Annotated in this window: 45 protein-coding genes and 7 tRNA genes (1 of these 52 cut by a window edge); 24 read left to right on the top strand and 28 right to left on the bottom strand. The window is 72.5% G+C overall.

Features of this window, described 5'->3' with window-relative positions; genetic code table 11:
• The 4 genes from ACFVQ3_RS14230 to ACFVQ3_RS14215 form a co-directional block, all read left to right on the top strand.
• Positions 1–838, top strand: the 3' portion of a protein-coding gene (locus ACFVQ3_RS14230) for a magnesium and cobalt transport protein CorA (RefSeq protein ID WP_387640166.1). It extends 179 nt beyond the left edge of the window; 838 of the gene's 1,017 nt are visible here — the last part of the coding sequence; its start codon lies off the left edge, out of view; its stop codon occupies positions 836–838.
• Between the two features lie 88 nt (positions 839–926).
• Complete coding sequence (locus tag ACFVQ3_RS14225) at positions 927–3,419, top strand: HAD-IC family P-type ATPase (protein WP_387640163.1); 2,493 nt, start codon at positions 927–929, stop codon at positions 3,417–3,419.
• Positions 3,420–3,622: 203 nt separating this feature from the next.
• Positions 3,623–6,391, top strand: a complete 2,769-nt coding sequence (acnA, locus tag ACFVQ3_RS14220) for an aconitate hydratase AcnA (RefSeq protein ID WP_387640161.1) — start codon at positions 3,623–3,625, stop codon at positions 6,389–6,391.
• Positions 6,392–6,611: 220 nt separating this feature from the next.
• Positions 6,612–7,049 carry a hypothetical protein gene (locus ACFVQ3_RS14215; RefSeq protein WP_387640158.1) on the top strand — a complete coding sequence of 146 codons (438 nt, stop codon included), beginning with the start codon at positions 6,612–6,614 and terminating at the stop codon, positions 7,047–7,049.
• Here the strand turns inward: ACFVQ3_RS14215 and ACFVQ3_RS14210 are convergent.
• Genes ACFVQ3_RS14210 through ACFVQ3_RS14195 form a run of 4 tightly spaced genes read right to left on the bottom strand, consistent with a single transcriptional unit; the run spans position 7,046 to position 10,613 of the window.
• Entirely contained in the window at positions 7,046–7,486 is a 441-nt protein-coding gene (locus ACFVQ3_RS14210) for a DUF1801 domain-containing protein (RefSeq protein WP_387640155.1), read from the bottom strand. The genes ACFVQ3_RS14215 and ACFVQ3_RS14210 overlap by 4 nt on opposite strands.
• A 48-nt stretch (positions 7,487–7,534) precedes the next feature.
• Complete coding sequence (locus tag ACFVQ3_RS14205) at positions 7,535–8,443, bottom strand: aminoglycoside phosphotransferase family protein (protein WP_387640152.1); 909 nt, start codon at positions 8,441–8,443, stop codon at positions 7,535–7,537.
• Entirely contained in the window at positions 8,443–9,168 is a 726-nt protein-coding gene (locus tag ACFVQ3_RS14200; protein ID WP_387640149.1) for an NUDIX hydrolase, read from the bottom strand. Before ACFVQ3_RS14200 ends, ACFVQ3_RS14205 begins: the two co-directional genes overlap by 1 nt.
• A complete protein-coding gene (locus tag ACFVQ3_RS14195) occupies positions 9,165–10,613 on the bottom strand; it encodes a GuaB1 family IMP dehydrogenase-related protein (protein ID WP_387640146.1) in 1,449 nt (482 codons plus the stop codon). The genes ACFVQ3_RS14200 and ACFVQ3_RS14195 overlap by 4 nt, the downstream gene beginning before the upstream one ends.
• A 152-nt stretch (positions 10,614–10,765) precedes the next feature.
• Here ACFVQ3_RS14195 and dxs point away from each other — a divergent pair, with 152 nt between their 5' ends.
• Positions 10,766–12,673, top strand: coding sequence for a 1-deoxy-D-xylulose-5-phosphate synthase (dxs, locus tag ACFVQ3_RS14190; protein WP_387640143.1), 1,908 nt, complete (start codon positions 10,766–10,768; stop codon positions 12,671–12,673).
• Between the two features lie 73 nt (positions 12,674–12,746).
• On the opposite strand, the gene ACFVQ3_RS14185 is transcribed toward dxs, so the two are convergent.
• A complete protein-coding gene (locus ACFVQ3_RS14185; RefSeq protein WP_387640141.1) occupies positions 12,747–13,889 on the bottom strand; it encodes a glutamate--cysteine ligase in 1,143 nt (380 codons plus the stop codon).
• A 675-nt stretch (positions 13,890–14,564) separates the two neighbouring features.
• Here ACFVQ3_RS14185 and pflB point away from each other — a divergent pair.
• Positions 14,565–16,847, top strand: coding sequence for a formate C-acetyltransferase (gene pflB, locus ACFVQ3_RS14180; RefSeq protein WP_387640138.1), 2,283 nt, complete (start codon positions 14,565–14,567; stop codon positions 16,845–16,847).
• A gap of 21 nt (positions 16,848–16,868) precedes the next feature.
• A complete protein-coding gene (gene pflA / locus ACFVQ3_RS14175; RefSeq protein WP_387640135.1) occupies positions 16,869–17,879 on the top strand; it encodes a pyruvate formate-lyase-activating protein in 1,011 nt (336 codons plus the stop codon).
• Between the two features lie 63 nt (positions 17,880–17,942).
• On the opposite strand, the gene ACFVQ3_RS14170 is transcribed toward pflA, so the two are convergent.
• The gene (locus ACFVQ3_RS14170; RefSeq protein ID WP_387640133.1) at positions 17,943–18,923 is read right to left on the bottom strand and encodes an alpha/beta hydrolase; all 981 of its coding nucleotides are present in this window, start codon (positions 18,921–18,923) and stop codon (positions 17,943–17,945) included.
• A gap of 112 nt (positions 18,924–19,035) precedes the next feature.
• Between ACFVQ3_RS14170 and ACFVQ3_RS14165 the strand changes: the two genes are divergently transcribed.
• From ACFVQ3_RS14165 to ACFVQ3_RS14140, 6 genes are all read left to right on the top strand, one after another.
• Complete coding sequence (locus tag ACFVQ3_RS14165; protein ID WP_387640130.1) at positions 19,036–19,479, top strand: RidA family protein; 444 nt, start codon at positions 19,036–19,038, stop codon at positions 19,477–19,479.
• A 51-nt stretch (positions 19,480–19,530) separates the two neighbouring features.
• Positions 19,531–20,280: a PIG-L deacetylase family protein gene (locus ACFVQ3_RS14160; protein ID WP_387640128.1), complete on the top strand. Its 750-nt coding sequence runs from the start codon at positions 19,531–19,533 to the stop codon at positions 20,278–20,280.
• Between the two features lie 126 nt (positions 20,281–20,406).
• Positions 20,407–21,924: an MFS transporter gene (locus tag ACFVQ3_RS14155; RefSeq protein ID WP_387640125.1), complete on the top strand. Its 1,518-nt coding sequence runs from the start codon at positions 20,407–20,409 to the stop codon at positions 21,922–21,924.
• Between the two features lie 153 nt (positions 21,925–22,077).
• Positions 22,078–23,550, top strand: a complete 1,473-nt coding sequence (locus ACFVQ3_RS14150; protein WP_387640123.1) for an APC family permease — start codon at positions 22,078–22,080, stop codon at positions 23,548–23,550.
• A complete protein-coding gene (locus tag ACFVQ3_RS14145; RefSeq protein WP_387640121.1) occupies positions 23,547–23,990 on the top strand; it encodes a hypothetical protein in 444 nt (147 codons plus the stop codon). The genes ACFVQ3_RS14150 and ACFVQ3_RS14145 overlap by 4 nt, the downstream gene beginning before the upstream one ends.
• Positions 23,991–24,038: 48 nt before the next feature.
• Positions 24,039–24,428: a nuclear transport factor 2 family protein gene (locus ACFVQ3_RS14140; RefSeq protein WP_387640118.1), complete on the top strand. Its 390-nt coding sequence runs from the start codon at positions 24,039–24,041 to the stop codon at positions 24,426–24,428.
• Here the strand turns inward: ACFVQ3_RS14140 and ACFVQ3_RS14135 are convergent.
• The 6 genes from ACFVQ3_RS14135 to ACFVQ3_RS14110 form a co-directional block, all read right to left on the bottom strand.
• Positions 24,425–26,686 carry an SNF2-related protein gene (locus ACFVQ3_RS14135; protein ID WP_387640116.1) on the bottom strand — a complete coding sequence of 754 codons (2,262 nt, stop codon included), beginning with the start codon at positions 26,684–26,686 and terminating at the stop codon, positions 24,425–24,427. The genes ACFVQ3_RS14140 and ACFVQ3_RS14135 overlap by 4 nt on opposite strands.
• Before the next feature lie 223 nt (positions 26,687–26,909).
• On the bottom strand, positions 26,910–29,036 hold the full coding sequence (locus tag ACFVQ3_RS14130; protein WP_387640114.1) for a 3-hydroxyacyl-CoA dehydrogenase NAD-binding domain-containing protein: 2,127 nt from the start codon (positions 29,034–29,036) through the stop codon (positions 26,910–26,912).
• Between the two features lie 3 nt (positions 29,037–29,039).
• Positions 29,040–30,296, bottom strand: a complete 1,257-nt coding sequence (locus ACFVQ3_RS14125; RefSeq protein ID WP_387640112.1) for a thiolase family protein — start codon at positions 30,294–30,296, stop codon at positions 29,040–29,042.
• A 233-nt stretch (positions 30,297–30,529) separates the two neighbouring features.
• Complete coding sequence (locus tag ACFVQ3_RS14120; protein ID WP_387640109.1) at positions 30,530–31,576, bottom strand: lipid II:glycine glycyltransferase FemX; 1,047 nt, start codon at positions 31,574–31,576, stop codon at positions 30,530–30,532.
• 76 nt (positions 31,577–31,652) lie between these two features.
• Complete coding sequence (locus ACFVQ3_RS14115; RefSeq protein ID WP_387640107.1) at positions 31,653–33,086, bottom strand: HRDC domain-containing protein; 1,434 nt, start codon at positions 33,084–33,086, stop codon at positions 31,653–31,655.
• Positions 33,083–33,676 (bottom strand): DUF3000 domain-containing protein, encoded by a 594-nt coding sequence (locus ACFVQ3_RS14110; protein ID WP_387640104.1) that lies wholly within the window; start codon positions 33,674–33,676, stop codon positions 33,083–33,085. The genes ACFVQ3_RS14115 and ACFVQ3_RS14110 overlap by 4 nt, the downstream gene beginning before the upstream one ends.
• A 178-nt stretch (positions 33,677–33,854) precedes the next feature.
• On the opposite strand from ACFVQ3_RS14110, the gene gndA reads away from it, so the two are divergent.
• The 3 genes from gndA to ACFVQ3_RS14095 are packed head-to-tail and all read left to right on the top strand — an operon-like array spanning position 33,855 to position 37,341.
• On the top strand, positions 33,855–35,300 hold the full coding sequence (gene gndA, locus ACFVQ3_RS14105; RefSeq protein WP_387640102.1) for an NADP-dependent phosphogluconate dehydrogenase: 1,446 nt from the start codon (positions 33,855–33,857) through the stop codon (positions 35,298–35,300).
• Positions 35,297–36,553, top strand: a complete 1,257-nt coding sequence (locus ACFVQ3_RS14100) for a carboxylate--amine ligase (protein ID WP_387640099.1) — start codon at positions 35,297–35,299, stop codon at positions 36,551–36,553. The genes gndA and ACFVQ3_RS14100 overlap by 4 nt, the downstream gene beginning before the upstream one ends.
• Positions 36,550–37,341, top strand: coding sequence for an aspartate/glutamate racemase family protein (locus tag ACFVQ3_RS14095; RefSeq protein WP_387640096.1), 792 nt, complete (start codon positions 36,550–36,552; stop codon positions 37,339–37,341). Before ACFVQ3_RS14100 ends, ACFVQ3_RS14095 begins: the two co-directional genes overlap by 4 nt.
• Before the next feature lie 148 nt (positions 37,342–37,489).
• Here the strand turns inward: ACFVQ3_RS14095 and ACFVQ3_RS14090 are convergent, their stop codons facing one another.
• Both ACFVQ3_RS14090 and ACFVQ3_RS14085 read right to left on the bottom strand, forming a co-directional pair.
• On the bottom strand, positions 37,490–37,975 hold the full coding sequence (locus ACFVQ3_RS14090; RefSeq protein ID WP_030153462.1) for a hypothetical protein: 486 nt from the start codon (positions 37,973–37,975) through the stop codon (positions 37,490–37,492).
• A gap of 22 nt (positions 37,976–37,997) precedes the next feature.
• Positions 37,998–38,936: a dihydrofolate reductase family protein gene (locus ACFVQ3_RS14085; protein ID WP_387640092.1), complete on the bottom strand. Its 939-nt coding sequence runs from the start codon at positions 38,934–38,936 to the stop codon at positions 37,998–38,000.
• A 33-nt stretch (positions 38,937–38,969) separates the two neighbouring features.
• Between ACFVQ3_RS14085 and zapE the strand changes: the two genes are divergently transcribed.
• Positions 38,970–40,097: a cell division protein ZapE gene (gene zapE, locus ACFVQ3_RS14080; protein ID WP_387640089.1), complete on the top strand. Its 1,128-nt coding sequence runs from the start codon at positions 38,970–38,972 to the stop codon at positions 40,095–40,097.
• On the opposite strand, the gene ACFVQ3_RS14075 is transcribed toward zapE, so the two are convergent.
• Genes ACFVQ3_RS14075 through glgX form a run of 3 tightly spaced genes read right to left on the bottom strand, consistent with a single transcriptional unit; the run spans position 40,075 to position 45,006 of the window.
• Positions 40,075–41,025 carry a polyphosphate kinase 2 family protein gene (locus tag ACFVQ3_RS14075; RefSeq protein ID WP_387640086.1) on the bottom strand — a complete coding sequence of 317 codons (951 nt, stop codon included), beginning with the start codon at positions 41,023–41,025 and terminating at the stop codon, positions 40,075–40,077. The genes zapE and ACFVQ3_RS14075 overlap by 23 nt on opposite strands.
• Before the next feature lie 13 nt (positions 41,026–41,038).
• Entirely contained in the window at positions 41,039–42,745 is a 1,707-nt protein-coding gene (locus ACFVQ3_RS14070) for a hypothetical protein (protein WP_387640083.1), read from the bottom strand.
• Positions 42,742–45,006 (bottom strand): glycogen debranching protein GlgX, encoded by a 2,265-nt coding sequence (gene glgX / locus ACFVQ3_RS14065; protein WP_387640080.1) that lies wholly within the window; start codon positions 45,004–45,006, stop codon positions 42,742–42,744. The genes ACFVQ3_RS14070 and glgX overlap by 4 nt, the downstream gene beginning before the upstream one ends.
• A gap of 303 nt (positions 45,007–45,309) precedes the next feature.
• Between glgX and ACFVQ3_RS14060 the strand changes: the two genes are divergently transcribed.
• Positions 45,310–45,543, top strand: a complete 234-nt coding sequence (locus tag ACFVQ3_RS14060) for a hypothetical protein (RefSeq protein WP_030153475.1) — start codon at positions 45,310–45,312, stop codon at positions 45,541–45,543.
• 72 nt (positions 45,544–45,615) lie between these two features.
• Here the strand turns inward: ACFVQ3_RS14060 and ACFVQ3_RS14055 are convergent, their stop codons facing one another.
• The 9 genes from ACFVQ3_RS14055 to ACFVQ3_RS14015 all read right to left on the bottom strand — a co-directional run bounded on the left by ACFVQ3_RS14055 (position 45,616) and on the right by ACFVQ3_RS14015 (position 48,881).
• Entirely contained in the window at positions 45,616–45,918 is a 303-nt protein-coding gene (locus tag ACFVQ3_RS14055; RefSeq protein WP_387640077.1) for a hypothetical protein, read from the bottom strand.
• A 37-nt stretch (positions 45,919–45,955) separates the two neighbouring features.
• The gene (locus ACFVQ3_RS14050) at positions 45,956–46,279 is read right to left on the bottom strand and encodes a DUF2277 domain-containing protein (protein WP_030153480.1); all 324 of its coding nucleotides are present in this window, start codon (positions 46,277–46,279) and stop codon (positions 45,956–45,958) included.
• 121 nt (positions 46,280–46,400) lie between these two features.
• Positions 46,401–47,381 (bottom strand): hypothetical protein, encoded by a 981-nt coding sequence (locus ACFVQ3_RS14045; protein WP_387640075.1) that lies wholly within the window; start codon positions 47,379–47,381, stop codon positions 46,401–46,403.
• A 383-nt stretch (positions 47,382–47,764) separates the two neighbouring features.
• Positions 47,765–47,839, bottom strand: a tRNA-Val gene (locus ACFVQ3_RS14040).
• A 47-nt stretch (positions 47,840–47,886) separates the two neighbouring features.
• Positions 47,887–47,957: transfer RNA gene (locus ACFVQ3_RS14035), tRNA-Cys, on the bottom strand.
• A gap of 33 nt (positions 47,958–47,990) precedes the next feature.
• Positions 47,991–48,062, bottom strand: a tRNA-Gly gene (locus tag ACFVQ3_RS14030).
• A gap of 521 nt (positions 48,063–48,583) precedes the next feature.
• A tRNA-Val gene (locus ACFVQ3_RS14025) sits at positions 48,584–48,658 on the bottom strand.
• 47 nt (positions 48,659–48,705) lie between these two features.
• Positions 48,706–48,776, bottom strand: a tRNA-Cys gene (locus tag ACFVQ3_RS14020).
• A 33-nt stretch (positions 48,777–48,809) separates the two neighbouring features.
• Positions 48,810–48,881, bottom strand: a tRNA-Gly gene (locus ACFVQ3_RS14015).
• A 294-nt stretch (positions 48,882–49,175) separates the two neighbouring features.
• Here ACFVQ3_RS14015 and ACFVQ3_RS14010 point away from each other — a divergent pair.
• The 3 genes from ACFVQ3_RS14010 (at position 49,176) to ACFVQ3_RS14000 (ending at position 51,516) form a co-directional block, all read left to right on the top strand.
• Positions 49,176–50,327, top strand: coding sequence for a chorismate-binding protein (locus ACFVQ3_RS14010; RefSeq protein ID WP_387640072.1), 1,152 nt, complete (start codon positions 49,176–49,178; stop codon positions 50,325–50,327).
• Between the two features lie 4 nt (positions 50,328–50,331).
• Positions 50,332–51,201, top strand: a complete 870-nt coding sequence (locus tag ACFVQ3_RS14005) for an aminotransferase class IV (protein ID WP_387640070.1) — start codon at positions 50,332–50,334, stop codon at positions 51,199–51,201.
• A gap of 243 nt (positions 51,202–51,444) precedes the next feature.
• Positions 51,445–51,516, top strand: a tRNA-Val gene (locus ACFVQ3_RS14000).
• Between the two features lie 160 nt (positions 51,517–51,676).
• On the opposite strand, the gene ACFVQ3_RS13995 is transcribed toward ACFVQ3_RS14000, so the two are convergent.
• The gene (locus tag ACFVQ3_RS13995; protein ID WP_387640068.1) at positions 51,677–53,122 is read right to left on the bottom strand and encodes an MATE family efflux transporter; all 1,446 of its coding nucleotides are present in this window, start codon (positions 53,120–53,122) and stop codon (positions 51,677–51,679) included.
• 89 nt (positions 53,123–53,211) lie between these two features.
• Positions 53,212–53,658, bottom strand: a complete 447-nt coding sequence (locus ACFVQ3_RS13990) for a MarR family winged helix-turn-helix transcriptional regulator (RefSeq protein ID WP_387640066.1) — start codon at positions 53,656–53,658, stop codon at positions 53,212–53,214.
• Positions 53,659–53,902: 244 nt separating this feature from the next.
• Between ACFVQ3_RS13990 and ACFVQ3_RS13985 the strand changes: the two genes are divergently transcribed.
• Genes ACFVQ3_RS13985 through ACFVQ3_RS13975 form a run of 3 tightly spaced genes read left to right on the top strand, consistent with a single transcriptional unit; the run spans position 53,903 to position 56,151 of the window.
• The gene (locus ACFVQ3_RS13985; RefSeq protein ID WP_387640064.1) at positions 53,903–55,093 is read left to right on the top strand and encodes a serine hydrolase domain-containing protein; all 1,191 of its coding nucleotides are present in this window, start codon (positions 53,903–53,905) and stop codon (positions 55,091–55,093) included.
• Positions 55,094–55,148: 55 nt separating this feature from the next.
• Positions 55,149–55,661: a LytTR family DNA-binding domain-containing protein gene (locus ACFVQ3_RS13980; protein ID WP_387640062.1), complete on the top strand. Its 513-nt coding sequence runs from the start codon at positions 55,149–55,151 to the stop codon at positions 55,659–55,661.
• Positions 55,662–55,671: 10 nt separating this feature from the next.
• Entirely contained in the window at positions 55,672–56,151 is a 480-nt protein-coding gene (locus ACFVQ3_RS13975) for a hypothetical protein (protein WP_387640059.1), read from the top strand.
• Positions 56,152–56,278 lie beyond the last annotated feature (127 nt).

The raw sequence follows: 56,278 nt of genomic DNA, 5'->3' as shown, positions 1-56,278 counted from the left end.
GGTCGACGACGCGATCGCGGCCCACCAGCGGCCCAAGCTCGAGCGCTACGACGACAACCTCTTCGTGGTCCTGCGACCGGCCCGCTACCTGGACGCCGAGGAGCGCGTCGAGTTCGGTGAGCTGCACGTCTTCGTCGGGCCCGACTACGTCGTGACGGTCCGCCACGCCGAGTCCCCGGACGTGGGGGCGGTCCGCCGTCGCCTGGAGGCGACGCCCGCGCTCCTGCGTCTCGGGCCGGAAGCGATCCTCTACGCCGTGCTCGACCAGGTCGTCGACGAGTACGCCCCGGTGGTCGCCGGTCTGCAGAACGACATCGACGAGATCGAGGACCAGCTGTTCAGCGGCGACCCTGCCGTCTCCCGACGGATCTACGAGCTCTCGCGCGAGGTCATCGCCTTCCAGCGGGCCACGCACCCGGTCGTCGGCATCCTCCAGGCGCTCGAGCGCGGCTCCGAGAAGTACGGCGTCGACATCGAGCTCCAGCGCAACCTGCGCGACGTGCTCGACCACTCGCTGCGCCTCGCGGAGCAGGCCGACTCGTTCCGGGTGCTCCTGCAGAACGCGCTCATGGTCCAGGCCACGCTCGTCGCGCAGCACCAGAACGAGGAGATGCGCAGGCTCTCCGAGACGAGCCTCGCGCAGGGCGAGGAGGTCAAGAAGATCTCGTCCTGGGCGGCGATCCTGTTCGCGCCCACGCTCGTGGGCACGATCTACGGCATGAACTTCGCGCGGATGCCCGAGCTGGACTGGGTCTACGGGTACCCGCTCGCGATCCTCGCGATGGTCGCCATGGGGTTCACGCTGTACGCGATCTTCAAGCGGCACCGGTGGTTGTGACGTCCGCGCGCGATCGGACAGCCGGCCCCGGCACCCGGTCGGCCGGCCTCGACAGGGCAGTGCGCCCACCGGCGGGCACAATCGAGGGGTGAGCAGCCTCGCCGACGACGACACGTCCGCGACCGGGCCCGTGGGCCCGGCGGACGCTCCGCCGTCGGGCCCAGGGACGCTCCCCGGCGACGTGAGCGCCCCGCACGACGGGGGACCCGGGCTGAGCGCGCACGAGGTCGAGGCGCGCGTGGCCGCCGGGCAGACCAACCGGACGACCCGCTCGACGTCGCGCTCGCTGGCCGCGATCCTGCGGTCCAACGTCTTCACGCTCTTCAACCTGATCCTCGCGGTCGCCGTGACGCTCGTGCTCCTCACGGGCCGGTGGCCCGACGCGGTCTTCGGGTTCGTGGTCGTGGTCAACGCGGGGATCGGGATCGTGACCGAGTACCGCGCCAAGCGCACGCTCGACCGGCTCTCGATCCTCACCGCGCCCTTCGCCCGGGTCGTGCGGGACGGGGGCGAGGAGCAGGTCGCGCTCGACGACGTGGTCCTGGACGACGTGCTGCTCGTCGGCACGGGGGACCAGGTCCCGGCCGACGCGGTGGTGCTCGACGTCACGGGCCTCGAGGTCGACGAGTCCATGCTGACGGGGGAGTCGCGCCCCGTGCACAAGGCCGTGGGCGACGAGGTGCTGTCCGGGTCGGCGGTCGTCGCGGGGGCCGCGGTGTGCCGTGTCGTGCGCGTGGGCGAGGAGGGGTACGCGCAGCGCATCACGTCCGAGGCCAAGAAGTTCTCGGTCGTGCGCTCGGAGCTGCGCGAGGGCGTCGACAAGATCCTCAAGGTCGTCTCGTTCGGGATCGTGCCGATCTCGTTGCTGCTGTTCTGGAGCCAGCTCAACTACACGGGCGGCGTGCGCGAGTCGATCGCGGACGGGACGTGGCGTGACGGCGTCGTCGCTGCGGTCGCGGGCGTCGTCGGGATGATCCCCGAGGGGCTCGTCCTGCTCACCTCGCTCAACTTCGCGATCGCGGCGACGCTCCTCGCTCGCCAGAAGGTCCTCGTGCAGGAGCTGCCCGCGGTAGAGATCCTCGCGCGCGTCGACGTCCTGTGCCTCGACAAGACCGGGACCCTGACGGACGGGCACGTCGCCCTGACCGCGTTGCACCCCCTCGCTGCCGTCGAGGGCGCGCGCGAGGCGCTCGCCGCGCTCGCGGCCGACCCGGACGGCAACGCCACGTCCAAGGCGCTCGCCGACGGGCTGTCCGGCACCCTGCCCGCAGAGGTGGAGGACTCCGTCCCGTTCTCCTCGGCGCGCAAGTGGAGCGCCGTGCTGACCGGTGCGGGGGCCTTCGTGCTGGGCGCTCCCGAGATCCTGCTCGCCGGGCGCTCGGACGGGGCGGCGACGACCGCGCTCGCCGAGGTCCGCGAGGCCGCGGGCACGGGGGCGCGCGTGGTCCTGCTCGCCCGCGCCCCGACCGGGCTCCCGACGGCCGAGGCGCCGCTCCCGCCCGACCTCGCCCCCGCGCTGCTCGCCGTCCTGGGGGAGCGCATCCGTCCCGACGCCGCGCAGACGCTCGAGTACTTCCGGCGCCAGGGGACACGGGCCAAGGTCATCTCGGGCGACAACCCCGACACCGTCGCGGCGATCGCGACCTCGGTCGGCCTGCACGGCGAGGGGGTCCCGGTCGAGGGACTCGACGCGCGCGAGCTCCCGACCGACCCCGACGAGCTCGCCGAGGTCGTCGGGGTGCACGACGTGTACGGGCGCGTGACGCCCGAGCAGAAGCGCGCGATCGTGCACGCGCTTCAGTCGCGCGGCCACGTGGTCGGCATGACGGGGGACGGCGTCAACGACGCCCTGGCGCTCAAGGACGCGGACCTCGGGATCGCGATGGGCAACGGCGCGCCCGCGACCAAGGCCGTGGCGCGCGTCGTGCTGGTCGACGGGCGGTTCGCGACGCTTCCCGGGGTCCTGGGGCAGGGGCGCCGGGTCATGGCGAACATGGAGCGGGTCGCGAGCCTGTTCCTCGCCAAGACGACGTACGCGGCGATCCTGGCGGTGGCGGTCGTGCTGCTCGTGTGGCCCTACCCGTTCCTGCCCCGGCACATGACGCTCGCGGGCACGCTCACGATCGGCGTCCCCGCGTTCTTCCTCGCGCTGCCGCCCAACGACCGGCGCTACCTCGCAGGTTTCCTGCGGCGCGTGCTGAGCTTCGCGATCCCGGCGGGCGTGGTGATCGGGGCCGTGATCCTGACCGTGCACGGGTACCTGCGGCCGCTCGTGGGCACGGACGACGCGCGCTCGGCCGCGACGCTCGTGCTCGTCGGGGTGTCGTTGTGGATCGTGGGCATCCAGGCCCGCCCGCTCAACGGGTGGAAGGTCGCGCTGATCGCGGCGCTCGCGGCCTGCGCGGTGCTCGCGGTCGCGGTCCCGTGGGTGCGGGACTTCTTCGCGCTCCAGGTCCCGACGGCGCAGGAGGCGGTGGTCGTCGCGGTCGCCGTGGTCGTGGGCTGGGTCGCGATCGAGGCCGTGTACCGGGTGCTCACGCCACGGCTCGCGGGAGCGTCCACGCGCCGGTCGATATCTTGACGTCAAGATAAATGCGGTATGCTGTGTGTCGGCGACATTTCGGTGCGTCGCCCGGCCCGGCGTACGCTGGGCAAAGCCCCCAGAACCATCTTGATCGTCATCCGACGACCTGCCGTGCCGGGCGCACGGCGCGGGCCGCAGAGCCCGCGCGGTGCCCCGGCCGCGGCGGTCGTCATCACCCTCGCCAGGTAGAAGGAGCAACCGTGAGCAGCGTCGACACGTTCGGGTCGAAGGGAACACTGGAGGTCGGTGAGAACTCGTACGAGATCTTCCGTCTCTCTGCGGTAGAAGGCGCCGAGCGCCTCCCGTACAGCTTGAAGATCCTCGCGGAGAACCTCCTGCGCACCGAGGACGGCGCCAACATCACGGCGGACCACGTACGTGCCATCGCCGCCTGGGACCCCGATGCGCAGCCCGACACCGAGATCCAGTTCACGCCGGGTCGCGTCATCATGCAGGACTTCACGGGCGTCCCCTGCGTCGTGGACCTCGCGACCATGCGTGAGGCCGTCGCGGACCTCGGCGGCGACCCGTCGCGCATCAACCCGCTCGCGCCCGCCGAGATGGTCATCGACCACTCGGTGCAGATCGACGTCGCGGGTCGCCGCGACGCGTTCGAGCGCAACGTCGAGTTCGAGTACCAGCGCAACCACGAGCGCTACCAGTTCCTGCGCTGGGGCCAGACGGCGTTCGACGACTTCAAGGTCGTCCCCCCGGGCACCGGCATCGTCCACCAGGTCAACATCGAGTACCTGGCCCGCACGGTCATGACGCGCACCGTGAGCACTGCCGGCGGCGACGTCTTGAGGGCCTACCCCGACACCTGCGTCGGCACCGACTCGCACACGACCATGGTCAACGGCCTGGGCGTGCTCGGCTGGGGCGTGGGCGGCATCGAGGCCGAGGCCGCGATGCTCGGCCAGCCCGTCTCGATGCTCATCCCGCGCGTCGTCGGCTTCAAGCTGAGCGGCCAGATCCCCTCGGGCGTCACCGCGACCGACGTCGTCCTCACGATCACGCAGATGCTGCGCCAGCACGGCGTCGTCGGCAAGTTCGTCGAGTTCTATGGCGCCGGTGTCGCGGCCGTGCCGCTGGCCAACCGCGCCACGATCGGCAACATGAGCCCCGAGTTCGGCTCGACCGCCGCGATCTTCCCGATCGACTCGGTCACGGTCGACTACCTGCGCCTGACGGGCCGCTCCGAGGAGCAGCTCGCGCTCGTCGAGGCCTACGCCAAGGAGCAGGGCCTCTGGCTCGACCCGACCGACCCGAGCTACGTCGAGCCGGTCTTCTCCGAGTACCTCGAGCTCGACCTCTCGACGGTCGTCCCCTCGATCGCCGGCCCCAAGCGCCCGCAGGACCGCATCGAGCTGTCGAACGCCAAGTCGGCGTTCGCGCGCGACCTGCCGACCTACGCCCCCGAGGTCATCGACGTGGTCGACGAGGCCGAGAAGGAGTCCTTCCCGGCCTCCGACTCGCCCGCGGTCCACGCCAACGGCCGCCGCACCGTGCCTGTCACGGACACCAACGGCAAGCAGTTCGACCTGTTCCACGGCGCGGTCGCGATCGCCTCGATCACGTCGTGCACCAACACGTCGAACCCGTCCGTGATGCTCGCCGCGGCGCTGCTCGCGAAGAAGGCCGTCGAGAAGGGCCTGGAGGCCAAGCCGTGGGTCAAGACCTCCATGGCACCGGGCTCGCAGGTCGTCACGAACTACTACGAGAAGGCGGGCCTGTGGCCCTACCTCGAGAAGCTCGGCTTCCACCTCGTGGGCTACGGCTGCGCGACCTGCATCGGTAACTCGGGCCCGCTCGACGAGAAGGTCTCCGAGGCCGTCAACGAGCACGACCTGTCGGTCGTCTCGGTGCTCTCGGGCAACCGCAACTTCGAGGGGCGCATCAACCCCGACGTGAAGATGAACTACCTGGCCTCCCCGCCGCTGGTCATCGCGTACGCCCTCGCAGGCACCATGGAGTTCGACTTCGAGCACGACCCGCTGGGTCGCAACGAGGACGGCTCGCCGATCTTCCTGCGCGACATCTGGCCCACGCCGGAAGAGGTCCAGGCGACGATCGACTCCTCGATCGACCGCGCGATGTTCACCAAGGACTACGCGGACGTCTTCACGGGTGACGAGCGCTGGCGCGCCCTGTCGACCCCCGAGGGCAACACGTTCGAGTGGGACCAGCAGTCCACCTACGTGCGCAAGCCCCCGTACTTCGAGGGCATGTCGGCGCAGCCGTCGCCGGTCACCGACATCTCGGGCGCCCGCGTGCTGGCGAAGCTGGGCGACTCGGTCACGACCGACCACATCAGCCCTGCCGGGTCCATCAAGGCGGACTCGCCGGCCGGCGTGTACCTGGCCGAGCATGGCGTCGAGCGTCGCGACTTCAACTCCTACGGCTCGCGCCGCGGGAACCACGAGGTCATGATCCGTGGCACGTTCGCGAACATCCGTCTGCGCAACCAGCTCCTCGACAACGTCGAGGGCGGCTTCACGTTCAACTTCGTGAAGAACGCTCAGGACACGATCTACGACGCCGCACAGGACTACGCCGCGGCCGGCACGCCGCTCGTCATCCTGGGTGGCAAGGAGTACGGCTCCGGGTCGTCGCGCGACTGGGCCGCGAAGGGCACCGCGCTCCTGGGCGTCAAGGCCGTCATCACCGAGAGCTTCGAGCGCATCCACCGCTCGAACCTGATCGGCATGGGCGTCCTGCCCCTGCAGTTCCCGGCCGGGGAGTCCGCGGGCTCGCTGGGACTGGACGGGACCGAGACGTTCGACATCTCGGGCGTCACGGTCCTCAACGAGGGCGCCACGCCGTCCACGGTCAAGGTCACCGCGACCAAGGCCGACGGCACGTCGGTCGAGTTCCACGCCGTGGTGCGCATCGACACCCCCGGAGAGGCCGACTACTACCGCAACGGCGGCATCCTGCAGTACGTGCTGCGCTCGCTCGTCAACGACTGACGAGGCTCCGTCGCGGGGGCGGCGTCGCCGGGCCCGGGATTCTTCCCGGCTGCCCGACGGCGCCGCGCACCCCGCGCAGGACGCATGACGACGGGGCGTCCCACCTTCCGAGGTGGGGCGCCCCGTCGTCGTGCATCACGCGTGCGTGCTCGGCCCTCGTGAGAGGAGGGCGACGCCGTCGAGAGCTCCTGCCGAGGGCCGGTGTCGCGAGGAGGTCGAGATGGTGGGAAGGATCGTCGTCGCCGTCGTCCTGGTCACGGTCGTGACGGCGGGGCTCGCCCGCGTCGGGATGAGGCTCGTGGCGCAGGCGGCCGACCAGGACGTGCACCTGGGACTGACGGGCACCGCGGGCATCGCGTTCCTGTTCCTGCTGGCTGCGGTCGGCGGGGCCGTCTCCGGTGCGGTGCGCTGGTCCCAGCCGTGGCGGACGCTGCCCGCAGCGGTCGGGTCGGCGCTCCTGCTGGTGGCGGCTGCGTCGATCGGGGCGAGCGAGGTGTCGTCGGCGCTGTCTGCTCCTGGCGGGTCGACGCTCCCGGTGCTCGCGGCGACGGCAGCGATCCTCGTGGCGGCGCTGGCCTGCCCCGTGGCCGCGTGGAGGCTCGGGGCCCGCGCGCGGCGCCGTGGCGACGTGCCCGGTGCCTCGGGGCCGACCGGCTAGGACTCGCGTGCCCGCTGCGTGAACGTTCCTGCGGTCACGGCCGCGTACGAGCGGCGCACGATCTCCTCCAGGACGTCGAGGTCGTTCGTCGACAGGTCCTTGAGGTACACGCACACGAGGCTCGAGGTGTGCGGGCCGAGGCGATCCAGCAGCTCCTGGTGCGCGGCCGTGCCGTCGGGCAGGTACACCGTGGACGCGGCCTTGCGCGGTGAGAACCCGGCCGCCCCCGCGTCGCCCTGGCGTCCGCTCGCGTACTCGTAGTGGTACTGGCCGAACCCGATGATCGACGGCCCCCACATCACGGGCGGCTCTCCCGTGACGCGCTGCATGAGCGCGACGAGCGTGTCCGCGTCGCGGCGGCGGACCCTGTGGGTCACGGTCGCGAGGAACGCGTCCACGTCGCCGTCGTGCGGGCGGGTCTTGTTGTCCGTGGCCATGCGAGCCAGTATCTCGCGGCAGGGCGCCGAGCGCCCGGGCCGGCCTCCTCAGCCGTCGCCGAGCACCTGCGCGAGGGTGTGCGCGCCGAGGTCCGCGAACGCCGGGTCGTCGTCGGAGTGCGCTGCGAACGCCGTGCCCAGGACCAGGGCCCAGGCGCGGGCCCGCTCCCACGTCGCGTGGTCGGTGCCGCAGCGGGCCGTCACGGCCTCGCGGAACGTGCGACGACCCGCGGCGTCGAACGTGATCCAGGCGGTCGCGAGGTCGGTGGCGGGGTCACCGCTCGTCATGTCCCCGAAGTCGACCACCGCGCCGAGCCGGTGGCCGCCGGGCGCGAGCACCAGGTTCGCCGGGTGCAGGTCGCCGTGCAGCCACAGCGCCGGACCGTCCCAGGCGGGGACCTCGACGAGTCGGCTCCACAGCGCGAGGAGAGCGCCGTCGTCGGGCACCTGGCCCGACGTGAGGCGCTCGCGGACCGACTCGTCACGCGCGGCCAGGGGGACGCCGCGGAACGGGTTGACGGGCGCCTCGGGCGGGGCGGGGACGTGCAGGGCCGCGAGGAAGGCGGCGAGGTCGCGCGCGAGCGTGCGGCGCAGCGCGCGGTCGACCGCGAGGGCGCTCAACCCGTCGAACCACGGGACGACGCTCCACGACCAGGGGAAGGCCGGACCCGCGGAACCGTCGGAGGGGAGCCCGACGCGGACCGGGGTCGGCACCGGGACGGGAAGGTGCGCCGCGAGGCCCGGCAGCCACTCCTGCTCGTGGCGCACGAGCTCCGCGGCGGCCTCGCGGCGCGGGACCCGCACGGCCAGGTCCTCGCCCAGGCGCAGCACGACGTTGTCCCAGCCGTTCGCGACGACCTCCAGGGGCAGGTCGGCCAGGTCGGGGTGCTGCGCGGCGAGCAGGGACCGCACGAGGTCGGTCGTGACGTCGACCTCGGCAGGGGGCCGGAGCGCCACTAGAGCGGCACCTCGACGGTGCGGCCCCGGTCCCACGGCTCGGCCCAGCCCAGCCGGTCCAGGAGCGCGTCCAGGATCGCGCCCGTGAAGCCCCACACGAGGTGCTCGCGCCCGTCCGCGGACACCAGGAAGGCCGGGCTCCTGTGCGTGTCCCGCCCCCGGCGCACGACGGCGGTGCGCCGGTTCGCGGGATCCGTCAGGTCGGCCACGGGGACCCGGAAGACGTGCGCCGACTCGGCCGAGTCGACCACCGCGACGGGTGTGGGCCGCGCCCACCATCCCAGGACAGGTGTCACGAGATGGTTGCTCACGGGCAGGGGGAGCGGGGACAAGGTCCCCAGGACCTCGACCCCGTCCCGGTCGAGCCCGGTCTCCTCGACGGCCTCGCGCAGGGCGGCGTCGACCAGGTCCGCGTCCGTGTCGTCGAGCCGCCCCCCGGGGAACGAGACCTGCCCCGGGTGGTGGCTCAGCGTCGAGGCCCGGGCGAGCAGCAGCACGTCGAGGTCCGCCGCGACCGGGAGCGGCGCCGCGCCCGGTCCGGGCGTGTCACGAGCCGCCGCGACGTCGTCGAGCACCCCGAACAGGACCAGGACCGCGGCCGCCCGCACGCGCGACTCGTCGAGCGTGCCGATCGCGTAGCGCCACGGGCGCGGCCACGGTGCGCCGTCCCGGGCGAGGGCCGCGAGGTCGGCGCGGGCCGACCTCGCGGACGGGGGCACCGTCACCAGCCCGCGGGCAGCGGGCGCCCCTCCTCGTACCCGGCAGCCGACTGGATGCCGACCACGGCGCGCTCGGCGAACGACGTGAGCGAGTCCGCCCCCGCGTACGTGCACGAGCTCCGCAGCCCCGAGGTGATCTCGTCGATCAGGTCCTCGACGCCCGGGCGGGCCGGGTCGAGGTACATGCGCGAGGACGAGATGCCCTCCTCGTACAGCCCCTTGCGGGCCTGCTGGAACGGCGAGCCGCCCGCGGTGCGCGCTGCGACGGCCCGAGCCGAGGCCATGCCGAAGGACTCCTTGTAGAGGCGGCCCGTGCCGTCGTCGTGCAGGTCGCCCGGGGACTCGTGCGTCCCCGCGAACCAGGACCCGATCATGACCTGGGACGCGCCCGCCGCGAGGGCCAGGGCGACGTCGCGCGGGTGGCGCACCCCGCCGTCGGCCCACACGTGCTTGCCCAGCTCGCGCGCGGCCTCGGCGCACTCGAGGACCGCGGAGAACTGCGGGCGGCCAACGGCCGTCATCATGCGGGTCGTGCACATTGCGCCCGGGCCGACCCCGACCTTGACGATGTCCGCACCCGCGGCCACGAGGTCGCGCACGCCCTCGGCCGTCACGACGTTGCCCGCCACGATCGGGACCTGCGGGTCGAGCGAGCGCACGGCCTCGAGGGCCTGGAGCATCTTGACCTGGTGGCCGTGGGCCGTGTCGACCACGAGGACGTCGGCGCCTGCGGCGAGGAGCTCGGCGGCCTTGGCCTTGACGTCGCCGTTGATGCCGACGGCCGCGGCGATCCGCAGCCGGCCCGCGTCGTCCAGGGCGGGGGAGTAGACGCTCGACCGCAGCGCGCCGCGACGCGTCAGGACGCCCACGAGCCGCCCGTCGCGCACGACCGGTGCGACCTTGCGGCGCGAGCGGTGGAGCTCGTCGAACGCGGCCTCGAGGCCGCCGGCGCCCGTGACCACGGACGCCTCGACGACCTGCGGCTGGGCGGACATGACCTGGCGGACCTGCGTGAAGCGGTCCACGCCGAGGCAGTCGGCCTCGGTGACGACGCCGACGGGGCGGTCGCCCTCGAGGACCACCGCCGCACCGTGCGACCGCTTGCCGATGAGCGTCAGGGCGGTGTGCACCGTGTCCGTGGGGGAGACCACGACCGGGGTCTCGATGACCGGGTCCTTGCTCTTGACGTCGGCGATCACGTCCGCGACCACGTCGGTCGGCACGTCCTGCGGGATCACGACGATCCCGCCGCGCCGCGCGACCGTCTCGGCCATGCGCCGACCCGCGACCGCCGTCATGTTCGCCACGACGAGCGGGATCGTGGTGCCCGTGCCGTCGTCGGACGACAGGTCGACGTCGAAGCGCGACGTGATCTCGGAGCGGGACGGGACGAGGAACACGTCGCCGTAGGTCAGGTCGGTGGTGGGCCGCTGGCCCGGCAGGAAGCGCACCACAGCAGTCTACGGAGGGATTCGCGAGGGGGCGGGCGGATCGGGTGCCCAGCACGTGCAGAGGTCGTGACCAGCCCTTTCCGGGCGCGAGCACCCCGCCTGACGGCCTAGAGTTGTCGGGCTAGTCGAATGGCAGGCGGAACGGAGCGGTTATGACCCTGTTGAGCAGCATCACGTCCCCGGAGGACCTTCGGCGACTGACCCCCCAGCAGGTGGAGACCCTCGCCGCGGAGATCCGCGAGTTCCTCGTGTCCGCCGTCTCCCGCACGGGCGGGCACCTCGGGCCGAACCTCGGCGTCGTCGAGCTGACGCTCGCGATGCACCGGGTCTTCGACTCGCCCAAGGACTCGTTCGTGTTCGACACGGGCCACCAGTCGTACGTGCACAAGCTGCTCACGGGCCGCCAGGACTTCTCCGCGCTGCGCAAGCGCGACGGCATGTCGGGGTACCCGAGCCGCGCCGAGTCTCCTCACGACATCGTCGAGAACTCGCACGCGTCGACCGCGCTGAGCTGGGGCGACGGGATCGCCAAGGCCAACGTGGTCCGCGGCCTGCGCGACCGGCACGTCGTCTCGGTCATCGGCGACGGCGCGCTCACGGGCGGCATGGCCTGGGAGGCGCTCAACAACATCGCCGAGAGCCAGGACCGCCGCCTGGTCATCGTCGTCAACGACAACGGCCGCTCCTACTCGCCGACCATCGGCGGCATGGCGCACCACCTGTCGACCCTGCGCACCACGCGCGGGTACGAGAACTTCCTCGACTGGGGCAAGCGCACGCTCTCGCGCTCGGGAGCGCCCGGTCGCTTCGCGTACGAGTGGCTCCACGGGCTCAAGAAGGGCCTCAAGGACGTCGTCGCACCCCAGGGCATGTTCGAGGACCTGGGCATCAAGTACATCGGCCCGGTCGACGGCCACGACATCGAGGCGCTCGAGCACGCGTTCGTCCGGGCCCGCTCGTACGGCGCGCCCGTGATCGTGCACGTCATCACCGAGAAGGGCCGCGGGTACACCCCGGCCGAGCAGGACGTCGCCGACCGCTTCCACGCGGTGGGCCAGATCCACCCCGAGACCGGGCTGCCCGTCGCGCCCTCGCGCTTCGGGTGGACCTCGGTCTTCGCCGACGAGATCGTCAGGATCGGGCGCCGCCGCCCCGACGTCGTCGCGATCACCGCGGCCATGTTGCACCCCGTGGGCCTCGCGCCGTTCGCCGAGGCGTTCCCCGAGCGCACGTTCGACGTCGGCATCGCCGAGCAGCACGCCGCGACCTCGGCCGCGGGCATGGCCTTCGCGGGACTGCACCCGGTCGTCGCGGTCTACGCGACCTTCCTCAACCGTGCGTTCGACCAGGTCCTCATGGACGTGGCGCTGCACAAGGCGGGCGTCACGTTCGTCCTGGACCGTGCCGGCATCACGGGCGAGGACGGCGCGAGCCACAACGGCATGTGGGACATGGCCATGCTGCGCATCGTGCCGGGCCTGCACCTGGCCGCGCCGCGCGACGAGCCGACGCTGCGCGACGCCCTGCGCCACGCGGTCGACATCGACGACGCGCCGTCGGTCGTGCGCTACCCCAAGGGGGCGGTCGTCGAGCCGATCCCCGCGATCGAGACCCTCGACGGCGTCGACGTCGTCGCGCGCCACGACGCCGTGCCGGCCAAGAAGTCCGCCGGGTCGGGCGCCACGACCCGGAAGGTGCTCCTCGTGGGTGTCGGGTCCATGACCGGCACCGCGATGGCGGCCGGTGAGGCGCTCGCGGCGCACGGGGTCGACGTCACGGTCGTGTCGCCCACCTGGGTCCTGCCCATGCCCTCGGCGCTCGTGAAGCTCACGGGCGAGCACGATCTGGTGGTCACGATCGAGGACGGCCTGGCCGACGGCGGCGTGGGCTCGCTCCTGGGGCAGCGTGCGGTCGAGGCCGGGGTCACGGTGCCGGTCGTCCCCCTGGGGCTGCCGACGGTCTTCCTCGACCACATGTCGATCGACCAGGTCAAGGCCACGCACCGCCTCACGGCGCAGGACGTCACGCGCGACGCGCTCACGGCGCTCGCGCTGCTCTGACCCCCGCGAGGTCGGGGGAGGCACGAGGGGCGCGGACCGCACGGTCCGCGCCCCTCGTGCGTGGGCAGGGGCCTCAGGCCAGCGTCGCCTGCGCGGCGCGCTCGACCACGGCGCGCAGGTCGCCCGAGCCCGCGTACCACGTCCGCTGACGTCCGGCGCCGCCGCCGGTCGACCACAGCCTCCCGAGCAGGTCGGTCACGGCGTCGAGGTCGCCCGCGTCGACGAGCGCCTCGCGCACGTGCGTCACGAGCTGGCCCACGACGTCGTGCGCGGTCGCGGGCCTCCAGGTGAGCGGTGAGACGAGGTCGCCCGAGATCCCGGATCGACCGGCCCGCCAGGAGGCGGTGCGCAGGAGCTCGGGGTGGAGCATGGGCGCGGAGGTGCCGGCGTCGGCCTCGCGCGCCGCGGTCTCGACGAGCCCGCGGGCCAGGGCCGCGAGGAGGGTCGCGGTGTCGGCGTCGAGGCACACGTCCGCGACGCGGATCTCGACGGTCGGGTAGGACGCGGACAGCCGGGCGTCGAAGTAGATCATCGCGGTGTCCAGGATCGTGCCCGTGGCGACCAGGGCGTCGACCGTGGCGCGGTACGCCTCGGGCGTGCCGAACGACGGGGCGGGACCCGCCGTCGGCCACCGCGACCACACCTGGGACCGGAAGCTCGCGTACCCGCTGTCCTCGCCCTGCCAGTACGGCGAGTTGGCGCTCAGTGCGAGGAGCGGGGCGAGCCAGGGGCCGATGCGGTCGAGGACCGCGACGCCCTCGGTGTCCGAGGAGACCGAGACGTGCACGTGGCAGCCGCCCGTGAGCTGCTCACGCGCCGTGAGGCCGAACGCGGCGCGCGCCTCGAGGTAGCGCAGCTTCCCCACGGTCGTGGGGGAGACGGGCACGGGCGACGTGCCGAGCGCCACGATGCGCGCGTCGCGCTGCTCGGCGGCCTTGTTGGCCCGGATGCGCCCGTCGCGGATCTCCTGGGCGAGGTCGGACAGGTCCGCGCAGGGGTGCGTGCCGGTCTCGAGCTGCTCCTCCATGAGCTCGAGCTCGAGGTCGCCGCCGGGCGCGTCGTCGGGCCGGTCCGGGCGTGAGCCGCCCGACGCACCGAGCCCTCCCTCGGTGACCTCGGTGGTGCCGGACGACTCGATGACCTCGGTCGCGACGGCGGTGGGGATGCCGTCGGGACCGACGAGGAGGAACTCCTCCTCGACTCCCATGGTTCGCATCGAGGCAGTCTCACACGCCTGGTGCGCGCTTCGCACGCAGGGAGCGCGTCGGGCGGCCGCCGCACCCCGTTCTCGTGGCGCCCGACGGCGGAGCGCGGCGTTGGGCGCTCGGGGCGAGCGGTGAGGTGGTCGCCCCGTGCATAGAGGGGTCGAGGCGTGTCGGACAGCTCGCCTGGAGATGCCGCTCGTCGCGGCCCCGGACCCGGTCCCGGGCCGTGACGGGCGGCATCTGGCGTGCCCGGCGGGCTCGCCACCGCGCGGACCGCGCCGTAGGTGCACGGGTGCGCCGTCGCCCGTAGGGTGAGGCTTTTCGGTGGAACGGGGAGAGATGCGGATCGCCGGTCGTCCCGCAAGGGACCTTGGTCCCGAAGAAGGGGTCTAAAGACTCCCACGAAAAGGTCATGTGAAGACCGTCACAAGGTGGAATGAAGTCGCTTAGATGCATGTTGAAAGTCGTAGAAGGGTTGGAATTCCGCCATTCTCGAGACGTCGGACCGTGTTTCGGTACCGCGGCCTGTGAGCCAGGTGACAGCGTCTTTGCCACGCCGACACCCTCTGCGGGTCGTAGCCTGAAAGGGCGAAGGAGAACGGCAGGACGGCACGGATTTCCCGCGTCGACCAAGGTCTTTACCCCCGCCGCGCAGGCAGCGCGGCGTGGACGTCGAGGAGAGTGATATGACCAGCATTTCCGAGGCTCGCAGCACCACTGGCGGCCAGGACGACGCGACCGTCCCCGCATGGGCCGGCTTCACCGCAGGTCCCTGGCAGGACACGGTCGACGTGCGCGACTTCATCCAGCGCAACTACACCCCGTACGAGGGTGACGACTCCTTCCTCGCCGGACCCACGGAGCGCACGACCGGCATCTGGGCCAAGCTCTCCGAGATGTTCCCCGCCGAGCGCGAGAAGGGCATCTACGACGTCGACCCGCACACGCCCGCCGGCATCACGGCGCACGCGCCCGGTTACATCGACAAGGACTCCGAGGTCATCGTCGGCCTCCAGACCGACGCCCCGCTCAAGCGTGCGATCATGCCCAACGGCGGATGGCGCATGGTCGAGGGCGCGCTCGAGACCTACGGCTACCCGGTCGACCAGGAGCTCAAGAAGGTCTTCAGCGAGTACCGCAAGACCCACAACCAGGGCGTCTTCGACATCTACCCGCCCAACGTCCGCGCAGCACGCAGCTCGCACATCATCACGGGCCTGCCCGACGCCTACGGCCGCGGCCGCATCATCGGTGACTACCGTCGCGTCGCGCTCTACGGCGTCGACCAGCTCGTCGCCGCCAAGAAGCTCGACAAGCTGGACCTCGACACCCAGCCGTTCAGCGAGAAGATCGTGCGCGAGCGCGAGGAGCACGCGGAGCAGATCCGTGCGCTGGGCGAGCTCAAGCAGATGGCCGCCTCCTACGGCTACGACATCTCCGGCCCGGCCACCAACGCCCGCGAGGCCGTCCAGTGGCTCTACTTCGGCTATCTCGCCGCGGTCAAGGAGCAGAACGGCGCCGCGATGTCGCTGGGCCGCACCTCGACCTTCCTCGACGTGTACCTCGAGCGCGACCTCGCCGCCGGTGTCATCACCGAGGAGCAGGCTCAGGAGATCATCGACGACTTCGTGATCAAGCTGCGGATCGTGCGCTTCCTGCGCACCCCGGAGTACGACTCCCTGTTCTCGGGCGACCCGACGTGGGTCACCGAGACCATCGGCGGCATGGGCGACGACGGTCGTCCGCTCGTCACGAAGAACTCGTTCCGCTTCCTGCAGACGCTGTACAACCTGGGCCCGGCCCCCGAGCCCAACATGACGGTCTTCTGGAGCCCGCGCCTGCCGCAGGGGTTCAAGGACTTCTGCGCCAAGGTCTCGATCGACACCTCGGCCGTCCAGTACGAGTCGGACGAGCAGATCCGTCCGGCCTGGGGTGACGACGCCGCGATCGCGTGCTGCGTCTCGCCCATGGCGGTCGGCAAGCAGATGCAGTTCTTCGGTGCCCGCGTGAACCTCGCCAAGACCCTCCTGTACGCCATCAACGGCGGCAAGGACGAGGTCACGGGCAAGCAGGTCTCCCCGGTCGTCGCCCCCGTGCCCCAGGGCCAGCCCCTCGACTACGACGACGTCCGCGCCCGCTTCGACAAGACCATGGACTGGCTCGCCGAGACCTACGTCGAGGCGCTCAACTGCATCCACTGGTCGCACGACAAGTACGCCTACGAGCGTCTCGAGATGGCCCTCCACGACAAGGAGGTCCTGCGGACCATGGCCTGCGGCATCGCGGGTCTCGCGGTCGCCGCCGACTCCCTGTCGGCCATCAAGTACGCGACGGTCACGCCCGTGTTCGACGAGCGCGGCATCGTGGTCGACTACGTGACCGAGGGCGACTACCCGGCCTACGGCAACGACGACGACCGCGTCGACGCGATCGCGGTCGAGCTCGTCGAGTCGTTCATGACGAAGATCCGTTCGCACAAGATGTACCGCGACGCCCTGCCGACGCAGTCCGTCCTGACCATCACGTCGAACGTCGTCTACGGCAAGGCCACGGGCAACACGCCCGACGGTCGCCGCGCGGGCGAGCCCTTCTCGCCGGGTGCCAACCCGATGAACGGGCGCGACACGCACGGCATGCTCGCCTCGGCCCTGTCGGTCGCGAAGCTGCCGTACAACGAGGCGCAGGACGGCATCTCGCTGACCAACACGGTCGTCCCGAGCGGCCTGGGTCGCACGCGGGACGAGCAGGTCGCGAACCTCGCGGGTCTGCTCGACGCGTCGGTCGGTGGCGACGGCTACCACATGAACGTCAACGTGCTGGTGAAGGAGACTCTCGAGGACGCCATGGAGCACCCCGAGAACTACCCTCAGCTCACGATCCGTGTCTCCGGGTACGCCGTGAACTTCGTGCGGCTCACCCGCGAGCAGCAGCTCGACGTCCTCTCGCGGACCTTCCACGGCGCTCTCTGAGCGCAGAACGGCGGAACCATCATGACGACTCTCTCGACGCCCGCAGCAGGCCAGGTGCCCGCGCGTGCCGCCGCCCGCTACGGGGTCGACGGGGTCGCCTCGGCTCCGCTGCCGTGGCGGACCTCCGGTGACGGCCTGGGTCACGACAGCGACCTGGACGCACCGGAGGCCCCCCGCCGCCGGACGGGGGCCGGGGTCTCCGGCCTCTCGACGGCCGAGGACCTCGACAGGCACGACAAGCTCGCGATGATGCGCTCGGGCGAGCTCGGCTCCGTGCACTCCTGGGAGCTCGTGACCGCGGTGGACGGGCCGGGCACGCGCCTGACCGTCTTCCTCAACGGGTGCCCGCTGCGGTGCCTGTACTGCCACAACCCCGACACCCTGCAGATGAAGGACGGGGAGCCGGTCACGGCCGACGAGCTCCTGGCCCGCATCAAGCGGTACCTGCCGGTCTTCCGCGCCACCAAGGGCGGTCTGACCCTCTCGGGCGGTGAGGTGCTCATGCAGCCCGCGTTCGCCGCGCGCATCCTGCGGGGCGCCAAGGAGATGGGCGTGCACACCACGCTCGACACCTCGGGCTTCCTCGGGGCGAACCTGAGCGACGAGATGCTCGCGGACACCGACCTGGTGCTCCTCGACGTCAAGTCCGGCGACGCCGCGACGTACGAGAAGGTCACGGGCCGTGCCCTGGACCCGACCCTGAAGTTCGGTCGGCGCCTGGCCGAGTCGGGCCTGCCCGGCGGCGTCACGGCCGAGCGTCCCGTCGAGGTCTGGATCCGGTACGTGCTGGTCCCGGGCCTGACCGACCAGGCCGAGCACGTCGACGTCGTCGCGGACTACGCGGCCTCGCTCAACGAGATCCGGCCCGGCACGGTCACCCGGGTCGAGGTCCTGCCCTTCCACCAGATGGGCCGGGACAAGTGGGAGACGCTCGGGCGCGAGTACGAGCTCAACGACACCCCGGCGCCCGACGTCGAGCTGGTCGAGCGCGTGCGCGACCAGTTCCGGGCGAAGGGCCTCACGGTCTACTGACCTGCGGACCGGCTCCGAGCAGCGAGGTGCGGCCCCTGGATCCTGTGATCCGGGGGCCGCTCCTCATTCCCCGGTGAGCACGGAGGCCAGCCAGGGGCCCAGCACGGGCAGCACGGCGCCCGGCTGCATGGCCCGGGTGTGGTCGAGCCCGTCGAGCAGGCGCACGTCCCAGCCCACGGCGCGCAGCCCGTCGGCGTGCGCGGCGAGCGCGCCCCCGATGCTCACGTGCACCCCGCCCCACCTCTCCCCGTAGTCGATCTCGTCGGCCGACCCGGCGAACGCGAGGCGCGGGCAGGTCACCCCGGCCGACGCCGCTCGGTCGTCGAACCCCTCGAGCGCCTCGTACAGCGTCACGAACTGGCGCGTCTGGTCCTCGCCGAGCGTCATGTCGAACGCTTCCCAGTCGAAGTCCTCGGGGCCCGTCGCCGCGTCGCCCCCTGCACCGGGTGCGACGTCCGTCTCCCGCGCACGCTCCTCCTGCCCGACGGCGTCGCTCGCCTCGCGCTGCGCCGTCGGGCTGGCCGCGGGCGCGGTAGTCGCCGCGGGAGAGGCGGTCGTCAGGGCGTGCGTCGCGCGCGTGACCGCGAGCATGCCCGCGTACGGGCCGTCGAGGGGCGGGAAGCCGCCCATGGCCAAGGCCGTCAGACGGTCCGTGCGCAGCGCGAGCTGGAGGCCGCTCAGTGCGAGCCACGAGTACCCGTAGTACGCGAAGGTCGCTGCGCCCGTGGCGTCGGCGATCGCGAGCAGGTCTGCCGCGACGTTCTCCGGGGTCAACGAGCCCGGCGCCGGGTGAGCCATGCGGTGACCCTCGTAGTCGGCCGCGACCACGCGGAACGTGGGGGAGAGGGCGTCGACGAGGGTCCGGCCGAGCGCAGGATCGACCCCCCACGTCCGGAGCTCGTCGGCCTGCGCGCCCGTTGCCGGGACCGGGTCGACCGGGAGCAGGACGGCAGGCCCCGTCCCCGTGACCTCGACGGGGATCGTGCTCCCGTCATGAAGGAGTGCGGTGGTGCGGTGCGAGACCGGGGAGCCGTCCGACGTCATGAGAGCCACGCTATCGCGCACCCCCGCCCTCGGCGCGAGCCCGAAATGCCTGGATCCCTGCGCCCGGATGGCGGAGGATCGAAGGACACCCCATCGACCCCGAGGAGAACCCGTGCCTTCTTCCCCCGCCGCACCGTCGACCACCGAGCCGTCGTTCCCCGTCGCCCGGCTCGTGCGCAGCCCCCGCCTGTCCGACGTCGCCGAGTACGCCTACGCGACCGTCGTACCGTCCGGCGCCCGTCTCGTCTACGCCGCGGGCGCGTGCCCGCTCGACGCCGACGGTGCGACCGTGGGCGTCGGGGACGTGCGGGCCCAGGCCGTGCAGACCATGGAGAACCTGCGGGTCTCGCTCGAGGACGCGGACGCTACCTTCGCGGACCTCGTCAAGACGACCGTGTACGTCACCTCGACGTCCCAGGACGACCTCGTGGCCGCGTGGGAGGTCGTGCGCGACGCGCTCGCCCCGCACGACCCGCCGAGCACGCTGCTCGGCGTCGCCGCGCTCGGCTACGACGACCAGCTCGTCGAGGTCGAGGCGGTCGCGGCCATCCGCTGACCCCTTCATCCACCCCTCCACGCCAGAGCGCCCGGGGATACCGTGGAAGGCATGGACCTCCCACCTCAGGAACCCCTGACCCCGTTGACCGAGGACTGGACCCGGGCGCTCGCGGTCGTGGCCCACCCGGACGACATGGAGTTCGGCGCGGCCGCCGCCGTCGCGCGCTGGACCGGGCAGGGCAAGACCGTGGTCTACGCCATGGTCACGAGCGGCGAGGCCGGGATCGACGGCCTCGCGCCCGACGAGGCGCGCGGCGTGCGCGAGGCAGAACAGGTCGCGTCGGCCGCGATCGTGGGCGTGGACGAGGTCGAGTTCCTCGGCCTGCCCGACGGCGTGCTCGAGTACGGGCTGCCTCTGCGGTCTGCCATCGCGGCGGCGATCCGGCGTCACCGCCCCGAGGTCGTCATCACGGGCAACTACCGCGAGACCTTCCCGGGCGGGATGCTCAACCAGGCCGACCACATCGCCACGGGCCGGGCCGTCGTCGACGCCGTGCGCGACGCGGGCAACCGCTGGGTCTTCCACGACCAGGTCGAGGCGGGCCTGGAGCCGTGGGGCGGTGTGCGGCAGGTCTGGGTCGCTGGTTCCCCCGACGCGGCCCACGGCGTCGACGTGACCGGGACGTTCGACGCGGGAGTGGCCTCGCTGCGCGCCCACGCCGCCTACATCGCCGGCCTCGGGTGGGAGCACTTCGACCCTGCCGAGTTCCTCGCGACCATGAGCCGGGCGGGTGGGGCCCGCATGGGCGTCGAGCACGCCACGGCGTTCGAGGTGCTGAGGATGGGCTGGGAGGACTAGCGCCGCGAGGTGCCCCTGGACCGCCCCGGCAGGCCGCGTGCGGTTTCGACAGGAGCGCAGCGATCATCTGCCCTACCGTGTGTCAGGGGTACCCGCCCCGAGCCCGTCACGGGAAAGGGCAGTGCGATGAGCGACGCTGCGCAGGTCGATGGACAGGTCGGAGCCAAGGCGGGCGGGGTGCTCGCCGCCACGTGCATCTCCACGTTGGTGGTGAACGCGAACACCTCGGCGGTCAGCATCCTGCTCCCGGCGATCTCCGAGGACACCGGGACGTCGGTGACCACGCTGCAGTGGGCCGTGACGGGCTACTCGCTCGTCGGGGCGGCGGTCATCGTCACCTCGGGCTCGTTGGGGGACGTCTTCGGGCGCCGGCGGGTCTTCCAGCTCGGCCTGCTGCTGTTCGTCGTGTCCTGCGTGCTGATCGCGCTCGCCGGTTCCGGGGGGATGGTGATCGCCGGTCGCGTGATCCAGGGGGCGGCGGGGGCGACCATCCTCGCGTGCGGGCTGAGCCTCCTGTCGGTCGCGAACTCGGGCGACGCCCAGCTCCGGGCCGTCTCCCTGTGGGGCGCTGCGGCTGCCGTGGGGGCCGCGGCCGGTCCGCTGGTCGGCGGCGTGCTCGTCGACGTCACGGGGTGGCAGGGGCTCTTCTGGATCGACGCGGGGATCGCGGTCCTGTGCATGGTCCTGACGGCGATGACGGTCGCCGAGTCGAGGGACCCGGACCGACCGAGGACGATCGACTACGCGGGCACCGTGCTCATCGCGCTGACGCTGACGCCGCTCATCCTGGGCGTGACCAAGAGCGGCGACTGGGGCTGGTTCTCGGTGGCGACGCTGGGGTGCTTCGCGCTCTCCGTCGGGGCGGCCGTCGCGTTCGTCGTCGTCGAAGGGCGGGTCGCCGTCCCGCTCGTGGACCTCGCCCTGCTGCGCAACCGGGTCCTCGTCGGCTCGACCGTCGCGATCCTCATCGGGGCGGGCACGATCAACGGTCTGATGTACCTCCTGAGCCTGTACTTCCAGGACCCCGCCACGCTGGGCTTCAGCCCGCTCCAGGCGGGGCTCGCGACGCTCCCCGCGACCGTGGGGCTCGTGGTGATCGCCCCGCTCGTGCCGCGGCTCGCGGCGAAGGTCGGCGGTCGGCAGACGATCGGGCTCGGGTTCGCCCTGACCACGGTCGGCTTCGTGGTCGTGGGCCTCGTGAACGAGTCCTGGGTGTACACCGCGTTCCTGCTGCCGCTCGTCGCGATCGCGGTCGGCATGGGACTGTCCAACGGCCCCGCGTCGGCTGCGGCGACGGCCGCGGTACCCGAGAACCAGGTAGGCGGCGCCTCGGGGGTCTCCAACATGGCCCGGTACGTCGGCGCGGCGGTCGCGACGGCGCTGGCCGCGACCGTCTACGGCAACGTGATCGCCAACCGGACCGCCGCAGGCGCCGCGCAGAGCGAGGCACTGGCGGGGGGACTGGCGGCCGCCGCGTGGATGATGGCGGTCTTCAGCTTCCTCGGCGTGCTCATGGCCTTCGTGATCGGCCGCCACCGCGCGACCAAGGGCACGCTCGACGACGCCGCCGCGGCGGCCGCGGCCGTGTCGTTCACGCTGCCGACCTCGGCGACGGCGGGACAAGCGGGCTCCGACCGGGGCTGAGCGTTCCCGCTCCGGTCGACCTCCGGGCGACGCGATTCACTCGATCTGGATGACGTGCGCCCGGTTCCCCGGGCGGCACACTCGAACCAAGGCCTGACCGACGACGTCGACGGAGGCAGTGATGACCACGCAAGCACCCTCGCTGGACGCACGATGAGCGCCGCGGACGTCCCCGCCGACCTTCCCGTCGACGGCGCCGCAGCGGTCCCGGCCACCCGCACCCGCGCGACGAACACCCAGTGGATCTCCTGGGTGGCCCTCGCGATGATGACGACCAGCTCGGTCGCGAGCCTGCGCGCGGCGCCCACGATGGCCGTCTACGGCCTGGCCTGCGTGTTCCTCTACCTGCTGCCCGCGGTCGTCTTCCTGCTGCCGACCTCGCTGGTGTCCGCGGAGCTCGCCTCGGGGTGGACCGGCGGCATCTACAAGTGGGTCTCCGAGGGCATCTCGAAGCCGATGGGCTTCCTCGCGGTGTGGTGCCAGTTCGCCATGACGATCTTCTACTACCCGAGCCTGCTCGGGTTCGTCGCGAGCACGCTCGCCTACGTCATCAATCCCGCGCTCGCCAGCAGCGGCGTGTGGACGGCGGCCGTGATCATCGTCGTCTACTGGTCCGGCGTCTGGGTCTCCTCGCGCGGCACCAAGGGGGTCGCCGGCCTGGCGAGCGGCGGGCTCATCATCGGGACCCTGATCCCCGGTGTCGTCCTCGTGACGCTCGGCGTCGTCTTCCTCGGTCAGGGGAACGAGTCCGCGGCGCCCATGACGGCTGACAACCTGCTGCCGGCGTGGGCCGGGCTCTCGAGCCTCGTCCTCATCGTCAACAACTTCCTCTCCTACTCCGGGATGGAGATGAACGCGGTCCACGTGTCGTCGCTGAAGAACCCCGGGAAGCAGTTCCCGAAGTCGATGTTCCTCGCGATGGGCATGGTGCTGGCGATCTTCATCCTGCCCGCGCTGGCGATCAGCTGGATCGTGCCCGCCGAGGAGCTCTCGCTCACGGCCGGCGTGATGCAGGCCTTCGACGCGGTGTTCGCGAACTTCGGGTGGCAGTGGCTGACACCCATCGTGGGGATCATGCTCGTCACGGCCTCGCTCGGTGGCATGCTCACCTGGCTCGCCGGCCCGTCGAAGGGCCTGCTGCTCATCTCCCGTCAGGAGGGGTACCTCCCGCCGTTCCTGCAGCGGCTCAACAAGAACGGTGTCCAGCAGAACATCCTGGTCGTCCAGGGCATCGTGACGACGGTCATCGGTCTCGCGTACGCGCTGATCCCCGACGTCTCGAGCGCCTACTGGATCTTCTCGGTCATCACGACGCAGGTGTACCTGATCATGTACCTGCTGATGTTCGTGGCCGCGATCAACCTGCGCCGCCGCCAGCCCGACCACCCGCGCGGCTTCCGGGCCCCGATGCTCGTGAGCATGTGCGGGGTGGGCTTCGCGGCCTCGCTGGCGGCTCTGCTGGTCGGGTTCATCCCGCCGTCGCAGTTCGCGTCGGGCAGCCCGCTGGTCTACTTCCTCGTCGTCGGCGGCGGGGCCCTCGGCCTGGGCCTGTTCGTGCCGTTCCTGTTCTACCGGTTCCGCAAGCCGACCTGGAAGCAGGCCGAGTCGACGGAGGTGGCCTCATGAGCACGCCCGAGGAGAGCCAGCCGCGGCACGAGCGCCGGTGGATCTACGTCGGTGCGTGCGTGATCCTCGTCGCGATGGGCGTGTGGGCGGTCCTCGCCTTCACGACCGTCAGGGCGTCGGCGCGCGCGTCGGAGAAGGCGGACGAGCTCATCGCGGCGCTCGAGGACGCGGGCGTGCGCACTCCCGACAAGGACCAGGTCGTGCGCGTCCTCGGCGACGACGGCGGCGCGACGTGCGCCCACCCGAACGAGGCGCTCAGCCGGGCGACGCTGCTCGCTCAGCTCGCGAACGGGGCGACGGGCCCGGGCGCCCGGCCGGTCATCGCCGACAGCCGCGTGGTCCAGGGGCAGCTGCTCATCATCGAGATCTACTGCCCCGACGAGCTGGACGAGTTCCGGTCGTTCGTCGACGACCTCAAGACCGCCGACGTGGCGGGGTGAGAGCTCAGCGTCCGCCCCGTGGCACGCCCCGGTGCGTACACTCGGGCGATGAGCCTTCTCGCTGCTGAGCACGCGCTCCAGGCCGCCCAGCGTGCGGGCGACGTCGACGCGCTGGACGCGCTGCTGCATCCTCGGTGCGTGGGCGTCGGCCCCGACGGCTCGGTGTTCTCCAAGGACGACGACCTGGAGAGCCACCGCTCGGGTGCGCTGCGGATCACCCGCCTGGAGGAGGAGTCGCTCGACGTCCGGGAGGACGCCGTGAGCGGGGTGACCAGGCTGGTCGCCGCCGTGGAGGCGGTCCAGGGCGGCGCCGCAGTGTCCGCGCGGTTGGTCTACACCCGCCTCTGGGCGCGGACGGACGGACGCTGGGTGGTTCTGGCCGCGACGCTCGCGCCGGCCGCGCAGCCCGCCTCGCCGGACGTGGGCGGGACGCCCTAGGGCAGGGCGCTCTCCGCGCCCCACGGCTCGTCGTCGGTCGGAGCGTCCTGCACGACCGCGATCTGCGTCCCGGCCCCGCCCGCCACGACCGGCTCCCCACCCAGCCAGCGCGCCTGCTCGGCCGCGACGATCGTCTGCGCGAGCCGCGCCTCCGACACGTCGACCGCGCCGGGCAGCGCGTCGGCCAGGACGCTGCGCCGCGCGTAGGCGTCGAACAGCCGGGCCTTGGTGCCGAGGATCTCGACCATGCGCTCGTCGACCGTGTCGGCGACCAGGAGCCGGTGGACCTGCACGGTGCGGACCTGGCCCATGCGGTGGGCGCGTGCGACGGCCTGTGCCTCGGTCGTGGGCTTGACCTGCGGCTCGCACAGGATGACGACGGATGCGGCCTGGAGGTTGACGCCGACGCCACCCACCTCGATCTGGCTCACGAGCGCCCGGGGCACGGGCGAGGCCGTGAACTCGTCGAGGATCGTCTGGCGGTTCGTGGCGCTCACCGAGCCCGTGAGCGGTCCGGCGGCGAGGTCGCCCAGCGCGCGCACCACGAGGTCGACGACGTCGCGGAAGTACGTGAACACGACGACCTTGCGGCCGTTCCCCGTGGCCTCCTCGACGAGCTCGACGAGCCGGCGCACCTTGGCCGAGTCCTCAGGGTGGTCGACGGCGTACGCAGCCCGGCGCATGGCCATGAAGCTGCCCTCGCGCACCGCGGCACGGTAGGCGGCGCCGTCGGCGGGACCGAACGTCTCCCACTCCTCGACCTGGACGAGCTCGGGCAGCTCCTCGAGCACGTCCTCCTGGTTGCGCCGGAGGTACACGGGGGCCACGGCGAGCCGGAACCTCTCGGCGCCCGCGGCTCCGTGCGCGGGGCTGACCTGCTCGGCGACGTCGGGCTGGAGGTAGGCCACGAGGCGTCGGAACTCCTCGACGCGGTTCTCCATGACCGTGCCGGTCAGGAACAGCACGTGCTCGGTCCGTGCAGCCCAGGCGGCCACGGCCTGCGACCTCCTGGCCTCGGGGTTCTTGACGTAGTGGGCCTCGTCGACCACGAGCATCGCGGGCGTGGGCAGGTCGAGCGGCAGGAGCCCGACCTGCTCGAACGTCGTCACGGCCACGCCGCCCTCGCGCGCCCACTGCGCGGCCTCCTCGGCGCGCTCGGGGCCGTGGACGTCGAGCGAGCGCAGCGTCGAGTGCCGCGCGACCTCGCGCACCCAGCTCGTCATGACGCTCGCGGGGCACACCACGAGGAAGTGCGTCGCCCCGCCCGCGGCGAGGTGCGCCATCGCGGCGATGGCCTGGACGGTCTTGCCGAGCCCCATCTCGTCGCCCAGGATCGTGCGCCGCTGCGCGAGGGCGTAGCGCGCCCCGAACACCTGGTAGCCGCGCAGCGAGGCGGTCAGGAGGGACTGGTCGAGCGGCTGCTCGTCCACGCGGGCGAGGAGCTCGGGCGGCAGGTGGCCCTCGGTCGCCTGGAGGTCCCGCCCGATGTCCACGACGTCGTCGAGCAGCGCGTAGTACGTCGCCGAGCGCGCCCGGAAGTCGGTCCATGCCTCGAAGGCGTCCACGGGGGCTGTGTCGAGGGCCGCGACGCGCCTGGCGGCCGCGACGACCCCGGACCGCTCGGCGTCCTCGGTGAGCCGCGCGAGGTCGCGCACGGCGTCCGCTGCCCGACGGCGTCGCGCTGGCAGCGAGAAGAAGGTCCGGACCGCGCGGGTCGCCTCCTGGGCCGCGACCCGGTGCTCGGTGTGCCCCTCGAGGAACGTGACGATCACCTGCCGGTGGACCGTGGCGGCCGTGCGCGCGGCGTCGAGCCCGGCGAGGGCCTGGACGAGGCCGGTCGTGAACGGGTCGCCGGGGGCGTCGTCGATCCGGAACCGCAGGGTCTCCTGGACGGCCTGCGCGATCTGCGCCGCGGCCGCGAGGCAGTGCGTCGCGGTCTGTGGCCCGATCCCGGGCAGCCGCTCGAGCCCGGCGGGTCCCGCGCGCAGCACGGCTCCGACGGTCGTGATGCCCCCGTCGACCAGGCGGCCGACGCGCAGCCGCTCGCCGCTGACCTCGCGCAGCCGCTCGACCCCGATCGCCGAGAGCTCGCCCAGGACCTTGTCCTGCTGGCTCGACCCGAACGCGGTGCGCACGTGCTCGCGGAACCGGGCCGGCGCCCCGGCGAGGCCCGAGAGGAGCGCGGCGACCTCGTCGGCCCGCGCGACGACCTCCCGTGCCTGCTCGGGCGTCGGGCGGGGAGCGTCGGGCGCGGTCATCGGGCAGGCGCTCCTGGGGGTCGGCGGCGGGGAGAGCACGGACTCTCGGTGACGATCGGCGGTCGCAGTGCCACGGATCGAGGGGCCCCGCGACGCTATCACCGGCGAGGCCCACCACGGCCCTTCCGACCCGTCCGTCAGACGCCGAGACCCGAGGGCGGTCGGCCTGCTCCGAGGAGCTGACCGACCACCCCCGGGTCCGGTGCGAGAGGTGAACGACGCGTCAGGCGACCTGCGCCGGGACGTTCGCGACGCCGTCGGGCAGGAGGCGGCGGCCCAGGACCTTCTCCGCGTAGCCCGTCCGGTCCAGGTACGGCGTGATGCCGCCGTCGTGGAACGGCCAGCCCGCGCCCAGGATCATGCACAGGTCGATCTGCTCGGGCCCCTGGACGACGCCCTCGTCGAGCATGTGGCCGATCTCGGTCGTCAGGGCCACGAGGACCGCGTCGAGGACGCCCGCCTCGTCGAGCGCGCCCGGACCGCCGGCCTCACCCGTGCCGAAGTACGCCTGGATCGCCGGGTCGACGCTCGCAGGGATGCCGCGTGCCGGGGCCGGCAGGACGACCTTGGTGCCCTCGGCCACGAGCTTCTCGAGCCCGGGGGAGGACGGGAAGCGGTCGCCCAGGTCCTCGCGCAGCGAGGTCAGGACGTGCAGGCCCACGGCGGGTCCCACGAGGTCGAACAGCGCGAACGGTCCCATGGGCAGGCCGAGCGGGCGCAGCGCACGGTCGGCGACCTCGACCGAGGTGCCGTTCTCGACGGCCTCCACGATCTTGCCCAGGAGCAGCACGAGCAGGCGGTTGACCACGAAGCCGGGACGGTCGGCGACGCCCACGGCGGTCTTGCGCAGCGCCTTGGAGACCGCGAACGCCGTGGCGAGGGCCTCGTCCGAGGTCTTCTCGGCCCGGACGACCTCGACGAGCGGCATCTGCGCGACGGGGTTGAAGAAGTGGAGCCCCACGACGCGCTCGGGGTGCGCGAGGTCCGCGGCCATCTCGGTCACGGACAGCGCCGAGGTGTTGGTCGCGAGGATCGTGTCGGGCCCGATGATGCCCTCGAGCTCGGCGAAGACCTTCTTCTTGAGGCCCAGGACCTCGGTCACGGCCTCGATCACGAAGTCGCAGCGCGAGAACTCGGTGATGTCCGTCGTCCCGTGGACCGAGGACAGCACCTTGGCGCCCGCGTCCTTGCTCATGCGGCCCGTCGTGACGAGCTTGCCGACCGTCGTGCGGACGTAGGCGAGCCCGTGCTCCACGCGCTCGGCGTCGAGGTCGCGCATCGTCACGGGCACGCCCAGGCGCTGCGCGAACAGCAGCGCGAGCTGAGCCGCCATGAGGCCCGCGCCCACGATCCCGACCGAGGTGACCGGGCGGGCGAGCTTCGGGTCCGGGGCGCCCGCAGGACGCTTGCCGTGCGAGACGAGCTGGAACGCGTAGACGCTCGCACGCATCTCGTCGGACATGATGAGGTCCGCCAGGGCCTCGTCCTCGGCCGCGAAGGCCTCGTCCTTGGTCGCGGTGCGGGCCGCGGCCAGGAGGTCCAGAGCCCGGTAGGGCGCGGGCCGGGACCCGTGCACGACGGCGTCGAGCTGCTTGCGCGCACCGGCGACGACCGCGTCCCACACCGGTGCCGGGTCGAGCTCGCGGCGCTCGACGACCGTGGTGCCGCGCACGACGTCGGCGGTCCAGCGGATCGAGGACTCGAGGAAGTCCGGGGCCTCGAACAGCGCGTCGGCCAGGCCGATCTCGAAGGCCTCCTTGGCCTTGAACGGCTTGTTGGCGCTCGGGCGCGTGAGGATGACGTCCATGGCCTTCTCGATGCCCACGAGGCGCGGCACGAGGTACGCCCCGCCCCAGCCCGGGACCAGGCCCAGGCCGACCTCGGGGAGCGCGAGCGCGGGCGCGTCGGTCGCGACCGTGCGGTAGTCGCAGTTGAGCGCGACCTCGAGGCCGCCGCCCAGGGCCAGGCCGTTGATGTACGCGAACGTCGGGACGCCCATCTCGCCGAGCAGGCGGTAGGCCGCGTGGCCGCCCCGGCCCAGCTCGAGGGCCTCGTCGCGCGTGCGGACGGTCGCGACCTGCGTCAGGTCGGCGCCCGCGGCGAGGAAGTACGGCTTGCCCGTGACGGCGACGGCCGCGATCTCGCCACGCGCCGCGCGGGCCTGGAGCGCGGTCAGCGCGGCCGTGAGCTCGGCGATGCCGCCCGGCCCGAGCGTCGTGGGCTTGGTGTGGTCCAGGCCGTTGTCGAGCGTGAGGAGCGCGAGCGTGCCCGCGCCCCCCGGCAGCTCGACGTCACGGACGAGGGAGTGGGTCACGCGCTCGGCACGGGGCGTGGTGGTCTGGGTGCTCATGGGTCAGTTCTCCCCGTCGGTCGTCGTGTGGCCGGAGTAGTCGGCGTGGTGCGGGTTCTCCCAGACGACCGTGCCGCCCATGCCCAGGCCCACGCACATCGTGGTCAGGCCGTAGCGGACCTCGGGGTGCTGCTCGAACTGGCGCGCGAGCTGCGTCATGAGGCGCACGCCCGACGCCGCGAGGGGGTGGCCCACCGCGATCGCGCCGCCGTACTGGTTGACGCGGGCGTCGTCGTCGGGCATGCCGAAGTGGTCCAGGAACGCCAAGACCTGCACCGCGAAGGCCTCGTTGATCTCGAACAGGCCGATGTCCTCGATGCTCAGCCCGGCCTGGGCCAGGGCCTTCTCGGTCGAGGGGATGGGGCCGATGCCCATGACCTCGGGGTCGACGCCCACGTACGCGAACGACACGAGGCGCATGCGGGCCGGCAGGCCGAGCTCGGCCACGACGTCGCCCGCCGCGAGGAGCGAGACCGCCGCGCCGTCGGTCAGCGGGGAGGCGTTGCCCGCGGTGACCTTGCCGCCGGGACGGAAGGGCGTCTTGAGGTTCGCGATGTCCTCGACGGTCGTGCCCGGGCGGGGCAGCTCGTCGGCCGTGGCCAGTCCCCAGCCCTGCTGCGGGTCGCGCAGCGCGACCGGTACGAGGTCCGGTGTCACGTCGCCGTTGGCGAGGGCCTTGGCGTACTTGGCCTGGCTCGCGACGCCGTACGCGTCCGCGCGCTCCTTGGTCAGGTGCGGGAAGCGGTCGTGCAGGTTCTCGGCGGTCGCGCCCATGACCAGGGCCGTCGAGTCGACGAGCCGTTCGGCGACGAAGCGCGGGTTGGGGTCCGCGCCCTCGCCCATCGGGTGGTGGCCCATGTGCTCGAGTCCGCCCGCGAGCGTCACGTCCTGGGCGCCGATCGCGATGGCCGACGCGGTCGTGGTGACCGCGGTCATGGCGCCCGCGCACATGCGGTCGATCGCGAAGCCCGGCACGGACTTCGGCAGGCCGGCCAGCACGGCCACGCTGCGCCCGAGGGTCAGGCCCTGGTCGCCCGTCTGGGTCGTCGCAGCGAGCGCGACCTCGTCGATCCGCTCGGCAGGGAGCTCGGGGCGGCGGCGCAGCAGCTCGCGCACGGCCTTCACGGCGAGGTCGTCGGCACGGGTGCTCGCGTAGATGCCGTCAGGGCGGGCCTTGCCGAACGGCGTGCGCACCCCCTCGACGAAGACGACGTCGCGGACGGTCCGGCGCGAGCCCGAACCCTTGCTGGCCACAGTCATGGCTTCTCCTGATCTGGACGGCGGTGTCCCTGAGCGTCACCGCTCAGCGTTGGTACAGGCTACCCGCGGTACCAGGAAAATGCACGAAAGTGTGAGACCGAGTATCGACAACGACGGACGGACCCGCGGAACCACGGGGGTTCGAGCGGGTCCGTCGAGGGTCGTTGGGTGAGCGCCCAGCGATACGCAGTCTCGCGTGGTGTGAGCGCCCGTGCGGGCGCCGGGAGCCGTCCTCAGCTGCCGCCGCGCAGCTTGCGCACGACCTTCTTGGCGGTCGGCAAGCCCTTGTTCCACGCGGTGTACCACATCGAGAACGGCACGTCGATGCTCCCGACCAGCTCGTCCTCGTGCGACGCGAAGCCGCGCTTGAACGTCGAGATCCCGTCGTTGAGCAACCCGTTGACGTCGTAGCGCACCACGCCGCGGTCGCGCATCGCGTTGATCGCGTACCACTTGAGGCCGTAGTTGGCTCGCAGTCGCTGCCCCTCCTCGTCCATGCCGCCGTACAGCTCGAACGACGTCCGCGCCGAGGCCGCGAACCACACGAACGAGACCGGCCGGTCGTGCGGGCCGCCCTCGGACGAGCGCGCGAAGGCCGCGAAGACGGGGGAGTGCTCGCCCAGCTCGTCGAACACGCGCTCGTAGTACGAGTCCTCGTGCAGCCCGAAGCCCGCACGCTCGGCCGTCTGGCGGTACAGGCGCAGGCACGCCGCGAGCTCGCCGCGCGTCGTCACGGGGCGGAACTCGAGGTCCTCGCGCTCGGACTTGCGGATGTACTGGCGGGTCTTCTTCGCCATGTCGCCCATGAGCTCGTCAGGCGTCCTGCGCAGGTCGAGGATCAGGGTCGTCGGGTAGAGCACGGGGTTGACCGCGGGGACCGCGCCGTCGAGCTCGAGCGGGGTCCCGGCGTCCCAGTCGGGCTCGAGCGTGACGCCCACGCCGCCCACGTTCTTGCGGCACCACTGCACCACGGCCTCGGTCACGGCCGAGCGCGTCGCGGGGTAGCCGACGCCGTCGGGCATGACGACCGGGCCGCGCGGGACGTAGCTCAGCGCCTTGAACTGCGCGGGCAACGAGCGGACCAGCACCTGGGCGAGGCCCAGCACGGTCCCGTCGGGGCCTGCGACCTGCAGGCGGCGGGGCGTCCAGGCCCCGGCCCCCTTGACCTCGCCCCACCCCCAGAGCTGGAGCGGGTGACCGCCCATCGCGAGCACCTGCTCGTCCCAGGCGGCGCGGTCGGTGATCGTCGTGACGGTCAGGGTGGAGGACTCGGACAACATGCCCCTGACCTTACCGGCGAGGGGAAGGCCCGGACGACGGCGTCGCGCCGTCCGGGCTCCCGGGTCCGGGCCGGGATCAGTCGGTGCCCGGGCGGCTCAGGTCGCCGCCGTCCTCCGAGCGCGTGGCGGGCCCGGCGTCCGTCGCGGGTGCAGGGCGCGGGACCGACCCGGGGTCGGCGAGGGCCGCAGCGAGAGGCTCGGCCACGAGGCCGACCTGCCATTCGCGAGCACCGCGCCCGCGCAGGAACTGCGCGACGTGCTCGGAGTCCAGGGGCGAGGGCGGCGTCCAGCACACGCGACGCAGCGCGTCGGGCTGCAGGAGGTTCTCGAGCGGGACGTCGTGCTCGTCCGAGAGACGCTGGACCACGGCGCGTGCCGCGTCCAGGCGACGGGCTGCCTCGGGGTCGCGCTCGGCCCAGGCACGCGGGGGCGGCGGTGCGTCGCTGCGGGGCCCCCGCGAGCTGGGCAGCGCGTCCTGCGGCAGCGCCAGGGCCTTGTCGATCGCCTGCTGCCACGACGCCGCGCGGCGGGCCGTGTTGCGTCCCGAGAACGCGGGCAGCCTGACGAGCTCCGGCACCGAGCGCGGCATGGCCTGTGCGGCCGCGACGATCGCGCGGTCGGGCAGCACCCGCCCTGGGGCGATGTCCCGACGACGGGCGTTCTCGTCGCGCGCCTCCCACAGGCTGCGCACGACCGCGAGGCTGCGCGGGTTGCGCAGCGCGTGCACGCCCGACGTGCGGCGCCACGGCTCCTCGCGGGGCGGCGGCGGGGGAGCGGTGCGCACGGCCTCGAACTCCTGCGCCGCCCACTCGGCCTTGCCCTGCTCCTCGAGCCGCTCGCCCAGGATCTTGCGCAGCGGGATGAGCACCTCGACGTCGAGCGCGGCGTAGCGCAGCCAGTCCACGGGCAGCGGGCGGGTGGACCAGTCCGCGGCCGAGTGCTCCTTGGCGAGGCCGAGGCCCAGGACCTCCGCGATGACCGCGGCCAGCCCCACGCGCTCCATGCCCAGCAGACGGGCCGCGAGCTCGGTGTCGAAGATGCGGGCGGGGAACAGGTTCTGCTCGGCGAAGCCGGGCAGGTCCTGCGAGGCCGCGTGCAGGATCCACTCGGCGTCGCCGACGGCCTCGCGCAGCGGCGAGAGGTCGGGGACCCCGATCGGGTCGATCAGCGCGGTGCCGGCACCCTCGCGGCGCACCTGGACGAGGTAGGTGCGCTGGCCGTACCGGTAGCCGGAGGCGCGCTCGGCGTCGGCCGCGACGGGACCCGACGCGGCGGCGAACGCCGCGACGACCTCGGCGAAGGCCTCGGGGGTGTCGATCACGGGGCCGACGCCGTCGGCGGGCTCGGTGAGCGGGATCACCGACGGTGCGAGAGGCGCCGAGGGCGCGTCCGACGACGAGGGCGCGTCGGGCGCGTCCTGCGCGCCGACCGGCTCCGGGACGGACGCCGCGCGGGCACCGCCGCGGCCGTCGGGCGCGTGCGAGAACGAGGGGGTGTGGGCCGAGCTCATGGACCCACGGTATTGCGTCGCGAGCGCAACGGCGTCACGCCGTCCGGGAGCGGCGGCAGGCCCGCGGCCTGGCACAGCAGCGTGGACCAGGCGTCCAGGTGAGGTCCGAGGTCGGTCGAGCGGGGCGTCCACGACGCCCGGATCTCGAGGTCGACGCCGTTCGCCTGGCCTGCCAGGGCGCCGAAGCTCTCGGACAGGACCCGGGTCACGGTGCCCCCCTCGGCGAGCGCGTCGACGCCCGCGTGGTCGAGAGCCTCCTCGAGCCAGGTCCAGGCGACCTCGCCGAGGAGCGGGTCGGTGGCCTGCTCGGGGTCGAGCGTCGCACGCACGAGGGTCACGACGCGGAACGTCCCGTGCCAGGACTCCTGGCCCGCCGGGTCGTGCAGCACGATGAAGCGCCCGCTCGCGAGCGGCTCGCCCGCGGCGTCGGTACCGTCGACCTCGCCCGTGAGGGCCAGGGCGAACGGGGCGATGCGGCTCGGCGCCGTGACCTCGCGCAGCCGGACCTCGGGGCGCACCCGACGGCGGCCGATCGACTCCAGGGCACGCAGGAAGTCCGGCGGTGCCTGTGGTTCTCCGGACTTGATCACAGCGGCACAGTACGAGCAGATGTCCACATCCTGGAGGCAAGGCGCGCGGAGGAGATCGAATCGTGATCGCCGGACTAGGCTGTCCTGAGTGTCCGCCGGCGCGTGTCGCCGGCTCGTCTCGCCGGCGTCCGGGACTCCTGCTCGCCGGTGCCCGCACCTACCCCGAGGAGCACAGCAGATGTCAGCCCGCGCACAGATCGGCGTCACCGGACTCGCGGTCATGGGCCGCAACCTGGCCCGCAACTTCGCCCGTCACGGCTACACGACCGCGGTGCACAACCGCTCCTTCGCCAAGACGCAGTCGCTCGTCGCGGACCACGGCAGCGACGGCGATTTCATCCCCTCCGAGTCGATGGCGGACTTCGTCGCCTCGCTCGAGCGCCCCCGCAAGGTCGTCGTCATGGTCAAGGCCGGCGCCGCGACCGACGCCGTGATCGCCGAGCTCGTCCCGCTCCTCGAGCAGGGCGACATCATCATCGACGCGGGCAACGCGCACTTCCCCGACACGCGCCGTCGCGAGGCCGAGCTCAAGGAGAAGGGCCTGCACTACGTGGGCACCGGTGTCTCGGGCGGCGAGGAGGGCGCGCTCAACGGTCCGAGCATCATGCCCGGCGGCGCCCCCGAGTCCTACGAGACCCTCGGCCCGATCCTCGAGGACATCTCCGCCAAGGTCGACGGCGTGCCCTGCTGCACGTACGTCGGTCCGGACGGCGCTGGCCACTTCGTCAAGATGGTGCACAACGGCATCGAGTACGCCGACATGCAGCTCATCGCCGAGGCGTACGACCTCCTGAAGCAGGGCCTCGGCGCCTCCGCGCAGGAGATCGGCGAGATCTTCGCGGAGTGGAACAAGGGCGACCTCGAGTCGTTCCTCATCGAGATCACGGCCGACGTGCTCCAGCACGTCGACGCCGAGACCGGCAAGGCCTTCGTCGACGTCATCCTCGACCGCGCCGAGCAGAAGGGCACGGGCCGCTGGACGGTCCAGAACGCCCTCGACCTGGGCGTCCCGATCACGGGGATCGCCGAGGCGACGTTCGCCCGTGCGCTGTCGGGCTCGGTGCCCCAGCGCACCGCTGCCGTGGGCGTGCTGCCCGCCGACGCCGGCACGTGGGAGATCACGGACCGCGACGCGTTCGTCGAGGACGTGCGTCGCGCGCTGTACTCCTCGAAGGTCGTGGCGTACTCGCAGGGCTTCGACCAGATCGCGGCGGCGTCCCAGGAGTTCGGCTGGAACATCGACCGCGGGGCCATGGCCCGCATCTGGCGGGGCGGCTGCATCATCCGGGCCCGCTTCCTCAACCGCATCACCGAGGCGTACGAGCGCGACGAGAACCTCCCGCTGCTGCTCGCCGACCCGTACTTCACGCAGACCGTCGGCGAGGGCGTCTCGTCCTGGCGCCGGGTCGTGTCGCAGGCCGCGCTCAACGGCGTCCCGACGCCCGCGTTCTCGTCCTCGCTCGCGTACTACGACGGTGTCCGTGCGGAGCGCCTGCCCGCCGCGCTGATCCAGGCGCAGCGCGACTTCTTCGGGGCGCACACGTACCAGCGCGTGGACAAGCCCGGTGTGTTCCACACCGAGTGGTCCGGTGACCGCAGCGAGAGCGCTGAAGGCGACGCGTGAGCCGAGGGGTGACCCGGCCGGCCGTGGTGCACCCCATCATCCTCGGGGGTGATGCGGGTGCCTACAGCCTGGCCCGCGCTTTTCACGAGGCGTACGGCGTGCACAGCACGGTCGTCTCGATCGTCTCGACGCGGAACATGCGGTACTCGCAGATCCTGACGAACGTCATCGAGCCCCGGCTCGACGACCCGGAGGTCATGGTCGCCACGATCCGTCGGCTCGCGGCGCAAGCCACGGCCCCGGTCATGGTCGTCACGTGCACCGACTGGTACGTCCGCGCGCTCTCCGAGCAGCGGGCCAAGATCGAGGACGTCGCGGTCGTGCCGTACACGAGCGTGGACCTGCTGGACCGCGTCATGGACAAGCAGCGCTTCTCCGAGCTGTGCCACGAGCTGGGGGTCCCGCACCCCCGCACGGTCGTGCGCCGCGGGGGCGAGCAGGTCGGCGAGCTCGGCCTGCGGTTCCCGATCGTGGCCAAGCCGGGGGACAACGTGGCCTACCACCACACGTCCTTCGCCGGGAAGCAGAAGGTGCACCACCTCACGGACGTCTCGCAGCTCGAGTGGCTGCTGCGGGCGGCGGGCGAGGCGGGGTACCGCGAGCCGTTCATCATCCAGGAGTTCGTCCCGGGCAACGACTCGCAGATGCAGATCATGACGACGTTCTCGGCGCAGGACGGCACCGTGCGCATGGCGCACGGCGGTCGTGTCCTCATCGAGGAGCACACCCCGGGGACGCTGGGCAACCCGGCGGCCATCCTCACCGAGGTGCTCCCGCAGGTCGAGGCCGACGCGCGTCGGCTCGTCGAGCACCTGGGGTGGACGGGGTTCGCGAACTTCGACATCAAGGTGGACCCGCGCGACGGTCGGGCGCACTTCTTCGAGCTCAACCCGCGCACGGGGCGGTCGAACTACTACCTCACCGCGAGCGGCATCAACCCGGTCACGTACTGGGTGGGGGAGCACCTGCAGCAGGGGCGCACCCCGGACCCCCGGCGCGTCCCGATCCTCTACCGGATCGTGCCCGGCCCGCTCCTGAAGAAGTACCTCCCGAGCATGAGCGACCCCACGGTCGCGAGCCGGCTCAAGAAGGTGCGTCGCGTGGCGCACCCGCTCAAGTACAGCCGGGACCGCGACCCGCGGCGCTCGCTGTGGGTCTGGCTGTCGGAGCTCAAGCAGTACAAGAAGTTCGCGCAGTTCTACCCGGTCTCGGCCGCCCAGGCGGCCGCGCACCGGCAGGGCGGCGGGGCGTGACGCAGCCCGGCGAGCCGTCGACGCTCGCGGGGGAGGCGCCGTCGGGCCCGACGGCGCCGCTCCCCACCCCGGTGACCCCGGCCCCGGTCGGGGTCATCGGGGGCGTCGGGCCGCTCGCGACCGCGTACTTCCTGCAGCTCGTCGTCCAGCTCACGCAGGCCGAGCGGGACCAGGACCACCTGGACATGGTCGTGCTCAACCACGCGACCATCCCGGACCGCACGGCGTTCATCCTGGGCCGCTCGGCCGAGGACCCCGCGCCGGTCCTGGCGAACGACGCGCGGCGGCTCGAACGCTTCGGGGTGTCGTTCCTCGTGATGCCGTGCAACACGGCGCACTACTTCACCCAGCAGGTCATCGACTCGACGAGCGTGCCGCTCCTGTCGATCATCGACGTGACGGTCGCCGCGGTGCGCGAGCGGCAGCCGGGGCTCACCCAGGTGGGGCTCCTCGCGACCGAGGGGACCGCGACGTCGGGCGTCTACCAGGATGCGTTCGCAGCCGTGGGCATCGAGACGCTGCTCCCGGACGCCGCGGACCAGGCGGTCGTCAACACGATCATCTATGACCAGGTCAAGGCGGGTCAGCCCGTCGACATCGACGCGCTGCACGGGGTCGCGCAGCGGCTCCAGGCGCGGGGAGCCGGAGAGATCGTGCTCGGCTGCACCGAGCTCTCGGTCGTCGCGGCGGACCACGCGCTGCTCGACGACCCGGTGTTCGTGGACTCGATGGACCAGCTCGCGCGGGCCACGATCCGTCGCGCGGGGCACCGCGTGCGCGAGGGCTGAGCGCACGCACGACGGTCGGACCGGGCGCGCGCCCGGCGCGACGTTCGCACGACGGCGCGACGCCGGCGTGACGACGAGAGGGTGGGACGCCGGTGCGTCCCACCCTCTCGTGCGTCGTGCGTCGTGCGTCGTGTCCGGGGGCCCGGCGTCAGCCCAGCTCGCTCGTGCCCGAATACAGGTGCAGCACGGGCACGTGCAGCTCTTCGCGCGCCCGCGAGGCCCAGTCCTGGTGGAACGTGTCCTCGACCGCGTGCGGGTAGGTGACGATCGCGATCTCGCGGACGTCGCCGGCCGCGACGGCGGCGCGCAGCGCGGGCAGCGGGTCGTCCTCGGTCACTGCACCCTCGGCCTCGCGGCCGGCGGCGCGCAGCTCGGCGACGCTCGCGTCGAGCCGCTCCTGCGCGGTGGCCGTGGCCTGCGCGTGCGAGGGCTCCTTGCCGAGCACCTCGTCCCACGCCTCCTTGAGCTCTCCCACGCTGAGGTGGTCGATGATCGCGGAGACGACGTTGCGCTCGGTGTCGGCGGGCACGAGGACCCGGTAGGCGAGGGTCTCGTCGGGGTGGAGGGACAGGATGTGCTCCACGTCCACGGCGGCGAGGGTGTCTTCGGTCAGGACGAGGATGGTGTCGGTCACGGGACCAGACTAGCGACCGTCGTCACCGCAGCGCCCATCGGGCGACCAGCGTGCCGTCGGCGTGCAGGAGGTGGGCCAGGCGCGGGTGCACGACCGGGGCGCTCGCGGCGGGTCCGTCCGGGGTCCCGGTCTCCCGCTCGGTGCGGGCGCCGGCGGGCAGCGGCGGCAGCCCGCCCACGATGCGCCCCGGCCCGGGGCCCACGAGCACGGGAGTCGTCGTGACGCACAGCTCGTCGAGCAGGTCGCGGGCCAGGAGGTCGGCGAGCAGGTGGGGGCCGCCCTCGCACAGCACCCGCTCGAGGCCGCGGTCGGCCAGTGCGGCGAGCCCGGCACGCAGGTCGGGTCCGGGCGTGGGCGAGGGGAGGTCCCGCGCGGTGAGCGGCGCACCGGGGGGAGCGGCGTCGTCGGGCCCGACGACGAGGATCCGGTCCGCCGGCACGCTCGCCCGCGCGACGCTCGCCCCGTGCTCGCCCGTGACGACGAACGGCGGGCGGTCGCCCCCGGCGAGCGAGGCGGGCAGGTGCCCGCTGCGCGTGACGACCGCGAGCTCGAGCGGCCCGCGACCCGCCCGCAGGCGCTCGAGGCCGCGCGGGACGTCGAGCGCGGTGTAGCCCTCGGCGCGGGCCGTGCCCGCCCCGACGAGCACGACGTCCGCCAGGGCGCGCAGCACGCGGAAGACACGCCAGTCGGCAGCGTCGTTGATCGTGCCCGAGCGGTGGTCGGGGCCCCACGCGCCGCCGTCGACGCTCGCGACCATGTTCGCGCGCACGTGCGGGCCGGGCGGCGACGCGTAGAACGCCGCCAGCGCCTCCTCGTCGGGCGCAGGCTCCAGGCGGGTCCCCGCGAGGTGGCCCGAGCCTCCCGGGCCGAGCAGGACGTCCAGGGCCGGCAGCGCAGGGGTCCGAGGACCCGGGGACGGCGGCGGGGGCGGGGGCGTGGTGACGTCCGACACAGCACTCATCCCGCCAGGCTAGTGCGCGTAGGCTGGATCCTCGTGACTGCTGCGCCTCCCGATCTCGCCGGGAACACGTCCGACTCCACGACCCCGCCGCGCGTGCGTGCCCTCGCCGACATCCGGCCGGTCGTGCCCCCCACGCGCCTGCTCGCGGACCTCGTGCCGCCGCGGCACTTCGCGGACGCCCGCTTCTCGACGTACCGGTCGAACCCGGCCTTCCCGAGCCAGGGGTCGACGGTCGCGCGCCTCGAGGAGGTCGGCGCGCAGCTCGCGCCCGGCAAGGCGCGGCGTGGACTGTTCGCCAAGCGCAAGGCGGCGCCCGCGATCTACATGGACGGCGGGTTCGGCGTCGGCAAGACGCACCTGCTGACCTCCCTGGCCCACGCGGTGGGCCCCGACGCGGCCTACGGGACGTTCGTCGAGTACACCAACCTCGTGGGCGCACTGGGCTTCCAGGCCACCGTCGACGCGCTCGCGACCAAGCGCCTGGTCTGCATCGACGAGTTCGAGCTCGACGACCCGGGCGACACGGTCCTCATGTCCCGGCTCCTGCGCGAGCTCGCCGACCGCGGGGTCGCGCTCGCCGCGACGTCCAACACGCTGCCCGGGTCGCTGGGGGAGGGGCGCTTCGCGGCCGAGGACTTCCTGCGCGAGATCCAGGCCATGGCCGCGCGCTTCGAGGTCATGCGCGTCGACGGCGAGGACTACCGCCACCGCGCGGTCGTGACCGAGACGCAGCCACTGCCCGCCGACGTCGTGGCGAGCGTCGCCGCGGCCCACCCGGGCGCGACGCTCGACTCGCTCGACGAGGTCCTCGACCACCTGCGCGGCGTCCACCCGAGCAGGTACGGCGCGATGCTCGACGACGTCACGCTCGTCGCGCTCACGGGCGTGCACCCCGTCACGGAGCAGTCGGCCGCGCTGCGGCTCGTCGTCCTGGTCGACCGCCTGTACGACCGGGACGTCCCGGTGCTGCTCGCGGACGCCGCCGTGGGGGCTGACGGCGGCGTTGGCGCCCAGGCCGGGACGAGCGGGGCGACGGTCTCCTCGCTGTTCACCGAGGAGATGCTGCGCGGGGGCTACCGCAAGAAGTACTTCCGGGCGCTGTCGCGCCTGGGCTCGCTCGCCGAGGACGGCCGCGTGCTCACGAGGACTCCAACCGCCTGAGCTCGGTCGCGACGTCGAAGTCGGCGGGCGGCCACCCCAGGTCCAGGCGGCGCAGCGCGTCGAGCACGAGCTCGGAGACCGCGATCCGGGCGAACCACTTGGCGTCCGCCGGGACCACGTGCCAGGGCGCCACCTCGGTGTTCGTGCGCTCGATCGCGACCTGGTACGCCTCCTGGTACGCGGGCCACTTCCGGCGCGCGTCGATGTCCCCCGGGTTGTACTTCCAATGCTTCTCGGGGCGCTCCAGCCGCTCGCGCAGGCGGGCCTTCTGCTCGTCGAGGGACACGAAGAGCGCGACCTTCACGACCGTCGTGCCGGCGTCGACGAGCTCGGCCTCGAACGCGTTGATCTGGTCGTAGCGCGCCTCCCAGACCTCGGGCGGGACGAGCCCGTCGACCCGGGCCACGAGCACGTCCTCGTAGTGCGAGCGGTCGAAGACGCCGAGGTAGCCGGGATCCGGGAGCGCGCGGCGGACGCGCCACAGGAAGTCGTGCTCGAGCTCCTCGGCCGTGGGCACCCCGAAAGACGTGTGCTGGACGCCCTGCGGGTCCACCAGCCCGACCACGTGCCGCACGATGCCGCCCTTGCCGGCGGTGTCCATGCCCTGCAGGACGAGCAGGACGGAGCGGTTCCCGCCGCTGCGTCCCTCGGCGAACAGCCGCTCCTGCAGCTCGGAGAGCTCGTCGGCGTGCGCGTCGAGGAGCCGTTCGGCCTGCTTGCGTCCCTGCGACCACCCGGGCGTGGCGGCCCGGTCGAACGTCGCGAGGTCGAAGCCTCGGGGGGCGCGCAGCGCCTCGACGGGCGGCTCGTCCCAGTCGAGCGCCCCCTTGCCGCCGGCCTTGCCCCGTGCGCGACGCGACGCCGGGTCCCCGAGGTCCTCGTCGGAGGGCCGGGCCGGTGCGGTGGAGCCGGACGAGTGCTTTCCCATGCGGCGAGACTAGTCAGCGAGAGGTGAGGACGACAGCGGAACGGGCTCCGACGTGCACGGAGGACCCGCTCGGCGTCGCCGCGGGAGCGCTCGATGCGTCGCCCGGGCCTCCCTGGAGCCCGCCCGTGCTGCTCGCCTCGGGCGGCGGCCACTGCGCGGTCACGCGCCACGCGCGACGCGAGGCGGGCAGGAGCGTGGTGCGGGGCTGCGACCCGATGTTGACCGCCGTGACCAGCCGGCCGCGCTGCACCAGGACGACCCCGCTCGGGCCGCGGTGCACCAGGCGGGGCGTGTCGTCGGGGACCGTGCGACGCAGCGCCAGGAGGGTGCTCCACCACGTGTGCAGGGGGCCGGAGACGGGGAGCACGAGGCGAGGCACGAACGCCGAGGCGAGGACGAGGGCCGCGGCGAGGGCTCGGGCGTCGTCGCCGCCCTCGGCGGTCGTTTCGGTGATGCCCCCGGCCTCCCTGGCTCCTCCGGCTCCTCCGGCCGTGCAGGCGGCCGGGGCCAGGCCGATCATGATGCGGTCGGCGTCCGGGACCGTCAGGAGCCGGCTCAGGGCACCGAACCACGCGGGATCCGTCGCGCGAGAGCTCCTGAGCAGCTCGTGGAACGCGTCCTCGACCTCGTGGACCCAGACCTGGCTCAGTCCGCGCCCACCCTGCTCGGCAGGCACGAGGAGGCGCGGGTCCTGCGTGTCGCACTCGCCCACGAGGCGGACCGGACGGTGGTGAGCCGTCGTCGCGGCGTCGGCGGTGCGCGCGACCTCGACCAGCACGTGGACCGGCGAGGCGTCCGCCAGGTCCTGGACCCGGGCGATGCGCAGGGCGTCGACGTGGAAGTCGTCGAACCACCGCTTGGCGCTCGACGTGATCCAGTCGTGGACCTCGCGGCTGCCCGCACGGTCGAGGTTGATCCTGCGGCCGCTCGGCAGGTCGACAGGTGGCGGGGCGGGCTCCTCGGACGTCGCAGGGTTCGCGAGGTAGCCGGTCAGCGCGGGCCGCAGCCGCGTGCGCTGGGGCGAGAGATAGGGCGCGAACGACTGCAGGAAGACCGCGCCCGGGGCAGCGCGGTGGTAGGCCACGCCCAGCGAGACGCCGAGCCCCCGGGCGTGGGCGGCGTCGACGAAGCGTTGCAGTGCCCGGGGCCCGCCGAACTCCTCGCACACGGTGTACAGGTGCGGGCACACGACCCCCGCGACCGATCCGATCGTGTGGAGCTCGACGACCGCGACCCCCAGCTCGACGAGCTCGTCGAACCGGGCGGCGGCGGCGTCGAGGCTGCCCTCCGGGGTGAACGTCGCGACGTCGATCTCGAGGACCGCACCCTGGGCCGGCGGGCCGGCCCACGCAGCGTCCGTCCAGGCGAAGTCCGGGTCGAACGAACGGCTCCATCCCAGGAGGCCGTGCGGCTGGCGGGGGCTGCGTGGATCGGGCAGCGGGCGCCCGCCGTCGACGGAGAAGGCGTAGTCGGTGCCGGGAGCCAGGTCGTCGTCGGCGCTCCACCAGCCCGGGAGGTCCATCCCGACCAGGCGCAGGGGGCGCCGCTCGGTCCGGTCGCCCGCGGGGACGTGGTCGTCCGGGGTGACGCCGGGCGCGCGGGGGAGGACGACCTCGAGCGTGCGAGCCTGCGGTGCCCAGACGACCGGGCGGGGGCCGGGGACCGTGAGCGTCGGAGCGGGGTCGGGCGGCTTGGTGATGTTGCGGTAGCGCGCCGTCATGCGGCATGCACCTCGCCGACCTCCCGGACCAGCAGGACCGTGGCGAACGACGCGACGGTGATCCGCTCGTGCGCGGCGTGCACGGACGGCTCGGGCTCGCCGGGGGACTCGGTGCGCACGAGCGTGCGCCACCGCTCGCCGTACGCGGCCTCGGGCAGCGTGAAGTCGAGCGGGGAGTCCGAGGCGTTGAGCAGCAGCAGGAACGAGTCGTCGACGATGGGCTCGCCACGGCGGTCGCGCTCGGGCAGGTCGTCGCCGCCCAGGAAGACCATGACGGACCGTGCGTAGCCCTGGTTCCAGTCGGTCGTGTCCATGCGGCTGCCCGAGATGTCGAACCAGTCGATGTCCGGGATCTCGCCCTCGGGCGTGCCGGCCGGGCCCTGGAAGAAACGGCGGCGGTGCAGCAGGGGGTGCGCCCGCCGGATCCCGACCATGCGCCGGGCGAACGCCAGGAGGTCGCTGCGCTCGTCGTCGAGCCCGTCGGGCCCGCCCCAGTCCATCCAGGTGATCTCGTTGTCCTGGCAGTAGCCGTTGTTGTTGCCGTGCTGCGTGCGCCCGATCTCGTCCCCGTGCGAGAGCATCGGGACGCCCTGGGACAGGAGCAGCGTCGCGAGGAAGTTGCGGCGTTGGCGACCCCGCAGCGCGCGGACCTCGGGGTCGTCGGTGGGCCCCTCGACGCCGCAGTTCCACGACCGGTTGTGGTTCTCGCCGTCGGCGCCGCCCTCGCCGTTGGCCTCGTTGTGCTTCTCGTCGTAGGACACCAGGTCGGTGAGGGTGAACCCGTCGTGGGCCGTGACGAAGTTGATCGACGCGATGGGCTTGCGTCCCGTGTGCTCGTAGAGGTCGGAGGACCCCGTGAGGCGGCTCGCGAACTCGGGCAGCATCGCGGGCTCGCCGCGCCAGAAGTCGCGCACGGTGTCGCGGTACCTGCCGTTCCACTCGGTCCACAGGGGCGGGAAGCCGCCGACCTGGTAGCCGCCGTCGCCCAGGTCCCAGGGCTCGGCGATGAGCTTGACCTGGGACACGACCGGGTCCTGCTGGACGATGTCGAAGAACGCCGAGAGCCGGTCGACCTCGTGGAACTGGCGGGCGAGGGTCGCCGCGAGGTCGAAGCGGAACCCGTCGACGTGCATCTCGGTGACCCAGTAGCGCAGCGAGTCCATGATGAGCTGCAGCACGTGGGGCGAGCGCATGAGCAGGGAGTTGCCCGTGCCCGTCGTGTCGAAGTAGTGGGCCTCGTCGCCGTCGACCAGCCGGTAGTAGGCGGCGTTGTCGATCCCGCGGAACGACAGCGTGGGGCCCAGGTGGTTGCCCTCGGCCGTGTGGTTGTAGACGACGTCGAGGATGACCTCGATGTCGGCCTCGTGCAGCGCCTTGACCATGGCCTTGAACTCCATGACCTGCTGGCCGCGCGTGCCGTACGCGGTGTAGCCGTTGTGGGGCGCGAAGAAGCCGATGGTGTTGTAGCCCCAGTAGTTCGACAGGCCCTTGGCGACGAGCCCGGGGTCGTTGACGAACTGGTGGACGGGCATGAGCTCGACGGCCGTGACGCCGAGCGCCGTGAGGTGATCGATCACTGCCGGGTGCGCCATGCCCGCGTACGTGCCGCGGAGCTCGTCGGGCACGTCGGGGTGTCGCATCGTCATGCCGCGCACGTGCGCCTCGTAGATCACCGAGTCGTGGTAGTCGTGCTGGGGCGGGCGGTCGTGCCCCCAGTCGAAGAACGGGTTGACCACGACCGACGTCATGGTGTGCCCCAGCGAGTCCTCGGTGTTGGTCGGGGTCGTCGGCGCGGGCCGGGCGGGAGGCGCGTCCGGGGCGTCGTCCGGGCCCGGGCCGTCCGTCGCCGCGGCGTCGGTGGGCTGGCCGCCGGGGTGAGGGGCGCCGTCGGGCACCTCGCCGAAGCGGTACGAGAAGAGCGACTCGTCGCCGTCGACCTGCCCGTCGACAGCCTTGGCGTACGGGTCGACCAGCAGCTTCGACGGGTTGCACCGGTGTCCCGACGCGGGGTCGTACGGGCCGTGCACGCGGTAGCCGTACCGCGTCCCGGGGCCGAGACCGGGGAGGTACACGTGCCAGACGTGCGCGTCGACGTCCTCGAGGACGACCCGCGTCTCCAGGGGACGGCCGTGGTCGTCGGTCTCGTCGCCGATCAGGCACAGCTCGACCTTCTCGGCGACCTCGGAGAAGAGCGCGAAGTTGGTGCCCGTCCCGTCGAACGTCGCGCCCAACGGATACGGTCGCCCTGGCCAGGTCTGCATGGGTCGACCTTGTCATCCCGCGGGCGTGTTGTCGCCCACGGCACGCCTCGACGGGTGTGCGGGGGATCACGTCCCGGCGGACGAACCGGGAGGAACGGGCCCACGCCCAGGCCCGACGGCGGCGCTCGCCGCTGGCGGCCGCGTGCGGCGTGGCGGGGCACCGGTCCGGAGAGGTGAAATAGTGTGCCAAGCGCGGCGAACCCGGCGAGGTCGGCCGGACGGGCGGGTCACCGGCCCGGACGGGCCCAGGGGGAGTCGGCGCGGGATCGTGCAACGAGCCGTCGGACCTGCTAGACCGGAGGTATGAGCAGCACGAGCGAGCACCGCACGCCCGACGCGGTCGACCTGAACGAGAGCGACGTCTCGTCCGCACGCATCTCCCCGCGCACCCGCATCCGGCTCGAGGACGAGGCGGAGGCCGACGTCCGTGAGGGCGGCGACGCCTCGAAGGCCCCGCACTCCCTCTCCGAGGCGGAGCGCCAGCCGAGCGACGGCATGTCGAGCGGGCGGTCCTGGGACGACCCCGACGAGCTCTGACCCCACGACGGCGTCGCGGGTCGGTCCACGACACCTGACCCGTGAGACCTCCGGGCGACGGGGGAGGGTCGGTCAGTCGAGCGTGGGCAGCCGGTCCCGGTCGACCGCGACGAGCCGCGGCATGCCCGCCGGAGCGACCTTGCTCAGCGCGACGTAGCGCGCCTCGGCCCGGTGCAGCCGGATGTGCTCGTCGAGCGACCACTCAGGGCCGTTCGTCAGCTGCATCCCGCACGAGCAGTCGATCGTGACGAGCCCCTCGGCAGTGCGGCAGACCTGGCCGATGGTCACGTGAGAGGTGTGCGCCTCGGCCTTGGCGCGGCGCATCGAGGCGCTGACCGGCTCGGCGGTGACGGGTTCGTTGACGCGGGAGTCCACCCGACGAGCCTAGACGCTACCGGCCGGGCCGACGGAATCAGTGCTCGTGCGCCAGGCCCAGGGCGTGCGCGCGTTCGTGCTCCGCCTCGGCGGCCTCGCGGGCTGCGATCCGTGCGCGCACCTCGGCGCGGCGCAGCGGCGGGACCGTGCTCGGCGGTTGACGGCGGTCGGGCAGGTCCGCGAGGAGCCTCGTGACGGTCGCGGCGATCTCGGCGACCGCGGCGTCGATCGGGCCCCGGGTCGAGGCGCTGACGGTCTGGACGCCGGCGACCTTGCGGACGAACTGCAGCGCCGCGGCCTGGATCTCCTCGTCGGTCGCCGGGGGCTCGAGCCCGCGCAGGGCGGTGATGTTTCTGCACATGCTCCCGACGCTACGGGGCACCCGCCGGACCTTCAAGGGGTGGTGCGTCCCGCCGTCGGGCCGCCCGGGCCGCCGGTCCCTGGGGCCGCCCCGCACGGGACGGCCCCAGGCGTGCGCCGGACTACGCCGCCGGTGCGTGCTTGGTGATGAACTCGGTGATCGCCGTCTGCTCGGCCGCGACCGCGGCGAGGTCCGGCTTGAAGGGGCGGCCGTCGAAGTAGCGCGGCTGACTGCCCTCCGGGCCGTGACAGGCGTCGATCGACGTCCGCCACTTCTCGGCGTGCTCACGCCACTCGACACGGTCGACGAGCGCGGGCTCGGTGAACCAGACGTTCCACGTCAGCAGGTTGCCCGGTGCGAGGAGGTTCCCCGACGACAGGTTGAACACGTACATCACGAGCTGGTTGAAGTCGTCCACGAGGTCGTCACCCGTCAGGGCGACGGGCGCGATCTCCGCGGCCAGGTTCGCGACCGCCCAGGCCGTGTCGTCGTGCTGCGCGAACGCCGGGACCGGGAACCAGTCCGTCTGGCCCGAGCGCCCGGGGAGGACCGGATCGGACGGCTCGCCGTGCCGATGGATGGGCACCCGGATCGCGTGCCCCTTGTCGGCGGGGAACGGTCGACCCGTCGTCGAGAACAGGTCCCACAGGAGCTGCACGAGCGGGCTCTGCGCGGCGCTGGGGCTGAACCAGATCTTTCCCTCGACCGTCAGGTCGGCCGCGACCGTCCGGCTCGGCTCGTCGACCCACCCGCGCTGCCCCGTCACCGAGACCTCGATGTTGAGCGTCCCGAACGACGGCGAGCACGCGCCCTGCTGCGGGCAGATGACCGAGTGCACCCGTCCCGTGTCCGTGTACCCGACGCGCGAGATGTCCGGGGCGAACATCTGGTAGGCGCGGGAGTCCGGCGTCCCGGGAACCGTCTCCCAGCTGAACTCGGGCCACAGGACGGCCTGCTGACGATCGAGCAGGTCGATGTTCGCCAAGTTCTCGAGCAGCGGCAACGAGCTGAGATCGGGGTCCGGGTAGGCGAAGGCCGGGTTCGACTCGGCGAACCCGCCGACCCATCCGGGCGGGACGGGCGTGGTGCGGTCAGATGTCACGTTCTGCTCCTCGGTTGCTCGACTCGTCCGGGCGGCGCCCTGCCGGCCGGACCTGAGGACGGTGATCCCCAGGCAGTGCCCCCACGTGCGGCCGTGGATCACCGAGCGTGCCCTTCCCGGTGGGTGGCCCGCGCTCGGCGGTTCGGTGCTGCGGTGCTTCGGTGCTGGAGTCGTGCCCTGGCGTCGTCGACAGGGATGCTCCGCGTCACACCGTCCCACGGGTGGTCCCACGGCGCGCGGGGAGCGGGGCCGGGTCTCGGATGCTGGCGGGGCAGCGGCTCTGGAGAGGTTCGAGAGGGCTACCGGACGCAGGGCTGGACGGGCGCCCGGTGACGGTCGGGGAATGCAGAAAAGGCCGTCCCGGTGGGGGACGGCCTTCGTGGTGGTGGGCGATACTGGGATCGAACCAGTGACCTCTTCCGTGTCAGGGAAGCGCGCTACCGCTGCGCCAATCGCCCAGGGCTGGTCTGCGAGAGAACAGCGCAAGGGGTACTGCTGTGCTGAGAGGTGGAGATGGGATTCGAACCCACGTGCACGGCTTTGCAGGCCGCTGCCTCGCCTCTCGGCCACTCCACCAGGTCGAACCCGACAGGTCCGAAGACCTATCCGAGCGGACGACGGGATTCGAACCCGCGACCCTCACCTTGGCAAGGTGATGCTCTACCACTGAGCCACGTCCGCGCTACCGACCTCGGCCGGATCTCTCCGGCGTTTTTCGGCGCGTCACAGACTCTAGCCGACAGATGGGGCAAGAGTCCAAATAGCCCCAGGTGGGAGGGGGTGGAGAGTGTCGTTCGCGCGACCCGGGCCTCGCGGAGGGGGCGCGCGAGGGACCTTCCCGGTGGCTGGGTCGAGCTCACGCGGCGCCCGCTCCTGTGCGAGGCCGCCGCGGATGAGCAGGGAGTCGCGAGACGGGTGCTTGCGTCCGAGACGGGTCCTCGGGGCGGTGTCGCAGACACCCGTCTGGGACGCAACCACCCATCTCGCGTCGGGGCCCGCGGGGCGGCGTTTAGGCCCCACGTGGCCGAGGAGGGGCAGGGGGCGACGGGGCCCGGGGTCGACAGTGCCCGCCCGGGCGGGGTCCAGGGGTGGGGTGGGTCGAGGGACGGCCTGGGGTCCGGGAACGGCCAAGGTTCCAGGAGCGCCCGGTGACGGTCCGGGTATGCAGAAAAGGCCGTCCCGGTGGGGGACGGCCTTCGTGGTGGTGGGCGATACTGGGATCGAACCAGTGACCTCTTCCGTGTCAGGGAAGCGCGCTACCGCTGCGCCAATCGCCCAGGGCTGGTCTGCGAGAGAACAGCGCAAGGGGTACTGCTGTGCTGAGAGGTGGAGATGGGATTCGAACCCACGTGCACGGCTTTGCAGGCCGCTGCCTCGCCTCTCGGCCACTCCACCAGGTCGAACCCGACAGGTCCGAAGACCTATCCGAGCGGACGACGGGATTCGAACCCGCGACCCTCACCTTGGCAAGGTGATGCTCTACCACTGAGCCACGTCCGCGCTACCGACCTCGACCGGATCTCTCCGGCGTTTTTCGGCGCGTCACAGACTTTAGTGGACCGAAGCGCCGGGCGTCCAACCGGACAGGCCGCCCCTCAGGGATCGGTAGCGTTGTCACGTGCCAGCTCAGCGATGCCAGAACCCCAGGACCCGCGAAGTTCCGCGGCTTCCTGACGATCCGTCGACACGGGGCGGGTGGGGCGAATGAGGCGCGGGTCACGCTTCGGAGCCCTCCATGAAGGCGGTGGGCGGCAGGGGCCGAGGCCCTCTGACCTGCGCGGGGACCACGAGACCGTGCGCACGACGAGCACGGACCGGCCGACCGACCTCCCGGCAGACCCACCAGGGATCACCGAGGCCGGGTTCGCGTCGTTCGCCGGCCGCCACGGCGTCGGCGTCGTCGAGTGCATCGACCTCACGGTCGACTCCGCACGTCTCGCCGAGGGGCTCTGGTTCGTCGTCGCCGATTTCGAGGACCCGTCGCACGGCGGTCAGGCCCGTGCGTGGCGCTTCGCCCACCACGGACGGACCGAGGACGACCTCCCGACGGACGAGACGCCGTCGGGCGGGGAGAGTGCCTGGCGCGGGCCCGCGCCCGACGCCTGGCGCAGCTCGCTGTCCCGCGACGAGTACCAGGCCGCCGTGGCGGCCGTCCGCCACGCCGTGCACGAGGGCGACGTCTACCAGGCGAACATCTGCCGCGTGCTGACCGCCCCCCTGCCCGCCGGAGACCGTGAGCCCGACGCCCGTGCCCTCGCCCAGATCCTCGCCGCGGGCAACCCTGCGCCCTACGCGGGCGCGATCCACGTGCCCGTGGCGAGCGGGATCGAACCCGTGTGGGTCGTGACGGCGTCCCCCGAGCTCTTCCTGCGGCTCGAGGACGGTCTGCTGTCCTCGGGGCCCATCAAGGGCACCGCACCCACGGTCGACGGCCTGCGGGAGAAGGACCGCACCGAGAACGTCATGATCACCGACCTCGTGCGCAACGACCTGCAGCGCGTGAGCGAGCCGGGGTCGGTCGAGGTCACCGACCTCCTGGCCGTCGAGGCCCACCCGGGTCTCGTGCACCTGGTCTCGCGCGTGCAGGGGCGTGTCGCCGTCGACGACGGCGCGACGGGCGGCCTGTGGGGACAGGTGCTCGACGCCACGTTCCCGCCCGCATCCGTCTCGGGGGCGCCTAAGTCGTCGGCGCTGCGGATCATCCGCGAGCTCGAGCGCGGGCCCCGTGGCCCGTACTGCGGGGCCGTCGGCTGGGTCGACGGCGACACGGGCGAGGCCGAGCTCGCCGTCGGGATCCGGACCTTCTGGTGGTCGGACGACGAGCTGCGCTTCGGGACCGGTGCGGGCATCACGTGGGGGAGCGACCCCGCGGAGGAGTGGGCCGAGACCGAGCTCAAGGCCGCGCGGCTCGTCGCGCTCGCCTCGGGCGAGGCTGCGGCAGACTGAGGTCATGTCGATCTGGGTGTGGGTGGATGGGTCCTTCGTCGAGCCGCGGGAGCGTGCGCTGAGCGCGCTCGACCACGGCGTGACCGTCGGGGACGGGATCTTCGAGACGTGCGCCGTGTACGGCGGGCAGGCGTTCGCGCTGACCCGTCACCTGCGGCGCCTGGGACGGTCCGCGGCAGGCATGGGCCTGCCCGCCCCCGACGAGGCGCGCATCCGCGACGGCGTCGCGCAGGTCCTCGCTGCGGCCGGTGAGAGCGCGGGACGCCTGCGCATCACGGTCACGGGGGGCTTCGGTCCCATGGGGTCCGGGCGCGACGACGGCGAGGAGACCATCGTGATCGCCGCCGGGCCCGCGTCGCCCGGACCCACCTCGCGAGCCGTGCGCTCGCCCTGGGTGCGCAACGAGCGCTCGGCCGTGGCAGGTCTCAAGACGACCTCGTACGCCGAGAACGTCGTCGCGCTCGCCGACGCCGTCGCACGCGGGGGAGACGAGGCGATCCTCGCCAACACGGTCGGCGACCTGTGCGAGGGAACGGGTGCCAACGTGCTCGTCGAGGTTGGCGGCGAGCTCCTGACGCCCCCGCTGTCCTCTGGCTGCCTCGCGGGCATCACGCGCGAGCTCCTCCTGGAGTGGGCCGCCGAGGACGGGCTGCCCGTCCGCGAGGCGTCGCTCCCGTTCTCGGTCCTGGACCGGCTCGTCGCCTCAGGTCCCGACGGCGGAGCCTCCTCGGGCATGGGCCTCGCCCTCGCGGGGAGCGTGCGCAACATCCAGCCCGTGGTCTCGCTCGACGGCCTCGCCGTGCGCGCCGGGGAGCTGTCGCTCGCGGCGCGCGAGCTGTTCGACCGTCGCCGGCGGGAGCGCATGGACCCGTGAGGGTGAGGGGCTCGTGCGGCTCGTGGCCGCCTGGGCGGACGGTGCCCGGTCGGCCGGTCGCTCGTCTCCGGTGAGCGCGCGGGACGCCCGGGATCCGGCCGCCGCGAAGCCCGCGGCGCTACGCTGGAGGAGTCCCGTCGAGGCGGGCTGAGAGGTGGGCCTGGAGGCCAGTTCGCGATCTGGGTCGAAATACGGCTAATATCTTCCAGGACGCACGGCCCGACCGAAAGGTCGAGTCACAGCGGGCGATTGGCGCAGTGGTAGCGCGCTTCGTTCACACCGAAGAGGTCACTGGTTCGAACCCAGTATCGCCCACCGAAGGAGAAGGCCCCTGATCAGCGGAAACGCTGGTCGGGGGCCTTCTTCGTCGCTCGGCGTGCAACCTGCGCTCCGGGCCGTGGTCCGGCGCGGGTGAAGATGCCCTGCACCAGCATGGGGCTCGCGTCCCGTGGCGTGCAGCGCCAGGGCCTCGTGCTCAGGCTGCGGCCGGTTCGGGCGAGCGCTGAGCGCCCTCTGCGTCACCCTCGGCGAGCCCGCGATCGATCGCTCGACGAGACACGAGCCACATCACGACGGCGACGAGGAGCACCGCCGACTCGGAGACGGTCAGCGACCAGACGATGCCCGATAGCCCGAACCACAGGTTTCCGAGGATCACGATCGGGATGAAGAGGACGCCCTGCGCCGTCGAGATCACGATCGCGGGCGTAGCCCGCCCCGTGGCCTGGAAGAGCGAGGTGAGGAGCCCGGTGAAACCGTTCATGACCATCGCGACGAGCTGAGCCGTGAGGATCGTGACACCGATCGTGAGCATCGACGGGTCGGCCGAGAAGGCCGAGAACAGCGGCTCGCGGAAGGCGAGCGCGGTCGCCGCCGAGATCAGGGAGATGCCGCCCACCGCGAGCGCCGAGACGCGCAGGGCCGAGAGGAGACGGCTCCGGTCGCCCTTGCCGTAGGCGTAGGCGAGGAGCGGGAGGACACCGAGCGTGACGCCCATGACGAGGAACTCGGGCACCTGGGCGATGCGCACCGCGACGCCCATGGCCCCGAGCGCGCTGTCGCCGTAGGCGACGGCGAGGTTGTTGAGCACCAGGGACGTGACGATCAGGAAGGACGCCTGGAGCAGCTCGCTCACTCCGACGCCGAAGACGGGCCGGAGCACGGCGGGGGAGAGTGTGAACCACCGGGGAGCGAGGCTCACGTGCTCGCTGTTGCGGTGCAGCCAGCGGGCGAAGTAGGCGACGAGTCCGAGGTTCGACAGCCCCATCGCGAGGGCTGCGCCGGCGACGCCCTGGTGCAGCACGAGGATGAGCACGACGTCGAGGACGACGTTCGCGATCGTGGAGCCGATGAGCCCGATCATCACCTGACGCGCGGCGCCCTCGGCCCGCACGAGCTGCTCGAGGCAGAACGCCGCGGTCAGCACCGGGACGAAGGCGAGCATGACACCCACGTAGGCGTTCGTCGCGGGCGCGGCGGCGGCGTCCGCGCCCAGCAGCGACACGAGGGGGTGCAGCAGGAGCAGCCCGAGGCCGCCGAACGCTGCTCCGGCGATCACGGCCCCCCAGAGGGCGAACGACGAGACGTGCTTGATCTCGCCGGCCTCTGCGGGGTCGCGTTCCGACGCGCCGAGCATCCGGGAGACGAGTGCGCCGCCGCCGACGCCGAACACTCCGCCGATCGCCATGACGAGACCGAGCAACGGCGTGCCGAGAGTGATCGCGGCGAGGAGCGCGCTGTCGTGCAGCGAGCCGACGAAACCGGCGTTGACGACGTTGTAGACGGCGCCGACGATCATCGCAGCCGCCATGGGCACGCACAGGTGCACCAGGGCGCGGACGACGGGCGCGGAGGCGAGGTACCAGTGGTTGGTGCCGACGTCGTCCGTCATCACCGTGGGGTCGAGGGTGCTGGAGCTCATGACGGCTCCTTTCGGGCAGGTTCGAGCGCGCGTCGGCGGACGCCGACGCGGCGAGGTGCGTTGATCGGTGAGGGGCGGTGCCCTCGTGGCTACGAGCGGGTGGGTTGCGGCAGCTCGGCGGTGATCTTCGTGAGGAGGGCGAGCAGGGTGGTCCGCTCCTCGGGGGTCAAGGGGGCGAGGATCGTCTCGTCGGCCTCGGCCATCGCGACGTCGAAGCCGGCGATGAGCTCGGTCCCCGCCGGTGTGGCGAAGACGCGCTTGCGGCGTTCGTCACCGCTCTGCGTGCGGCGCTCGATCAGACCGCGACGCTCGAGCCCCTGCAGGAGGCTCGAGACGCTCGCCGCGCTCGTCCGGCTGACCTCGGCGATGTCGCGCTGGATCGCACCGGGGTTCTGCACCAGGTATCCGAGCACGAAGGCCTGCTCGTGGCTGAGATCGCGCTCGCGGATCCAGTCCTCGCCGACCTTGCGCTGTGCCCAGCCGATCCAACGGACCAGCTCGAGGCTGCTGGTGAACCTGACTCCCTGTTCGCTCATGCTTAGAACACTAATGGTTTGATCTCTAACCGTCAACCATCGAACTGATGATCCTTGCTGGTGCGCTCACCTCGTCGTGGACGCCAGGCGACAAGTGCGGTTCACCCGTCCGCTGCGACCACTCGGCCCTCCTCCGCGACCTCTCGGCCCGAACCGGTTCCCTGCCGCCCGGGACCCTCCGTACGTTCGCCGTGTCACCGAGCGCTCCACCGGGAACGCGCGACGAGCACACGAGGGAGACGACATGAGACGGCGCGGGAAGATCGCCTGGGGGATCACGGGAGGCGTCACGGCAGTGCTCCTGGTGGGAGCCGGGGCGCTGGCCTACGCGAACCGCCCGCTGTCGCGTGCGCAGGTCGACCAGGCCCTGGAGGAACGTCTGCGCGATGCCGTCGCGGACGACCCGACGCTGTCGAGCGCGCTGCTCACCGTGTACTCGGCGCCGGACGACCGCCTGCTGCAGTACGCGGTCGGCACCGAGCGGGCGGGCAGCGACGTCCCCGCGCGGACCGACAGCAGGTACCACTCGGCGAGCGTGGGCAAGACGATGCTCGCGACGGTCTACGGGCAGCTCGTCGACGAGGGGGCGCTCACGTTCGACGACCCGGTCGCGACGTGGCTCGACGCCGAGACCCTCGCCGGCCTGTTCGTCGTCGACGGGACCGACCACGCGTCCGAGGTGACGATCGTGCAGCTCCTGTCGCACACGTCGGGCGTCGCGGACTACTTCGAAGGCCCCGTGACGTCGGGCACGCCGGTCCTGGAGCAGGTCTCCGTCGACCCCGACCACCTGTTCACACCCCAGGAGCTGCTCGCGTTCTCGCGGGACCACCAGGAGCCGGTCGGCCCCCCGGGCGGGACGTTCGCCTACTCCGACACGGGCTACCTGCTCCTGGGGCTCGCGCTCGAGCGGATCGAGGGTGCGCCCTACGCGCAGGTCCTCGACGAGCGCCTCTTCGCCCCGCTCGGCATGGCCGACAGCCGTCTCCTGACAGAGTTCGGCGAGGGTGCGGACATCCTGTCCCTGACGGCCGACGGCGTCGACATCAGTCGGCGGAACGCGCTCTCGGTCGACTGGGCGGGCGGGGGAGTGGTGACCACGATGGACGACCTGCTGCTCTTCCTGCGAGCGCTCATGGGCGGCGACCTCGTCTCGGACGGGGTGCTCGCGGCGATGACGACCTTCGAGCACGACGTCGACAAGGGCATCGGCTACGGGATGGGCACGATGCAGTTCCGCTTCGCGGAGCTCTCGCCGCTCCTGTTCGCGATGTCCGACGTGCACGGCGCGGTCGGCGCCACGGGCACGTACGCGCTGTACGATCCGAGCGGCGACACGTACTACATCGCGAACTACGGCTCGCTCGACCACCGTCAGAAGGCGATCGAGGAGCTGGTGCAGGTCCGGCTGCTGGTCGACCGCCTGCGGGACTAGTCGGACCACGACGGGACGAGGGCGATCCATGGTGCAGCTGGTCTGCTCGCCGGCGGTGGCAGAGCGACTCCGTCGAGAGCTCGCCGCCGTCGGGATCCCCGTGGACGACGACGGGTGGGCCCTCGTCGAGAGCGGCTTCGACGTCCCTGCGGGCAGGCCCGCCGTGGTCTTCGAGCCGCTCGACCACGTCGAGGTCGTCCGGGTGCTCGCGACAGGGCTGCGCGAGGGGTCCACGGGCCCGCCCCGGGTGCTCACGGGGCAGAGCGGGACGTCGTTCACGCTCATCTCTCCGCGAGAGGTGCGCTACTTCGAGGCCGCAGCCGACGGGATCGTCGCGTGCACCGCCACCGGGCGCTACCGCGTGCGCGAGACGCTGGCGCACTACGAGTCGGCCTGGGCCGGGCTGGGCTTCCTCCGCGTGAACAAGTCGCAGCTCGCGAACCTCCTGCACGTGACCGAGATCGTTCCGTGGTTCAACTCGCGCTACGTGCTCCGGCTGACCGGCGGCGCCGAGCTCGAGGTGTCCAAGACCTACGCCAAGCACCTGCGCAGCGCGCTGAAGATGTGAGGAGGAACGCATGAACTACCGGAACGTCGTGAGCTCGTTCTTCCTCGGCCTGGGGATCGGCGTCGTCGTGATCCTGGCGAGCGCCGGCGCGGGGGACCCGTGGCTGTGGGTGCTGACGGTGCTGGCGAGCGGTGGCATCGGGCTGCTGGTGGGGCTGGTCACCGAGTGGCTCACGTCGCTGCTGCCGATCCGCCTCGCCCGTCCCCGCACCTACTTCCTCCTCAACGGCCTCATCGCGCTCGTGACGACGGCCGCGATCATGCTGGGCCTCGCGGCCCTGGCCGCCGGGACGGGCCTCGGGGCCGGACCGGAGGACGGTGCGCAGGACTGGTGGCCCGTCGTCGGACTGGTGCTGGCGATCGTCGTCGTCGCGAACGTCGCCGACTACCTCGTGTTCCGCTGGACGAGGGCGCGGCTGCGCACGGTGCAGGCGTCTCTCGACCAGGCTTCCCGCGACCAGGCGTCGGCCGAGCAGCCCGAGGCGGACTGACCCGCCTCGCGCGGCGCGCGAGACGCACCGACAGCCCGGACCTGCCGTGGCTCTGAGCGCGACGACGGCCCCGGGGTGCGACGACATCCCGTCCACGACGACGGCGCCCCACCCGGTCGTTCGACCG

Source organism: Oerskovia sp. NPDC057915, from assembly GCF_042887685.1.
GTDB lineage: Bacteria > Actinomycetota > Actinomycetes > Actinomycetales > Cellulomonadaceae > Oerskovia.
The sequence above is the reverse complement of the archived record's forward strand: the minus strand, read 5'-3'. Positions and strand labels throughout refer to the sequence as shown.

What these genes read in the sequence shown, in the direction of transcription:
- ACFVQ3_RS14215 (WP_387640158.1), top strand. Translation starts at nt 6,612, where the DNA reads ATGGTGGGAAGGATCGTCGTCGCCGTCGTCCTGGTCACGGTCGTGACG.
- ACFVQ3_RS14210 (WP_387640155.1), bottom strand. Translation starts at nt 7,486, where the DNA reads ATGGCCACGGACAACAAGACCCGCCCGCACGACGGCGACGTGGACGCG.
- dxs (WP_387640143.1), top strand. Translation starts at nt 10,766, where the DNA reads ATGACCCTGTTGAGCAGCATCACGTCCCCGGAGGACCTTCGGCGACTG.
- ACFVQ3_RS14185 (WP_387640141.1), bottom strand. Translation starts at nt 13,889, where the DNA reads ATGCGAACCATGGGAGTCGAGGAGGAGTTCCTCCTCGTCGGTCCCGAC.
- pflB (WP_387640138.1), top strand. Translation starts at nt 14,565, where the DNA reads ATGACCAGCATTTCCGAGGCTCGCAGCACCACTGGCGGCCAGGACGAC.
- pflA (WP_387640135.1), top strand. Translation starts at nt 16,869, where the DNA reads ATGACGACTCTCTCGACGCCCGCAGCAGGCCAGGTGCCCGCGCGTGCC.
- ACFVQ3_RS14170 (WP_387640133.1), bottom strand. Translation starts at nt 18,923, where the DNA reads ATGACGTCGGACGGCTCCCCGGTCTCGCACCGCACCACCGCACTCCTT.
- ACFVQ3_RS14160 (WP_387640128.1), top strand. Translation starts at nt 19,531, where the DNA reads ATGGACCTCCCACCTCAGGAACCCCTGACCCCGTTGACCGAGGACTGG.
- ACFVQ3_RS14155 (WP_387640125.1), top strand. Translation starts at nt 20,407, where the DNA reads ATGAGCGACGCTGCGCAGGTCGATGGACAGGTCGGAGCCAAGGCGGGC.
- ACFVQ3_RS14150 (WP_387640123.1), top strand. Translation starts at nt 22,078, where the DNA reads ATGAGCGCCGCGGACGTCCCCGCCGACCTTCCCGTCGACGGCGCCGCA.
- ACFVQ3_RS14145 (WP_387640121.1), top strand. Translation starts at nt 23,547, where the DNA reads ATGAGCACGCCCGAGGAGAGCCAGCCGCGGCACGAGCGCCGGTGGATC.
- ACFVQ3_RS14140 (WP_387640118.1), top strand. Translation starts at nt 24,039, where the DNA reads ATGAGCCTTCTCGCTGCTGAGCACGCGCTCCAGGCCGCCCAGCGTGCG.
- ACFVQ3_RS14135 (WP_387640116.1), bottom strand. Translation starts at nt 26,686, where the DNA reads ATGACCGCGCCCGACGCTCCCCGCCCGACGCCCGAGCAGGCACGGGAG.
- ACFVQ3_RS14130 (WP_387640114.1), bottom strand. Translation starts at nt 29,036, where the DNA reads ATGAGCACCCAGACCACCACGCCCCGTGCCGAGCGCGTGACCCACTCC.
- ACFVQ3_RS14125 (WP_387640112.1), bottom strand. Translation starts at nt 30,296, where the DNA reads ATGACTGTGGCCAGCAAGGGTTCGGGCTCGCGCCGGACCGTCCGCGAC.
- ACFVQ3_RS14120 (WP_387640109.1), bottom strand. Translation starts at nt 31,576, where the DNA reads ATGTTGTCCGAGTCCTCCACCCTGACCGTCACGACGATCACCGACCGC.
- ACFVQ3_RS14115 (WP_387640107.1), bottom strand. Translation starts at nt 33,086, where the DNA reads ATGAGCTCGGCCCACACCCCCTCGTTCTCGCACGCGCCCGACGGCCGC.
- gndA (WP_387640102.1), top strand. Translation starts at nt 33,855, where the DNA reads ATGTCAGCCCGCGCACAGATCGGCGTCACCGGACTCGCGGTCATGGGC.
- ACFVQ3_RS14085 (WP_387640092.1), bottom strand. Translation starts at nt 38,936, where the DNA reads ATGAGTGCTGTGTCGGACGTCACCACGCCCCCGCCCCCGCCGCCGTCC.
- ACFVQ3_RS14075 (WP_387640086.1), bottom strand. Translation starts at nt 41,025, where the DNA reads ATGGGAAAGCACTCGTCCGGCTCCACCGCACCGGCCCGGCCCTCCGAC.
- ACFVQ3_RS14070 (WP_387640083.1), bottom strand. Translation starts at nt 42,745, where the DNA reads ATGACGGCGCGCTACCGCAACATCACCAAGCCGCCCGACCCCGCTCCG.
- glgX (WP_387640080.1), bottom strand. Translation starts at nt 45,006, where the DNA reads ATGCAGACCTGGCCAGGGCGACCGTATCCGTTGGGCGCGACGTTCGAC.
- ACFVQ3_RS14060 (WP_030153475.1), top strand. Translation starts at nt 45,310, where the DNA reads ATGAGCAGCACGAGCGAGCACCGCACGCCCGACGCGGTCGACCTGAAC.
- ACFVQ3_RS14050 (WP_030153480.1), bottom strand. Translation starts at nt 46,279, where the DNA reads ATGTGCAGAAACATCACCGCCCTGCGCGGGCTCGAGCCCCCGGCGACC.
- ACFVQ3_RS14005 (WP_387640070.1), top strand. Translation starts at nt 50,332, where the DNA reads ATGTCGATCTGGGTGTGGGTGGATGGGTCCTTCGTCGAGCCGCGGGAG.
- ACFVQ3_RS13995 (WP_387640068.1), bottom strand. Translation starts at nt 53,122, where the DNA reads ATGAGCTCCAGCACCCTCGACCCCACGGTGATGACGGACGACGTCGGC.
- ACFVQ3_RS13990 (WP_387640066.1), bottom strand. Translation starts at nt 53,658, where the DNA reads ATGAGCGAACAGGGAGTCAGGTTCACCAGCAGCCTCGAGCTGGTCCGT.
- ACFVQ3_RS13985 (WP_387640064.1), top strand. Translation starts at nt 53,903, where the DNA reads ATGAGACGGCGCGGGAAGATCGCCTGGGGGATCACGGGAGGCGTCACG.
- ACFVQ3_RS13975 (WP_387640059.1), top strand. Translation starts at nt 55,672, where the DNA reads ATGAACTACCGGAACGTCGTGAGCTCGTTCTTCCTCGGCCTGGGGATC.